Origin of the sequence: Spongiactinospora sp. 9N601 (assembly GCF_044326295.1) — a bacterium.
GTDB lineage: Bacteria > Actinomycetota > Actinomycetes > Streptosporangiales > Streptosporangiaceae > Spongiactinospora > Spongiactinospora gelatinilytica.
The window spans coordinates 167,718-213,190 of record NZ_JBIRBB010000015.1; the positions used below are offsets into that span (position 1 = coordinate 167,718).

40 protein-coding genes and 2 pseudogenes (1 of these 42 only partly in view) are annotated in these 45,473 nt (G+C 71.4%); 18 read left to right on the forward strand and 24 right to left on the reverse strand.

Annotated elements, in window-relative coordinates; all coding sequences use genetic code 11:
- On the reverse strand, positions 1 to 1,283 hold the 5' portion of the coding sequence (locus ACH34R_RS32200) for an NPP1 family protein (RefSeq protein ID WP_397565368.1). Its footprint begins 1,153 nt before the window's first position; the window shows 1,283 of its 2,436 coding nt (coding positions 1-1,283); the start codon lies at positions 1,281 to 1,283; the stop codon falls past the left edge of the window.
- Between the two features lie 455 nt (positions 1,284 to 1,738).
- On the opposite strand from ACH34R_RS32200, the gene ACH34R_RS32205 reads away from it, so the two are divergent.
- On the forward strand, positions 1,739 to 2,578 hold the full coding sequence (locus ACH34R_RS32205) for a MarR family transcriptional regulator (RefSeq protein WP_397565329.1): 840 nt from the start codon (positions 1,739 to 1,741) through the stop codon (positions 2,576 to 2,578).
- Here the strand turns inward: ACH34R_RS32205 and ACH34R_RS32210 are convergent.
- The gene (locus ACH34R_RS32210; RefSeq protein WP_397565330.1) at positions 2,544 to 2,774 is read right to left on the reverse strand and encodes a hypothetical protein; all 231 of its coding nucleotides are present in this window, start codon (positions 2,772 to 2,774) and stop codon (positions 2,544 to 2,546) included. The two genes, ACH34R_RS32205 and ACH34R_RS32210, sit on opposite strands and share 35 nt — an antisense overlap.
- A 30-nt stretch (positions 2,775 to 2,804) precedes the next feature.
- Entirely contained in the window at positions 2,805 to 5,078 is a 2,274-nt protein-coding gene (locus tag ACH34R_RS32215) for a hypothetical protein (RefSeq protein WP_397565331.1), read from the reverse strand.
- A gap of 334 nt (positions 5,079 to 5,412) precedes the next feature.
- Here ACH34R_RS32215 and ACH34R_RS32220 point away from each other — a divergent pair, with 334 nt between their 5' ends.
- The 3 genes from ACH34R_RS32220 (at position 5,413) to ACH34R_RS32230 (ending at position 8,763) form a co-directional block, all read left to right on the forward strand.
- A complete protein-coding gene (locus tag ACH34R_RS32220) occupies positions 5,413 to 6,354 on the forward strand; it encodes a radical SAM protein (RefSeq protein WP_397565332.1) in 942 nt (313 codons plus the stop codon).
- On the forward strand, positions 6,351 to 7,523 hold the full coding sequence (locus tag ACH34R_RS32225; RefSeq protein ID WP_397565333.1) for a methyltransferase domain-containing protein: 1,173 nt from the start codon (positions 6,351 to 6,353) through the stop codon (positions 7,521 to 7,523). The genes ACH34R_RS32220 and ACH34R_RS32225 overlap by 4 nt, the downstream gene beginning before the upstream one ends.
- Positions 7,524 to 7,626: 103 nt before the next feature.
- Complete coding sequence (locus ACH34R_RS32230; protein WP_397565334.1) at positions 7,627 to 8,763, forward strand: methyltransferase domain-containing protein; 1,137 nt, start codon at positions 7,627 to 7,629, stop codon at positions 8,761 to 8,763.
- Here the strand turns inward: ACH34R_RS32230 and ACH34R_RS32235 are convergent.
- Both ACH34R_RS32235 and ACH34R_RS32240 read right to left on the reverse strand, forming a co-directional pair.
- Positions 8,748 to 9,761, reverse strand: a complete 1,014-nt coding sequence (locus ACH34R_RS32235) for a hypothetical protein (protein WP_397565369.1) — start codon at positions 9,759 to 9,761, stop codon at positions 8,748 to 8,750. The genes ACH34R_RS32230 and ACH34R_RS32235 overlap by 16 nt on opposite strands.
- An 84-nt stretch (positions 9,762 to 9,845) precedes the next feature.
- Positions 9,846 to 10,127: pseudogene (locus ACH34R_RS32240) on the reverse strand (multiprotein-bridging factor 1 family protein); the annotation flags it as partial.
- A gap of 233 nt (positions 10,128 to 10,360) precedes the next feature.
- Between ACH34R_RS32240 and ACH34R_RS32245 the strand changes: the two are divergent.
- Positions 10,361 to 10,705 (forward strand): hypothetical protein, encoded by a 345-nt coding sequence (locus ACH34R_RS32245; protein ID WP_397565335.1) that lies wholly within the window; start codon positions 10,361 to 10,363, stop codon positions 10,703 to 10,705.
- A gap of 73 nt (positions 10,706 to 10,778) precedes the next feature.
- The gene (locus ACH34R_RS32250; protein WP_397565336.1) at positions 10,779 to 10,967 is read left to right on the forward strand and encodes a hypothetical protein; all 189 of its coding nucleotides are present in this window, start codon (positions 10,779 to 10,781) and stop codon (positions 10,965 to 10,967) included.
- A gap of 835 nt (positions 10,968 to 11,802) precedes the next feature.
- Here the strand turns inward: ACH34R_RS32250 and ACH34R_RS32255 are convergent.
- The 11 genes from ACH34R_RS32255 to ACH34R_RS32305 form a co-directional block, all read right to left on the reverse strand.
- On the reverse strand, positions 11,803 to 12,510 hold the full coding sequence (locus ACH34R_RS32255) for a carboxymuconolactone decarboxylase family protein (RefSeq protein ID WP_397565337.1): 708 nt from the start codon (positions 12,508 to 12,510) through the stop codon (positions 11,803 to 11,805).
- The gene (locus ACH34R_RS32260; RefSeq protein WP_397565338.1) at positions 12,507 to 13,973 is read right to left on the reverse strand and encodes a flavin-containing monooxygenase; all 1,467 of its coding nucleotides are present in this window, start codon (positions 13,971 to 13,973) and stop codon (positions 12,507 to 12,509) included. Before ACH34R_RS32260 ends, ACH34R_RS32255 begins: the two co-directional genes overlap by 4 nt.
- The gene (locus tag ACH34R_RS32265) at positions 13,970 to 15,244 is read right to left on the reverse strand and encodes a M20/M25/M40 family metallo-hydrolase (protein WP_397565339.1); all 1,275 of its coding nucleotides are present in this window, start codon (positions 15,242 to 15,244) and stop codon (positions 13,970 to 13,972) included. Before ACH34R_RS32265 ends, ACH34R_RS32260 begins: the two co-directional genes overlap by 4 nt.
- Positions 15,244 to 16,440, reverse strand: a complete 1,197-nt coding sequence (locus tag ACH34R_RS32270) for a M20 family metallopeptidase (protein ID WP_397565340.1) — start codon at positions 16,438 to 16,440, stop codon at positions 15,244 to 15,246. The genes ACH34R_RS32265 and ACH34R_RS32270 overlap by 1 nt, the downstream gene beginning before the upstream one ends.
- On the reverse strand, positions 16,440 to 17,564 hold the full coding sequence (locus ACH34R_RS32275; RefSeq protein ID WP_397565341.1) for a GDSL-type esterase/lipase family protein: 1,125 nt from the start codon (positions 17,562 to 17,564) through the stop codon (positions 16,440 to 16,442). The genes ACH34R_RS32270 and ACH34R_RS32275 overlap by 1 nt, the downstream gene beginning before the upstream one ends.
- Positions 17,557 to 18,681, reverse strand: a complete 1,125-nt coding sequence (locus ACH34R_RS32280) for a CaiB/BaiF CoA transferase family protein (RefSeq protein ID WP_397565342.1) — start codon at positions 18,679 to 18,681, stop codon at positions 17,557 to 17,559. The genes ACH34R_RS32275 and ACH34R_RS32280 overlap by 8 nt, the downstream gene beginning before the upstream one ends.
- Positions 18,678 to 20,291: a urocanate hydratase gene (locus tag ACH34R_RS32285; RefSeq protein ID WP_397565343.1), complete on the reverse strand. Its 1,614-nt coding sequence runs from the start codon at positions 20,289 to 20,291 to the stop codon at positions 18,678 to 18,680. Before ACH34R_RS32285 ends, ACH34R_RS32280 begins: the two co-directional genes overlap by 4 nt.
- Before the next feature lie 22 nt (positions 20,292 to 20,313).
- Positions 20,314 to 20,892 (reverse strand): PadR family transcriptional regulator, encoded by a 579-nt coding sequence (locus tag ACH34R_RS32290; protein ID WP_397565344.1) that lies wholly within the window; start codon positions 20,890 to 20,892, stop codon positions 20,314 to 20,316.
- 74 nt (positions 20,893 to 20,966) lie between these two features.
- Positions 20,967 to 22,604: a thiamine pyrophosphate-binding protein gene (locus tag ACH34R_RS32295; protein WP_397565345.1), complete on the reverse strand. Its 1,638-nt coding sequence runs from the start codon at positions 22,602 to 22,604 to the stop codon at positions 20,967 to 20,969.
- A complete protein-coding gene (locus ACH34R_RS32300; RefSeq protein WP_397565346.1) occupies positions 22,601 to 24,034 on the reverse strand; it encodes an aldehyde dehydrogenase family protein in 1,434 nt (477 codons plus the stop codon). The genes ACH34R_RS32295 and ACH34R_RS32300 overlap by 4 nt, the downstream gene beginning before the upstream one ends.
- Before the next feature lie 131 nt (positions 24,035 to 24,165).
- The gene (locus ACH34R_RS32305) at positions 24,166 to 25,398 is read right to left on the reverse strand and encodes a PucR family transcriptional regulator (RefSeq protein WP_397565347.1); all 1,233 of its coding nucleotides are present in this window, start codon (positions 25,396 to 25,398) and stop codon (positions 24,166 to 24,168) included.
- Positions 25,399 to 25,680: 282 nt separating this feature from the next.
- On the opposite strand from ACH34R_RS32305, the gene ACH34R_RS32310 reads away from it, so the two are divergent.
- The 8 genes from ACH34R_RS32310 to ACH34R_RS32345 all read left to right on the forward strand — a co-directional run bounded on the left by ACH34R_RS32310 (position 25,681) and on the right by ACH34R_RS32345 (position 34,578).
- Complete coding sequence (locus ACH34R_RS32310; protein WP_397565348.1) at positions 25,681 to 26,529, forward strand: ABC transporter permease; 849 nt, start codon at positions 25,681 to 25,683, stop codon at positions 26,527 to 26,529.
- On the forward strand, positions 26,526 to 27,392 hold the full coding sequence (locus ACH34R_RS32315; protein WP_397565349.1) for an ABC transporter permease: 867 nt from the start codon (positions 26,526 to 26,528) through the stop codon (positions 27,390 to 27,392). The genes ACH34R_RS32310 and ACH34R_RS32315 overlap by 4 nt, the downstream gene beginning before the upstream one ends.
- Positions 27,389 to 28,471 (forward strand): ABC transporter ATP-binding protein, encoded by a 1,083-nt coding sequence (locus tag ACH34R_RS32320; protein WP_397565350.1) that lies wholly within the window; start codon positions 27,389 to 27,391, stop codon positions 28,469 to 28,471. Before ACH34R_RS32315 ends, ACH34R_RS32320 begins: the two co-directional genes overlap by 4 nt.
- Positions 28,471 to 29,259 (forward strand): enoyl-CoA hydratase/isomerase family protein, encoded by a 789-nt coding sequence (locus tag ACH34R_RS32325; RefSeq protein ID WP_397565351.1) that lies wholly within the window; start codon positions 28,471 to 28,473, stop codon positions 29,257 to 29,259. The genes ACH34R_RS32320 and ACH34R_RS32325 overlap by 1 nt, the downstream gene beginning before the upstream one ends.
- Positions 29,259 to 31,385: an acetate--CoA ligase family protein gene (locus ACH34R_RS32330; RefSeq protein ID WP_397565352.1), complete on the forward strand. Its 2,127-nt coding sequence runs from the start codon at positions 29,259 to 29,261 to the stop codon at positions 31,383 to 31,385. Before ACH34R_RS32325 ends, ACH34R_RS32330 begins: the two co-directional genes overlap by 1 nt.
- On the forward strand, positions 31,385 to 32,545 hold the full coding sequence (locus ACH34R_RS32335; RefSeq protein ID WP_397565353.1) for an acyl-CoA dehydrogenase family protein: 1,161 nt from the start codon (positions 31,385 to 31,387) through the stop codon (positions 32,543 to 32,545). The genes ACH34R_RS32330 and ACH34R_RS32335 overlap by 1 nt, the downstream gene beginning before the upstream one ends.
- Positions 32,546 to 32,609: 64 nt before the next feature.
- A complete protein-coding gene (locus ACH34R_RS32340; RefSeq protein ID WP_397565354.1) occupies positions 32,610 to 33,737 on the forward strand; it encodes an ABC transporter substrate-binding protein in 1,128 nt (375 codons plus the stop codon).
- Positions 33,738 to 33,771: 34 nt separating this feature from the next.
- Positions 33,772 to 34,578, forward strand: coding sequence for an SDR family oxidoreductase (locus ACH34R_RS32345; RefSeq protein ID WP_199537405.1), 807 nt, complete (start codon positions 33,772 to 33,774; stop codon positions 34,576 to 34,578).
- A gap of 9 nt (positions 34,579 to 34,587) precedes the next feature.
- Here ACH34R_RS32345 and ACH34R_RS32350 read toward each other — a convergent pair whose 3' ends face one another.
- From ACH34R_RS32350 to ACH34R_RS32360, 3 genes are read right to left on the reverse strand one after another with little or no spacing between them, the layout of a single operon-like run.
- Positions 34,588 to 35,151, reverse strand: a complete 564-nt coding sequence (locus ACH34R_RS32350) for a carboxymuconolactone decarboxylase family protein (RefSeq protein ID WP_397565355.1) — start codon at positions 35,149 to 35,151, stop codon at positions 34,588 to 34,590.
- A 4-nt stretch (positions 35,152 to 35,155) separates the two neighbouring features.
- Positions 35,156 to 36,040, reverse strand: a complete 885-nt coding sequence (locus tag ACH34R_RS32355; protein ID WP_397565356.1) for an MBL fold metallo-hydrolase — start codon at positions 36,038 to 36,040, stop codon at positions 35,156 to 35,158.
- A gap of 10 nt (positions 36,041 to 36,050) precedes the next feature.
- Positions 36,051 to 36,752, reverse strand: coding sequence for a hypothetical protein (locus ACH34R_RS32360; protein WP_397565357.1), 702 nt, complete (start codon positions 36,750 to 36,752; stop codon positions 36,051 to 36,053).
- A 170-nt stretch (positions 36,753 to 36,922) separates the two neighbouring features.
- Here ACH34R_RS32360 and ACH34R_RS32365 point away from each other — a divergent pair, with 170 nt between their 5' ends.
- The gene (locus ACH34R_RS32365; protein WP_397565358.1) at positions 36,923 to 38,335 is read left to right on the forward strand and encodes a WGR domain-containing protein; all 1,413 of its coding nucleotides are present in this window, start codon (positions 36,923 to 36,925) and stop codon (positions 38,333 to 38,335) included.
- Here the strand turns inward: ACH34R_RS32365 and ACH34R_RS32370 are convergent.
- The 5 genes from ACH34R_RS32370 to ACH34R_RS32390 form a co-directional block, all read right to left on the reverse strand.
- Positions 38,319 to 39,152 (reverse strand): ABC transporter ATP-binding protein, encoded by an 834-nt coding sequence (locus ACH34R_RS32370; protein WP_397565359.1) that lies wholly within the window; start codon positions 39,150 to 39,152, stop codon positions 38,319 to 38,321. The two genes, ACH34R_RS32365 and ACH34R_RS32370, sit on opposite strands and share 17 nt — an antisense overlap.
- Positions 39,149 to 40,183 (reverse strand): FecCD family ABC transporter permease, encoded by a 1,035-nt coding sequence (locus tag ACH34R_RS32375; protein WP_397565360.1) that lies wholly within the window; start codon positions 40,181 to 40,183, stop codon positions 39,149 to 39,151. Before ACH34R_RS32375 ends, ACH34R_RS32370 begins: the two co-directional genes overlap by 4 nt.
- A complete protein-coding gene (locus ACH34R_RS32380; protein WP_397565361.1) occupies positions 40,180 to 41,223 on the reverse strand; it encodes a FecCD family ABC transporter permease in 1,044 nt (347 codons plus the stop codon). Before ACH34R_RS32380 ends, ACH34R_RS32375 begins: the two co-directional genes overlap by 4 nt.
- The gene (locus ACH34R_RS32385) at positions 41,220 to 42,278 is read right to left on the reverse strand and encodes an iron-siderophore ABC transporter substrate-binding protein (RefSeq protein ID WP_397565362.1); all 1,059 of its coding nucleotides are present in this window, start codon (positions 42,276 to 42,278) and stop codon (positions 41,220 to 41,222) included. The genes ACH34R_RS32380 and ACH34R_RS32385 overlap by 4 nt, the downstream gene beginning before the upstream one ends.
- Positions 42,279 to 42,416: 138 nt before the next feature.
- Positions 42,417 to 43,202 (reverse strand): helix-turn-helix domain-containing protein, encoded by a 786-nt coding sequence (locus tag ACH34R_RS32390; RefSeq protein WP_397565363.1) that lies wholly within the window; start codon positions 43,200 to 43,202, stop codon positions 42,417 to 42,419.
- A gap of 78 nt (positions 43,203 to 43,280) precedes the next feature.
- On the opposite strand from ACH34R_RS32390, the gene ACH34R_RS32395 reads away from it, so the two are divergent.
- The 3 genes and pseudogenes from ACH34R_RS32395 to ACH34R_RS32405 all read left to right on the forward strand — a co-directional run.
- Positions 43,281 to 43,907, forward strand: a complete 627-nt coding sequence (locus ACH34R_RS32395) for a pyridoxamine 5'-phosphate oxidase family protein (RefSeq protein WP_397565364.1) — start codon at positions 43,281 to 43,283, stop codon at positions 43,905 to 43,907.
- Between the two features lie 116 nt (positions 43,908 to 44,023).
- Entirely contained in the window at positions 44,024 to 44,938 is a 915-nt protein-coding gene (locus ACH34R_RS32400) for an STM4015 family protein (protein ID WP_397565365.1), read from the forward strand.
- Positions 44,935 to 45,473 (forward strand): annotated as a pseudogene (locus tag ACH34R_RS32405) (hypothetical protein); the annotation flags it as partial. The gene ACH34R_RS32400 and the pseudogene ACH34R_RS32405, both read left to right, overlap by 4 nt.

Sequence of the window (45,473 nt, forward strand, 5' to 3'; positions counted from 1 at the left end):
ACCAGGTCGGAGATCTGGGCCGTGAACGCCTCCCCCCGTGCGTTCCGCGCGGCATCGTGGAAGGGCTGCATCCCCGCGACCAGGACGGTGACTCCCGGGGCATCGGTCATGACCTGCTTGATCAGGTTCTCCAGCCGGCCGATCGCACCGTCCATCTGGTCATAGATGACGTCGTTCCCGCCGGCGAGGAGGGTGATGAGGTTGGGCTGGTAGGTCCGGACGGGACAGCTCGCCTTACCGGCGATCTCGCTGATCACACGGCCCCCCCAGCCTTCCATCTCCCGATCCGCCATCGTGCCCACCCGGCGGGAGCCCACCCAGTCCACCCGGGGCGTGGAGGCATCGGAGCCCGGGTTCGGCACACCGGCGTTGCGATCGGCGATCTCTCCGAACCCCCGGTCGGCGTCGGCCCGGAAACCGTTCCCGTGCGTGCTGCCCTCGCCGACCACGCTGGAGGACCCGAGCCCCATCACGCGGATCTCGCGCGCGGGCGGCGGCAGGTTCGGGTCCGACATGCCCGCCGGCAGGCGGTGTTCGGCGGGGTTGAAGTCGAACGGCAGATCCTTGTGGGCCTCTTCGACGTTCTTCCGGAAGGTGTCGTCCTGGTCCTTGAGGCCGAAGGTGGCCTTGCCCCAGTTGTGCCCGGCGAGGGTGTCCCGCACTCCGGTCGAGGGGTAGCCCTCCCAGCTCACCAGATCCGGGAGGTGCCATCTGCGGTAGTGGTTCTGTAGCGGATGACGCGAATCGGCGAAGCGGAACCCGTGCGTGAAGCCCCCGTCCTTGTGGTAGACGATCTTCGGGTGGGTGCCGTCGTGGAACTCGACCTCGGTGGCCTTCTTGATGTCGTAGTTGCCGTGGAGGGAGGTGGCGACGTACTCGGGCTTGTCGTCCTTGGTCCAGACGATGATGTGCTCCCAGTCGTGCGTGTGCCCGCAGACGTCGCAGCCGGGTTGTGTGGTCTGGTCCTTCTGGAAGTACAGGTCGTACATGTGCGCGCACCACCCGTTGGTGTTGCAGCGGGAGCGCGCGTACATGTTGCTGTTGTCCAGGTCGGACGCGTCGCGGCACGCGCCGTTCAGCGCCCCGCCGAGGGGCAGGCCCGGGGTCAGGGTCCCGTCGGGGCCGATGGCCACGGACGCGTAGCAGCCGTCCTCGTCATAGTCCATGGCGGGCTGGAACCTGAGGTTCGCGGCGCTGGCGTTCTCCTTGATCTCTGGCGGCGGCGGCTCGGCCCAGGCGGGCGATGCCGCGCCGGCGATCCCCAGGGCGGCGATCAAGGTCACCGCCAAGGCGGAGGCCGTGAGCCGCCGCCCACTACGGCGCGGACGGGCGACGGCCGTGCGGATCGGTGCCGCCGTACGCGGCCCGGGTAATGCCCGCCTCACCGCCCAAAGTCCGCCGGGTGGTGGCGGGGTCCCTTCGGCGCCGCTCCCGGCGCGTGGTCTCAGGATTCGCACTGATCGGTGTCCCATCTGAAGTCGCGCTCAACCGGCGAGGCGGCGTTCTTGACGCCGTCGGTCGTCGATTTCGCCGGTACTGGCCCACCCCCGGCCCCGGGCCGGGTTCAACGGCGGGGTGCCCGCGCGCATCTCCGGCGACGCCGAAGGATCAGGGGCCAGCGTCGCGCGCACCACTGACCAATCGACAGTCCGTTTCACTGCTCACTTTCTGACCGTTCGCCAGGTGGGGGCCCATGTTCGAGGTGCATGTGATTCGCATATATGCTTATCGCATGGACATGGCGGAACGTACAGAAGCGGCGATCGGGCGATGGCACGAGGTCGTGAACGCGGGCGATCTGGCGGCGGCGCGAGGGGTCGTGGCCGATCAGGTCGTGGTCAACGGGCCGAAGGGGGCGGGGGTGATCACGGCGGAGGGGTTCGCCGAGTGGATCGCGCGATCGGGGATCCGGCTGCGGCCTCGGGCGTGGCATCCGGTCGGTGACCGGGTGATGGTCGTCGAGCAGGACGCGCGCTGGCCGGGCGACGAGGCGTGGAGCCAGGTCGCCACGGTCTTCCGCGTCACCGGCGACCGGGTCTCCACCGCGCTCCGGTTTTCTGATCTTCGAGCCGCGCTGGACTTCGCGTCCATTCACCCTGGACTCGCCGAGACCGAGGGCGGCCCCGATGCGGAGGGCGCGGGGCAGGCGTTGTTCCGGTTCGTCCGGCACTGGTCACGGCGGCGGCATGGGCCGGACGACGGCGAGCGGGGCCGTGAGGTGCTGGTGACCGAGGCCGTCTGCGCCCTTCAGGAGCGCGGCGAGGTGACCGTCAACGACGTGGCCGCCGAACTCGGCATCGACCAGTCCGGCGCGTCCCGCATGCTCGCCCACGCCGCCGGGCGCGGCCTGCTCGCGATGACCCCGTCCGAGACCGACGCGCGCCGCCGTACCGTCACCCTGACCGACGCGGGCCACGACTTCCTGGCCGCGGCCCACCGGTGGCAGGACGAGACCTTCGCCACTCTCACCGCCGGTTGGACGCCCGCCGAGCGCACCGGCTTTCAGCAGGCCATGACCCGTCTCATCACCGCCTCCGCCGCCCTCACCCACGGCTCGCCCGGGACAGGACCGCGGTAGCGATCCCGCCCAGCATCACGCCCGCGCCCGCCACGATGAGCAGGGCGGGTTTGCCCAGCCTCTCCAAGGCGAACGCGAGCCGCTCCTCGCCTAACGCGATCCCCGCCCAGACCTGGGCATCGAAGAGCAGGGCCAGCAGCCCCCAGGCGATCAGGGCCGTGCCCGCGGCCACGAAGACAAGCGTGATCTTGTACATGCCCCGCATCGTAGGGGCACTCGGGGGTGGTCACCGGCGGCGGCTCGGCTCACGGTAGGTGACGACCTTGTCACTCTTCCCCGGGAAGGCCATGACCAGCAGTCGCTGGCCGCCCTCCTGCTCGCCCTTCCACGGGAACCACGCGTAGTGGACGCGGATTCGGTACGGGCCCTGGTAGCCGTCGAGTGCGAGGTCGGGAAGCCCTTGGTCGCCGCCCGCCATCTGATCCGCGAGCACGATGGAGCCGCCGGTCTTCCGGTAGCCGACCTCGACGACATGCTCCCAGCCCTTGGTCTCGACCGGCGGGCGGCGGTCGTAGGTCTCCACCGTGACGCACACGTCGGTGTCGGAGTGGGTCAGCACCAGCAGGTGGCCGGGGCGGGCGGCGACCAGGCCGTTGTCCTGGGCCTTGTTCATGAGTTCCATGCCGGCGAGGTCGTAGTCGTCCCCGGGGGCGCCGTACGCCTCCATGACCCCGTAGTCCGTCCACTGCGGCTCCTTGACCCGGGTCGCCTTGACCGGCTTGATGAGCGGACGGTGGCGCGGGGTCGCCTCGCACATGCGCCGGGCGTCCGCCTCCCACTCCGCGAACTCCCTGTTCCGGGCGTCCTCCGCCGCTTTGACGACCGCGGCGGCGCGGGGGCAGATCGGGGCCAGCGGGTACGTCAGGGCGTCGCGTTGCAGCCCCTGCCAGGCGTGCAGGCGGGCGACCTCCTGAGGGTCGTCGCGCGTGTAGATGCCGCACAGTTGCCGGCCATGCGCGAGAAGCGCCCGGTCGGGGGCGGTGGCGACGTACTTGAACGCGGTGTCCTTGCGGATCGCGCACACGAACCGCTGCGCGGGGGTCAGCTTGGGCTCTTCGTCCTGGAAGGTCAGCCGGTTCTGGCGCGGCCCGCAGTCCGCCGCCATGGTGACCGGGCCGGGGGAGTGGGCGGCGGCGGGGAGGAAGGTGACGAGCACGGCCGAGGCGAGCGCGGCCAGAAGTACGTGGTGGCGCGGGCGTTCGGCCGGGGCCGGGGCGTACAGCAAGAACAGGATGAGCGCGGAGGCCGCGAGGGCGGCGCTGAACCAGAGCGGCGAAATGCCGCCGGTCAGCACGATCTGCCCGTCCCTGACGAACAGGCTCTCCGGGTACCACGCCAGTGCGCCGGGGATGGTGTCCCAACTGTCCGGCTCATTGGTGAGTACGCCGAGCACGCCGATCGCGGCGGTGAGGGCCAGGAACAGCACCGTCCCCCGGAGCAGGAGCCGCGTGCGGAGCAGGACCGCCGCCAGGATCAGCAGCGCGGGGACGCCGACTCCGACGAGCAGGTCCAGGGCGAACCACGCCCTGATCGTGGCGACCCCGCCGTCCTCGCGGATGAAACGCTCGATCTCGCCCCGGGGTCCGTGCCAGAACGGCATGCCGTGAGCGAGGTTGACGGCGGCGGGGACCAACGGCAGTACGACGGCCGACGCCGGCAGCGGCCACCACCGGGCCGGTGCTCGGGCAGGTCGCTGTGGCGGTCCGGCGGTGAGCGGGCTCGCGAGGTCGTGCGCCGAACGGGCCCGCCAGATCATCCCGAAGACGTCGAGGGCCCCGAACAGCGACCAGACCAGCAACTCAACGGGCACCTCGTCACTCACGAACGCAATCGCGAGCGCCGAAGGGTGGAGGAGGTTCACCACCACGCAGAGCACGCCGATCCCCACCGTGGCTCTGCTCCAGCGGGGATCCCTGGCCTGCGCCACCAGGATCGGCAGCATCCAGGCCAGCCAGAACAGGTCGCTCCATAGCGTCACGGATTGGAGTCCTGACGGGGACCCGAGGCCGTACGCCACAGAGTCGGCGATCCCGGCCAGCCCGCTCAACGTCCCTCCGACGAGCACGGCGAGCCGCAGCCACCGCGAAGAGCGCAGCACCAGGAAGAACAGCACGACGGTGCCCAGATGCCACACGGAGTCCAGTGCGCTCTGCCACCACGTCCAGGGGAACACGGTGTACGCGACGAAGGACCAGGCGACGTTCAGATAGATCGCCCAGCGCAGCAGCGTCACCCACCGGTCCCGGGGCGGCGGGTCCCCGCGTACCGGGCCGCGCAGCACCTGCCAGTAGGCCCACGCCTGCACCGCCACCACCGGAGCCAGCAGCAGGACGACCCACCACGTGGCGACGAGCCCTTCCATCAGCGGCTCGCGCACGACGGCCCACCACACGAAGTCGAGCCTGTCGGTGACGAGCGTCACGACGCCCAAGGCGATCGCGATGACCACATAACCCGCCACGATGAACGCGGCGACCCTGCCGAAACGATAACGACGCACGGCGTACTCCCCAAAGTTGGAGCGCCAACTGTAGCGACCCGATGAAAAGTTGATCAACCGATTCCGGAAATCTCCTGACGTGGGCATCTAACGGATAAAAGCGCATACGTTAGCCACCTTTGTATGCGTCGGCCAATTGTCGGCGGCGAAGGGTATTGTGCGTTTCGATAAGAGATGATCACCCAACGTGAGGGAGGACCCCTAATGGCGCCCCACCGGCCACCGCCGGCGCTCGGCTACTCGCCGTACCTACGCATTCTGGGCCTCCCCTTGTCCGCCCCTCTCGCGTAGCCGTACCGTCACGTTAGGAAGTCGACCCAGGCAAAGGGGAGTCATGAGCCCCCATGCCACGACCGGCACCCCCGCGCCGGTGTGGTTCCTCGAATGCGAACTGACCAACCGCTGCCAACTCGCCTGCCGCCATTGCTACTCAAGATCGTCCCCCACTGAGGGGCATGGCAGCATGACCCGCGCCGACTGGGAGCGCCTTCTCAGCACCGCGCCCGCCGCAGGCATCAGACGGGTGCAGTTCATCGGTGGCGAGGCGACCATGTATCCCGATTTCCTGCCGCTGGCCGACCATGCCCTCAGCGTGGGCTTGGAGTTGCAGGTGTTCACCAATCTGTACCGCGTCACCGCCGTTCAGTGGGAGCTGTTCTCCCGCCCCAAGGTGACGGTGGCCACCAGCTACTACAGCGACCAGGCCGACCTGCACGACAAGGTCACCGGGCGGCCCGGTTCGCACCAGCGGACTCGCGCCGCGATCGTGGCGGCGCTGGAACGTGGCATCCCGCTCAAGGTCGCGATCGTGGAGCTGTTCGACGGTCAGCGCGCCGGCGAAGCCCACGCCGAGATGGCCGCACTCGGCGTCACCCGCCTTGCCCCGGTCGATCGGATGCGCGGCATCGGCCGCGCCACTGAGGAGATGGGCATCGAGGCCGACGTGAACGAGCTCTGCGGGCGGTGCGGCGACGGCCGCGCCGCCGTCTCCTGGGATGGCGAGGTCCGCCTGTGCGTCATGTCACGGTTCCTGCCCTCCGCGGGGAACATCCGGGACATTGATCTGCGCGACATCCTGGCTGGGCCTGCCTGGCATGACCTGCTCACGCAGGTGCCCCGGCCCCGCCGCGGCGACCCGCCCTGTGAGCCGGTGAACGAGTGCCCGCCGGCCTACGACGGCGACGACTGCCCACCCGCCTATACCGAATGCGAAGGCAACGCCCTCATCCTCCCGACGATCCGGCCCGTCCGCCACCTCCGGGCGGACAGCCGGTGAGCCGGGCGGCGGAGGAGGGGTACGTCCCTATGGACTGGAAGGGCCATGCCGCTGCGCTCGCCGCCGCGGCGACCCCGCCCGGCTCCCGGTGGCGGGAGCCGATCGCCGCCACACCACGCCACATCTTCGTGCCGCGCTGGTGGGCGAAGACCCGCGACGGGTGGGATCTGCGGGTCGGTGAGAGTGACCATGATCGGTGGCTGGCCGCCGCGTACCGCGACTGGACGCTCGTCACCCGCATCGGCGGCCTGCACGCCGACCATGCCGAGCCCGGCGCCCGACCGAGCGGTCACCCTACGTCGTCGTCCACGCTGCCGGGGCTGATCACCAAGATGTTCCGGCACACGTCGATCGGCGACCACAGCACGGTCCTGGACGTGGGCACGGGCAGCGGGTACGGCACCGCCGTACTGTGCGCCCGGCTCGGCGCGGAGAGGGTGACCGCCATCGACGTGGACCCCTACCTCAACAAGGCCGCAGCCGAACGGCTGGAGGAGAGCGGGTATCGGCCGCGCATCATCACCGGAGACGCAACGGGCCCGCTCGACTGGGAGGGGGATCGGATCGTCGCCACCGTGGCGGTCGGCCCCGCCATCCCGGCGTCCTGGCTGGCCGCGTTGAGAGTAGGCGGTCGGCTGGCCACCACCATCACCGGCACCAGCCTCATCCTCACCGCCGACAAGCAGGCGGACGGGGGCGCGATCGGCATGATCCAGTTCGATCGCGCCGGGTTCATGCGCGCCCGCGCCGGCTCGGACTACCCGCCCCGCGACCGGCAACCACTGAGCCGCGCCCTCGACGAGGAAGGGGAGTCCGTTGCGCCCGGCCGGTACCCGGTCCTGGACGTGGTCAGCACCTGGGATGTGCGGACGATGCTGGAACTGCTCGCTCCCGGCATCGAGCACTACTACGACGAGCACAAGGACGGCACCCGCATCGGGGTCATGACCCACCCCGATGGCTCCTGGGCCCGCGCCGAAGAACGTGAGGGAGCGGTGACCGTCCACCAGGGCGGGCCGCGCCGCCTATGGGACTACCTGGATGACGTACGGGACTACTGGGTCCGACATGGCGAACTGCCGTTCCGGGGGGCGGAAGCCACCATCTCGCCGGAGGGTGTGATCAAGCTCCGACGGGGCTCCTGGACCACGACCATCGGCCCAGGATGACCGTCACCCTGGTGGCCCAGCCCCTCACCCCGCCCAAGCCGGATCCGGACACGGACCAGCGGCCCGGGGGCGCGCACGCCAACCCGAAGGGTGGCAAGAAGTAGTGGACGACAGTGCCGTCCGGCGACGAATCGAGGGCATGATCAGCGCCGTGGACGGCATCCCCGGATTCGTCGAGGAGGCGCTACGGGCGGTACCCCGTCACCACTTCATCCCCGATGTCGCCCTGCTCGCGCCCAGCGACGCCGAACCCACGGTCATCGACAGGCACGCCGACCCCAGGGGATGGTGGAGTGCCGTGTACTCCCGGCACTCCATCGTCACCCAGCTCGACGACGGAGCCACCGACATCCGCCGGGTCGAAGGCGACTACACCTGCTCAAGCTCCGCCATCGCGAGCATCGCCTACCTGCTGGAAAACCTCGCCCCCGCCGCCGGCGACCGGGTGCTGGAGATCGGCACGGGCACCGGGTGGACCGCCGCCCTGCTGTCCCACCTCGCCGGCGAGCGGAACGTCACCTCGATCGAGGTCGATGCGGCGGTGGGCGAGCGGGCCGCGAAGAACCTCAGCGAAGCCGGAGTACACCCGCGCCTGATCGTCGGCGACGGCGCGGACGGCGCGCCGGACCGCGCGCCCTACGCCCGGGTACACGTCACCTGCGGCATTCGCACCGTGCCGTACGCCTGGGTCGAGCAGACCCGCCCCGGCGGCGTCATCGTCGCGCCCTGGTGCCCGAACTTCGGCGACGACCACGCGCTGCGCCTGATCGTCACTCCGGACGGCATCGCGCACGGACGGTTCCCCGGCTACTCCTCCTACATGATGATGCGCTCCCAGCGTGACCCGCGGGGCCGGCCGACACCTGATGCCGACCGGATCCATTGCGCCACGACCCGCATCGACCCCAGGACCGTGGCGTCCGCGCCGCCCGGGGCGGGCCTGGCGATGGCCTCGCTCACCGGCCTCAGTTCCTACGGATTCCAGACCGGCGACGGTGGCTACGTGTTCGCCATCACCGACCCGGCCGACCACGACCAATGGTGCACGGTCACCTGGCGGCCGGACATCGACGACCACCAGGTCTACCAGGTCGGCGATCGGCCATTGTGGGAGGAGGTGACCGACGCCTACTTCCGGTGGGAGGCATGGGGCGAGCCCGGCCGGGACCGCTTCGGGATGACCGTCACCCCGGACGGGCAGCGGGTGTGGCTGGATACGCCCGATCACACGATCGGTTGATGATCAAGAGGTAGCAGGGCACGGAACTCGCGTACCGCGGTGCTTTTACGCTGCTCGACCGGTACGGCACGCAAGACCCGGCGACACGTTTTCGTGATCATCGTGTTCCGGTACGGCGCACGCAATGAGTCCAGCACCGCAGACGCCTCCCGTATCCCCTCCTCGACACCGCCGTTCACCACCGTGCACATCGCGCTGTACAGGGCTAGATTGACCGGGACGTGATACCCCATAGAGATGCCAGACGCAGCCAGGACACGCTGCCGCATCTCCTCCGCCCGGACGAAGTCACCGATGCAGGAATACGCCTGGGCGCACATGTAGTTCAGCGGGTGCTCTGCGGTATCCCAGATGCCCTCAACAGTAGGAACACCGCGTTCGGACATGTCCAGCAGTCGCTGCACGGCTGTGCGGGCCTCCTCTTTGCGGCCGAGCAGAGCCAGCGTGATCGACCGGACACCGGTGAGCAGTGCCAGCCCCGCGGACGGCCTTGGGGCGTCACCCACGCGCTTGAGAGCATTGTCGATCACCCGTAGGTTCGTCGCCGGGTCGCGCAGGCCGAACTGGCTGAAATTGGCCTCGTTACCGGCAATCCGCAGCAATAACCCCATGTCGCCGCTCACTTCGGCCGCCCCGCGAGCCGTCCGGTACCAGCGCAACGCCGGCCCGACCTCACCGAGCCGGGTGAGCACGCCAGCGTGGTAGGCCGACAAAGTAGCCGTCACGCGCTGGAGTTCCAACGCCTCAGCAGCGCGGGCGGTCGTCATCTGCTGTTGGATGACCACAAGGTCTGTGAGCAGATCATCGTGTACCTGGGCGGCGGGACGGGTGCGGATCGCGTGCAGATGATCCGCGCAGGCGATGTGCCAATCCTCCAGAGCGCGCGGGGGCTGGAGAGTCATGTCGAGTAGTTCACGGGTGGCTTCGGCACGCCCGCCAGGTGCGGCGGCGAGGCCGAGCCCGGTAGCGGCCAAGAGCAGCAGGCGGCGGCGCTCCATTTCCTCTTCCTCACTGAGGGGGTATCGTCCCAGACTACGCAATCGGTCTCCTTCGGCGATAGTGGCATACAATTCCACAAGTTGGCCATCCGCGCCGAACTTCCGGTCGAGAGCGGCAACGGATTCGAGGGGCGGTATATGTACCCCTCGCTCCCATTTGCCCAGCCCTGAAAACTCTGTAACCCCTTGAGCCGCTTCTCGTAACGTCAGTTTCGCCGCGTCACGGTATGCGCGCAACGTAGCGCCGAAGTGCTCCCATTCTGGTCCTGGGGCTTTTGTCATGGTCGTCCCCTGCTCATGGCCTGGCGATCCTGTGGAGTTGTGGAGACTCCAGCTCTCCACAAGAAAGGGCTGGTTCGCGTCCATCACCACAGCCAATATTGCACTGTCCGATCCAATCGGGCCATGACAATGCGGGAACCCGCCGAGCGGCTGGGCAGTAACTCGGCGGGCCCCTGGCCGCAAAGGAGGTGCGACTTAGTGCATAAGAATAAGGCGCTGGCGAAGATCGTGAGCGGATTCGCCGGATTCGACGTGAAAGTACCTGATAGTGCGCGGCATCGCGGACCTGAACATCAACGGCACTGGGAGCGTGTCTGATGGACCCGTTCATGCCTCCCTACCAGCTAGTACGCACACGACCCGAGACCACCGCGACCGCCAAGCAGCTCGTCGTGGCACTCATCGGCTTGGGGTTGCGCGGCATCACCCTCATCGAAGACCGCGGCAAAGTACTGGTGTCGGTGTGCCACGGTCTGGTCGCGGCCGTCAAGGACGACGGGATCTGGTGGCACAGCCCGCGCGAGCTCCAGCCGGGCGTCCCGCTGTACGTTCACCGCGGCACGGTGGCCGGCGCAGCCGAGGCGCTGGCGGGCGACTACGCGCTGCTGAACCCCGGCCCGCAGCCTCCTGTAGAGGTGCGGCATGTCGCAGCTCCTCTTTGACCCTCCTGTCCTCCGCCGCTCTGCCGGGCCTCCCCTGCTCGCGGTCTGGGAAGTCCAGTCCGGCGCGAGCGGCGTGACCGGCAGTGTGGCCGCCGCCGAGAAGGCCATGCTGGATGCCCTCGAAGCCCTCGATGACGGCTGGGGGCGGGTACGGCTGGCGCATCTGCGGGTCGTCGGCATCGGCTACCACTACGGCGAGACGCTGGTCACCGCACATCGTAAAAGCGGCACGACCACGATCGTGCCTGGGACGCGTGAGTGATCACACCATGAGCAGGCGCGGCAGCACGGCGCGGTCGCTGCCGCGCCGTACGACGGGGATTGCAGGACCCCGAGCGGGCGGGCCGGAACCGGTAGTGCCGACCCGCCCGCCCCCCCCACGCGCGCGGCGGCCGGAAGAGTGACCTTGTCTTCCCTCCGGCATTCAACGCCGCGTCGTGCATCGGGCCGCATCCGGGCGGCCGGTGTACACCCCGGGCGGGCCCGGGAAACCCCCAGGCCCGCCCGGCTCTCCAGCATTTCTCACAAGGCGCGGCGAACCCCACCACCCCGCCGCGCGGGCACGGGGAACGCGGAGCCCCCTGCCCCCAGGGTGTGGGCGGGCCGGCCACAACTCCCCGGCCCGCCCACACCCACCATCCCCTATGGAGCAACCGAGTGTCCTGCTGGCGGGACCCGCCCCGAAGGCTTCCTGACGACGTGCAAGGAAGTTTTTGGTCGGTGTGATTTAAGGGCGGGGTTCTTGGGGAGTGGGAAATGCCCGTGGGTTACATGGGGAAAGTGTGTTCGGTGGCGCTAGCGGTCGGGCGAGCCCGACAAAAGGGAAGAACTGTCCGAGTGTCAGCGAGGGCCGCTTTGCCCGCCGGAGGGGGGTAGCCGTTTGAGGGGAGGGCCGCGTACTGGGGTGGGCCTGGTGGCCGGGGCTTGTGATCGGGGCTTGTGGCGTGGTGAGGACTTCTATGGCTGGGTGTTGCGTCTTTGGCGATGGCGTTTGGTTGCTCGGCAGGTGAAGTATGCGACGCCCTCGGGGCGTGGGGGAGTGTGTTCGGTGGCGCTAGCGGTCGGGCGGAGCCCGACATAAAAGAACTGTCCGAGCGTTAGCGAGGCCCATTTTGCTCGTCGGAGGCGGGGCCGGTATTGATGGCGGGGGTGTCGTTTTGGAGGGTGTGGAGGATGGGGAGGGCGAGGTCTAGGGTGCGGATGCCGATGAGGCTGGCTACTTCCAGGACGGCCATGACCTCGGTGGGGGTGGCGCCGTGGTCGAGGGCGTTTTCGATGTGGACGCGCAGGCCGTCGGCGTACATGTGGGTGGCGGAGGCGTCGATGGCGATGTAGATGAACTCCTTGACCTTCGCCGGCAGAGGGCCCGTCTCCCAGGGGACGGCGGAGTAGCGGGTGTAGGCGGCGAAGTAGGCCGGGTCGAGGGTGAGGAGGTCGTCCCAGCCGGCGTCCCAGTAGCCGCGGCGGCGGGTGAAGTCGGCCTTCAGGGGCTCGATGCGGGGGTCGTCGGCAGCCGGGTACCGGCCGCGGCGGCGCAGGGACTCGGCGAGCAGGGGGACGCCGGTGGTCAGGGCGTGAACGCCGAGGACCGAGGTGAGCTGGAGGGTTTCCACGATCTCGGCCGGGGTGGCGCCGTGGTCGAGGGCGGCGCGGGTGTGTTCCCGTACGCCGGGCGCGTGCAGATGGGTGACCGACGCGCTCACGGCCAGCGCGACCAGGTGCCGGATCTTGGGCTCCAGGGCCGGTACGGCGGCCAGCGCCTCGTACGCCGCCTCGAACTCGTCCATCGGCTCGGCCCCACTCATCGGGAGCCCCGTTCGGTGAAGCCGAAGTACGGCAATACCTTGCTCAGCAGGTAGTACTCGCCGTGCGGCTTCGGCCACTGCGTCACGTTCCGCCCCGACTTGGAGTGGTAGTAGTTCGTGCAGTTGGCCTCCATGGCCGACGCGTTCTTGTGCAGTTGCTCGTCCACCCACCGCACCCAGCGGTCCAGCGCCACAGGCTTAGTGTCCACCGCGCGCACCCGCCGTCGCCGCATCCGGGCGACCGTCCGCGCCGCGACCTCGGCCTGTCGTTCCAGGTTGGCGATGACCGAGAAGCCGCCGTTCGTATTCGGCCCGTAAAGCATGAAAAAGTTGGGAAAATCGGGCACGGTGATGCCCAAGAAGGCCGCAGCGTCGCCGTCCCACCGGTCGTGGATGCTGACGCCCCCCACCCCCCGTACCTCCAGCGACGCCAGGAAGTTCGTCGCCTGGAACCCGGTGGCCATCACCAGCACGTCGATCTCGCGCTCGACGCCCGTCTCGTCCACGATCCCGTTCGGCGTCACCTTGGTCACCGCGTGCGGCACCAGCTCAACGTTGTCCCGGTTCAGCGCCGGATAGAAGTCCGTCGCCAGCACCGACCGCTTGCACCCCCACGGATAGTCCGGCGTCAGGTGCTTCCGCATCTCCGGATCGGAGATGGTCTTCTCGATGTACGCCCGGCACGCCGCCAGATTCCGCCGCTGCCGTTCGCCGCCCAGGTCGTACCCCTTGAACCCCTGCCTGAACTGGTAGAAGTGATACAGCCGCCACGCCTTCTGCAAAAGCGGAAAACGCCGGTACAGCGTCCGCTCGCGCGCCGTGAAGTCGCGTTCGCCCTTCGGCAGGATCCAGCCGGGCTGCCGCTGGAAGACGTACAACCGTGAGACCGACCCGGCGATCGCCGGAACCACCTGGGTGGCCGTCGAACCCGTCCCTACCACCGCGACCCGCTTGCCGGTCAGGTCGTGCTCGTGCTCCCACCGCGCCGTGTGGAACGAAGCCCCTTCAAACGAAGAAAGCCCCGGCCAGTCCGGATAACGCGGGTAGTTCAGCAGCCCCAGGCAACTGATCACCACCTCGAACCGCTCCCGCGACCCATCCGCCAGCGCCACCTCATAGGACCCGGTGTCCTCGTCCCAGGTCGCCGACTCCACCCGGGTGCCGAACCGGCAGTGGCGGCGCAGCTTGAACTTGTCCAGCGCGTGCTCGGCGTACGCCTGCAACTCCTCCTGCCGGGCGTGCGTCCGCGTCCAGTCGTACGTCAGGAACGAGAACGAGTACGCGTGGGAGGGAATGTCCACCTCGCAGCCGGGGTACCGGTTGTCCCACCAGGTGCCGCCGGGCCCGTCCGACTGCTCGAAGATGACGAAGTCGTATATGCCGCGCCGCTTCAGGTTCACCGCTGCCGCGATCCCGCCCAGCCCGCAGCCGACGATCGCGACCCTGGGCCCACTCGCGCTCATAGGGACATCAACCTCTCCATCACTCTCACACCGAACCGCAGCGCCTCCACGGGCACCCGTTCATCGACCCCGTGGAACATGGCGGGATAGTCATAACCGGCGGGCAACAGCATCGGCGTGAAGCCGTACGTCAGCATGCCGAGGCGGGTGAACCACTTGTTGTCGGTGCCGCCGCTGAACACGTACGGCGCGGCCCTGCTCCCCGGCAGCTCCGCCCGCAGCGCCGCGCCCAGCCGGTCGAACCACTCGCCGGTGTGCTCGGAGACCACCGGATCGGTACGGCGCAGCAGCCGCACCCGCGCCGACGGCCCGGCGCATTCGTGGACCCGCCGGTCCAGTTCGTCCTCCTGGCCGGGCAGGTACCGGCAGTCGATCCGGGCCCACGCCTCGCCGGGGATGACGTTCTCCTTGTCGCCCGCGCCGAGCCGGGTGACGTTGACGGTGGTGCTCATCCCGGCCGCCAGCATCCGGCCGAACGGCCCGGTCTCCTCGGTGAGCACCCGGAGTACCTCGTCGGGGTCGGCCACCTCCCGCCCGGCCAGTTCGGCGGCGAGCAACCGCATCGGCTCGGGAACGGCCACCGGACCACGGAACCTGGCGAGCCGCAGGATCGCGTCCGCCAAAGCCGGGATGGGGTTGTCCAGCGCGGCCATGCTGCCGTGCCCGGCGATGCCGGGCTGGTTGATCTCGTACCAGCGCAGGCCCTTGTCGCCCACCGAGATCGCGAACGTCGGCGGGCCGTCCGCCGGGGTGGCCACGTTGAAGCCGCCCACCTCGCCGACGCAGGCCGCGCAGCCCTCGAACAGTTCCGGATGCTCGTTGACCAGGTACCCCGCGCCGAGCCTGCCGCCGGTCTCCTCGTCGGCGACGAAGGCGAGCACGATGTCCCGGCGCGGCCGGACGCCCGCCGCGGCCATCCGGCCGACCGCGGCCAGGGTCATCGCGACGGCGTTCTTCATGTCCACCGCGCCGCGGCCCCACACCTGCCCGTCGCGGATCTCCCCGGCGCGCGGATGCACCGACCAGGCGGCCGGATCGGCGGGCACGGTGTCCAGGTGGCCCTGGACCAGCAGCGCGGGCAGGCCGGGTTCGGTCCCGGCGAACCGCGCCACCACGTTGGTACGCCGCGGCTCGGCCTCGAAAAGCAACGGCGAGAGCCCCGCGGAAGCCAGCAGCCCGGCCACGTACTCGGCCGCGTCCCGCTCGTCCGCGCCCGGATTGGTGGTGTCGAACCTAATCAGATCCGCACAGATCTCCTCGACCGGCTTCATCAGGTGTCCAAGCCGAGCGTCAGCGCGGCCACCGCGTACGTCTTGACGGCCGTCAGGTAGTCCTCGACCACCACCGACTCGTCGTCCCAGTAGCAGTCCATCGACCCGGGCCCGTACGTCACCGCCTTGATCCCCGACTCCCAGAAGATCGGCGTGTCCGGCCACGCGGGGTGGCTGTCGAACGAGGCCGGCCCCCCGCAGACCCGCTCGTGCGCGGCGGCCACGTCCGCGAGCAGCCGCTCGCCCTCCGGGATGCGCAGCGAGCTGCGCGGATTGCGCAGGCAGGTGGCCTCAAGGGCGACCTCGACCGGGAACTCCTCCAGCTCGTCCAGCGCCCGCCCGACCGCGCCCCGTATGTCACGCAGCACGTCGTCCTGTGTCTGGTCCGGCGGGAAGCGCACGTCGAAGGTGATCCGGCAGTGCTCGGGCACCAGGTTGTGCGCCACGCCCCCGGCGATCTGGGCCACGTTGCAGATCTTGCGGTCCGGCAGCTCCCGCCCGGCCGCGTCGGTGATCGGCATCGCCAGCACCTCGCGGACGACCTCGGCGGCGCGGGCGACGGCGTTGACGCCGATGTCCAGCGCGGTGGTGTGCGCGGCCCGGCCGCGTACGTCCACGTTGACGTAGGCGATGCCGCGCTGGCCGGTGAGCACCCGCAGGTCGCTGGGCTCGCAGTTGATCGCGTACGCGCCGCGCAGGCCGTCGCGGATGGCCTGCCGGGTGCCCTCGCCGCCCTCGAAGTGGTTCGGTACGGCGAGCACGACCACGTCACGCGGCGGCCGGGCCCCGATCGAGGCGAGGGCCCAGGCGGCCATCGTCATCGCCGCCGTGCCGGCCTTCATGTCCGCGACGCCCACGCCGTACACGCGCCCGCCGGAGACGTCGCCGCCGAACGGGTCCCGCGTCCACGACCGCGACGGCGGGTACACCTCCATGTGGCCGTTGAAGATCAGCGCGTCGTCGGGGCCGCCGCCGGACTTGAGCCTGGCCAGCAGGTTCGGCATGCCGTCGGTCCCCGAGTGCGGCAGGTCCACCGCGAGGCCCGCCGCGCGCAGCGGCCCGGCCAGGTGCTCGGCCGCCGCCGTCAGCGCCGGTCCGTCCCCCCACACGCTGGGGATGCGCAGCAGGTCGCGCAGGAACTCGACGATCTGGTCACGCCGCGCGTCCACGGCCTCGATCACCCGGTCAACCGTCATCACCCCTCCTCCCAGGGCCCGGCGGGCCCGAAGACACGTTCGTGGAAGCGTTCGCCGATGGTCAGGTAGCCGTCGGCGTCCGGGTGCAGCCCGTCATAGAGCCCGGCCGCGTCGTCGGGGCCGAGCAGCGCGGTGCCGTCCAGGTAGGAAAGCCGCGGATCCGCCCGTACCGTGACGACCTCCTCGATCAGCTCGCGCATCGCGCGCAGCGTCAGGCTCGCCCCCGGCACGGAGTCGCCCAGCGCGACGTACGTCCCCCGCGCGTCCTGGGCGGTGGGCCCGGCCCGGTCCTCGGCCGTCGGGCAGGTGATCGGCGACACCACCAGCAGCGGCGTGTCCGGGTGCCCTTCGCGCACGGTGTCCAGGAACCCGTGCAGCGCGGGCCCGAACGTGCGGATCTTCATCGTGTCCAGGTTCAGCACGTTGATCCCGACCTTCAGGCTGATCAGGTCGGCCGGTTCGTCCCTGATCGTCCGAGCCACGAACGGGTCGAGCTGGCAGCAGCCGGAAAAGGCCAGGCAGAGCAGGTCCAGCCCGGCCTTCCGCGCGACGTGCGCGGGCCACGTCCGGGTCGGCCCGTACGCCTCCGCGCAGTGACTGATCGAGCTGCCGTAGTGGATCCACCGGCGTGGGGGCAGCGCGCCCGGGGCGGCGTCACCGTCCACGCGCAGCGCGCGCAGTTCCACCACCGACGCTTGGGGCAGCCACAGCTCGACGTCCTTCCAGTCCCGGCCCAGGCCGTCGAACCGGATGGTCTCGGGCGTCCCCTGGATCGTCTCGACCACCGCCCCGGCGGCGACCGAGCACAGGTCGCCGCGCTCGGCGGGCGCGGAGATCACCTCGCCCCCGTCCACCACCAGGTCGAAGGCGACCGGCGGCGGCGGGAAGTACGCGTTGCGGAAGCGGGTGACGTGTACGTCCAGCTCGATCGCGTCCGCGTCGGTGCGGAACACCAGCCGCACCCCGGCCGGACGCGGGGCGACCATCCGCATGTACGGGTCGGTCATCTGGACCTCGGTCCAGGCGGGCAGCCGCTTGGGGACCAGGCCGGTCGCGGTGCGGTCCAGGCGCAGAGCCCCGGCGACGGTCACCGGGCCGCCCGTAAGCGGAAGCTCCTCAACCATCGATCCAGCCCTCGATCAGGTGGTCGTGCTCGCCCAGCGCGGGCGCGGGCCGGAACTCGGTCACCGAGCCGGTCGTGCGGACGCCCCCGGCCAGGGTGCGAAACCCGTCCGGCTCGGTGACGATCAGGTCGCGGTCTTCGGCCAGGGCCAGCGCCTCGCGTACGTCGAGCACCGGCCCGCACGGAATCCCGGCCCCGGCCAGCACCCGCTGGACCTCCTCGGCGTCCATCCCGGCCAGCGCGTCCTCCACGTCGCGGCGCAGCCGCTCCCGGTTGTGGCCGCGTTCGGCGTCGCTGCCGTACCCGGGCGCGGTCAGCCATTCGGGGCGGCCGAGCACGGTGGCCAGGCGCTCGAACAGCGAGTCGCTGGCCACGCCGATCGCCACCGCCCGGCCGTCCCCGGCGGTGAACACCCCGTACGGCGCGCTCACCGCGTGGTGCGCGCCGGTCGGCGTGATCTCCTCGTCGGTGTGCAGGGCCCGCATGGCGTTGGACTCGAAGACCGAGAGCAGCCCCTCGAACATCGACACGTCGAGGTGCTGGCCGCGCCCGGTGCGCTCCCGCTCGCGCAGCGCGGCCAGCACGCCCACCGCCGCGTACAGCGCCGGGACGATGTCACCGATGCTGATCCCCACCCGCACGCCCGGCCCGCCGTCCGGGCCGGTCACCGACATCAGGCCGGACATGGCCTGCACGATCAGGTCGTACGCGGGACGGCTCGCCAGCGGCCCGGTCTGCCCGAAGCCGCTCACGCTCACCGCGATCAGCCCGGGGTTCAGGCGCAGCAGCTCATCGGCGGGGAAGCCGAGCCGGGCCAGTACGCCGGGCCGGAAGTTCTCCACCAGCACGTCCGAGCGGCGGATCAGCCCTTCCAGCTTGCGGCGGCCCTCATCCGTCTTCAGGTCCAGCGTGACGCCGTACTTGTTGCGGTTGATCAGCCGGAAGTACGTGCTGTCGCCGGCCTCGGTGAACGGGCCGAAGTGCCTGCTGTCGTCGCCGCCCGGCGGCTCGACCTTGATCACCTCGGCCCCGAGGTCGGCCAGGATCCGCGCGCACAGCGGACCGGACAGGACCCGGCTCAGGTCCAGAACGCGGACACCGTCCAGGGCAAGGCTCACTCGAACCACCGCAGCCCGCTCTGCCGCACGGCGTCGGCCGCCGTGTCGTAGCCCGCGTCGGCGTAGCGCATGATGCCGATCCCGGTGTCGCCGGTGAGCACGGCCGAAAGGCGGTCAGTGGAGGCGGTCGCGCCGTCCGCGATGGCGGTGACTCCGGCGCTCTGCATGTAGCCGGCGTACCCGCCGCCGCCCGCGTGGATGGCCACCAGGTCGGCCCCGGAACCGGCGTTGAGCAGGGCGTTCAGCAGCGGCCAGTCGGAGATCGCGTCTGATCCGTCCGGCATGTTCTCGGTCTCGCGCAGCGGCTGGGACACCCCGCCCGCGTCCAGGTGGTCGCGGGTGAAGGCCACCGGGCCGCGCAGGTCGCCCCGCCGTACCGCCTCGTTGACCAGTACGGCCAGCCGGGCGCGCTCGCCGTGCGCCAGCCAGCCGATCCGCGCGGGCAGCCCGGGGGCCTCGGGCTGGCGGACGTACTTCCTGGCCAGCGGCACCCAGCGCCCGGCGAGCGGGTTGTCGGGGAACTCGCGCGTGACGATGTCGTCCACCACGTCGATGTCGGCGGGGTCGCCGGAGGCGGCCACCCAGCGGAACGGCCCGAGCCCCCGGCAGAACAGCGGCCGGATGTAGCGCTCCATGAAGATCGGGATGCGGAACGCGTCCACGCCCACGGACGCCGCCTGGGCCCTGATGTTGTTGCCGTACTCGAAGACGACCGCGCCCGCGTCCTGCCAGTCCAGCATGCACCGGACGTGCTCGGCGGCCGAGTCGAGCGCCCGTCGTACCAGCTCGTCGGGGTCGCTCGCGCGCAGTTCGGCGGCCTCGCCCGGGGTCATCCCGGCGGGCACGTAGTAGCGCATGTCGTGCGCGGGCGTCTGGTCGGTCACCACGTCGGGCACCAGGCCGCGCGCCCGCATCGCGGGCAGCGCCTCGGCGGCGTTGCCGAGCAGGCCGATGGAGGCCGGGGCCTTGGCCCGCAGCCGCTCATCGGCCCAGGCCAGCGCCTCGTCCAGGGATTCGGTCGCGCGTTCCAGGTAGCCGCTCTCGATCCGGCGGGCGATCCGGCCGGGGTCGGCCTCGACGCAGATGGCGACGCCCCCGGCCATGTACGCGGCGAGCGGCTGCGCGCCGCCCATCCCGCCGAGCCCGGCGGTCACCACCAGCCGCCCGGCCAGGCTCCCGCCGAAGTGCTCGTCGGCGACCGCCGAGAGGGTCTGGTAGGTGCCCTGGAGGATGCCCTGCGAGCCGATGTACTGCCAGTCGCCCGCCGTGTAGCCGCCCCACATGATCAGGCCGCGCCGCTCCAGCTCGTAGAAGTGCTCGGCGGTGGCCCAGCGGCCGATCAGGTTGCTGGTCGCCATCAGCACCAGCGGGGCCGATGGGCCGCTCGGGAAGATCCCGATCGGCTTGCCGGACTGGATCACGAGGGTCTGGTCCTCGTCGAGTTCCTGGAGCGCGCGGATGGTGGTGGCCAGGGCGTCGTGGTTCCTGGCGGCCTTGGCCAGCCCCGCGTAGATGATCAGGTCGTCCGGGCGCTCCGCGTGGTGGAGGGTGTTCTCCAGCATCCGCAGCAGCGTCTCCTGGCGCGGTCCCCGGCAGCGGACGGCCCTCATGACCGCCACCCCCGGGCCGCGCTCAGTCGGTCAGCGCCTCCGCGAGGTCGCCCATCCGGGCGCGGGCCGCCGCCAGCCCGCCCGAAAGGACGTCGCTCCAGAACGCCAGCGAGGCCAGCTCCACCCGCACGCCGAGGACCAGCGGCGCGAGCCGTTGTTCCAGGTCGGGGATGCCGCCCAGCCGGTCCATCGTCCGCTTGAACTCGGCCAGCCTGCCCCGATGGAACGCAACCCGGGCCTCGGCCAGCCGCCGCACCGTCGACTCGTCGCCCAGCTCGCTGAAGAACAGCTTCAGCTCGGCCTCGTCGCGTATCTGGTAGACGTCGGCCTCCGGCTCGCGCAGCCACTCGCGCAGCGCCTCGCGGCCCTTGTCGGTCAGCGAGTACGTCCGCCTGCGGCGCCCACCGCTCTCCGCCGACTCCGCGAGCAGGCCCGCCTCGGCCAGCCTGCGCGGCTCGCCGTACAACTGGCTGTGCGGGAACGGCCAGAAATATCCGATCGACCGGTCGGCGGCCCGTTTCAGCTGGTAGGAGGAACTCGGGCCGCGCAGCCCGATCAGTCCCAGCACCAGGTACGAGCTGGACGTCAGGTTGATGGACACCTGCCAGAACGTACCATCCGTTTCGGACGGTCACAATGGGCCTCCTCGGGGACGGGAAAAGGGGGAAGGGTCGGTCAGCTCAGGAGTTGCTGCGCACCGGCCGCGCCCCGCATCGGGACGAGCGCGGTCAGGTCCACGTCGATGACGTACGGCCCGGCCGACTCGACCGAGCGGGCGAAGGCGCGCTCGAACCCGGCCACGTCGGCGACCCGCTCGCCGGGCACGCGCATCGCGGCGGCCAGCGCGGCGAAGTCGGGGGTGTGCAGGTCCACGTCGTTGCGTGCGCCCGCGAAGGTGGCCGACTGCACCTCGCGCAGCACGCCGTAGCCGCCGTCGTTGAACACGCAGATCGTCAGTGGCGCGCCGGCCTGCGCCACGGCGGCCAGTTCGCCGATGGACAGCATGATCCCGCCGTCACCGTGGATCACCACGCCGCGCTCGCCGCTGCCGAGCACCGCGCCGAGCGCGAGCGGCAGGCCGGGGCCGATGGCGGCGGACGTCGGGTTGAGCGAGGTCCGGGGGGTGAGGACGGGCAGCAGCCGGTCGCCCCAGCGGTAGGCGGGGATGGTCGCGTCGCGGACCACGACGCCGCCGCGCGGCAGCAGCCTGCGGATGGACTCCATGATCGCCCGGTGGTCGGGGCCGATGGCGTCCAGCGCGGTCTCGCGGGCGCGGGTCGCGGCCTCGGCCGCCCGCGCGGTCCACTTGCGCTCGTCGTGCGCCTCGGCGGTCGCGAGCAGCGCGCGCAGCGTCTCGCGGGCGTCGCCGTGCAGGGTGACCGCCGGGGGATAGCTGCGCCCGAACGCGCTCGCGTCGGCGTCGGCGTGGATCAGCCTGGACGTCAGGCGCAGCCGCCACTGGTCGGTCTGGTACATCTGGAAGCGGGTGCCGACCGCGAGCACGACGTCGGCCTCCTCGACGATCTCGCGCAGCGGCGGTACGGCGACCAGCGCGCCCAGGCACAGCGGGTGGTCCTCGGGCAGCGCGCCGCGGCCCTGCACGGAGGTGACGACCGGCACGTCCAGGAGTTCGGCGAGGCGGCGCAGCTCCGGCCACGCCTCGGCGGCGAGCACGCCGCCGCCCGCCCAGATCAGCGGCCGTTCGGCAGTGCCCAGCAGGTCGGCCGCCGCGCGCACCCGGTCCTCCGGCGGCGTGGCGCGCACGATCGGGTCGGGCGGGCGGACCGTCACGTCGGTCCGGGCGTACTGGAGGTCCACCGGGATCTCCACGGCGGTCGGCTGCGCGGGCCCCGAGCACGCCGTACGGCCGGCCGCGACCACCGCCTCGGCCACGTCCTCGACCCGGCGCGGCGACCACGTCTCCCTGGTGAGGGTGCGCAGCATCGCCCGCTGGGCGTCGGCCTCGTGCAGGTAGCCCCGGCGCTGCCCGTAGAAGCGGGTCTCGATCTGCCCGGTGACCAGCAGCACCCGCGAGCCCGCGAACGACGCCTCGAACAGCCCGCCCATCGCGTTGGCGGTGCCCGGCCCGGTGGAGGCGAGCGCCACGCCGAGCCCGCCGGTCACCCGGGAGTAGCCGTCGGCGGCGTGGACCGCCGCCTGCTCGTGCCGGACGTTGACGACCCTGATCCCGCCGTCGCGGCTGATCGCGTCCAGGATCGGCAGGTTGTGGATGCTGGCCACGGCGAAGACGTGCGTCACGCCGAGCGCGCGCAGTGCCTCGCAGACCAGGTCGCCTCCGGTGCGCTCGCTCATCGGGCCGCTCCCTCCCGCCGCTGGACGGACTTGACTTCGGTGAACTCGGCGATGCCGTACGCGCCCAGCTCGCGCCCGTGCCCGGACTGCTTGTACCCGCCGAACGGGGCCAGCCCGTTGAACGGCGCGCCGTTCACCGCCACGCTGCCCGCCTCCAGCCGCCCGGCCACCGCCAGCGCGCGCTCCTCGTCGGCCGACCACACGGCGGCGGCCAGGCCGTAGTCGGTGCCGTTGGCGATGTCCACGGCGTCGGTCTCGTCCACGTAGGGGATGACGGCCAGCAGCGGCCCGAACACCTCCTGCTGGGCCAGCGGGATGCGCGGGTCGGTGACCGTGAACGCCGCCGGGCCGGCGAAGAAGCCGGTGCGCGGCAGCTTGTCCGGGGGATGGGCCCAGATCGTCCTGGCCCCGTCCACCGGCGCGCGTTCCAGGTGCTCGTTGACCCGCTGCTGCTGCCCGGCGCTGGCCAGCGGGCCGACGTCGGCGTCCGGGTCGTGCGGCATGCCCACACGGTAGGCGGCCATCGCCTCGGCGACCAGCGTCTCAGCCTCGGCCAGCTTCTGGAAGGGGACCAGCAGGCGGGTCAGGGCGGTGCAGGTCTGCCCGGAGTTGATCATCACGGTGCGGACGCTGCCCGCCACGGCCGCGGCGAGGTCGCCGTCGGGCAGCACGACCGACGCGGACTTGCCGCCGAGTTCGAGCGCCACCCGCTTGACGCCGGGGGCGGCCAGCCGGGCGACCCGGCGTCCGGCCCTGGTGGAGCCGGTCAGCGACACCATCGCGGTGCCGGGGTGGCCGACCAGGTACTCGCCGACGTTCATGCCGTTACCGAGCACCAGGTTGAACGCCCCGGCGGGCGCGCCCGCCGCGTGGACGGCCTCGGCCAGCACGAACGCGTCCAGCGGGGTGATCTCGCTGGGCTTCAGCACCACCGGGCACCCGGCGGCCAGCGCGGGGCCGACCTTGGCCACGGTCTGGAGCAGCGGGAAGTTCCACGGGGTGATCGCGGCCACCACGCCGACCGGCTCGCGGTAGACGGTGGAGTGCCCGATCCGCGTGGTGAACTCGACCTCCGGCAGGGCGGCGGCGGTGTTGCGCAGCGTGGTCACGGCGGTCCGCACCTGGTAGCCCTCGCAGTGCTTGCGCGGCATGCCCATCTCCCTGGAGATCAGCCCGGCCAGGTCGGCGGACCGTTTCTCCAGCTCGTCGGCGATCCGCGTGAGCAACGCGGCCCGCGCCGCGGGCTCCATCGACCGCAGCGCGGGCCGGGCCGCGGTCGCGGCGTCCACGGCCGCGTCCACGTCCTCGGCGGCCGATTCCCTGACGGTCGCGACGCAGTGACCGGTGCTGGGGTCCAGGACGGCGATGACGTCCTCGCCCCGGCTCTCGGTCCAGCGTCCGCCGATGTACGTGTCCGCACGATGGTCCATGTACGCTCCGCTCACGTCCTGGCGATCGGCTCGAAGCCTAGGCCGATTCCGCGCGGACCTGATGAGGGTGGAATACCAAAGAATCCGCGCGGGGCTTATGGCCCGATCACAGCCCGATCACGAACGCGTCGTCACCCGAACAGGCGGGCGCGCAGGTCGGTGCGGCCCTCCTCCTGGTCGCGGCGCATCTCCACCGCGTCGTAGGCCATCAGCGCGACCCCGAGATCCCCTATGTCGGTGATCCGGCGCATGTCCCGGCCGGTCAGCGTGGCGATCTGGCGCAGCCGGTAGGCCACCGTGTTGGGGTGGACGACCAGTTCCTCCGCGGTGCGCTGGAGCGCCATGTCACACGCGATGTAGGCGCGCAGGGTGTCCAGCAGGTGGGGTTTCTCGGTCAGCGAGCCGATGCGGGTCTCGATGATCCGCCGCGACACCCATCGGTTGTGCGCGAGCAGCACTTCCAGGATGACGTCCGTGCACTTGGTCACCTGGCCGCGCTGCCCCCGGTACATGCCGATCTCCAGGGCCGACAGCGCCTGGCGGCAACTGTGCCCGGAGGCGGCCAGCGACTCCCCGGGCTCGCCGGACGACACGAACAGTGACCGGCCCAGCTCGTCGTCGAGCATCCGGGTGAGGAGTTCGACGATGCCGGGGCCCTCCCGGTTGGTCGGCACCAGGGCGAGCAGCAGGCCGTTGCGGTCGCGGATCAGGGCCTCGCGGCGCGGGTCGTGCCGGCCGAGCACTTCCAGAAAACGCCGCCGTACCCGGGCCCACTGCTGCGGGCTGGGCAGCGGCTCGTGGCAGGCGGCCACCGCCCGGAACGGCTGGTGCGGGTTGATGTTGAGCACCCTGGCGTGGTTGTTGACCGTGCTGGCGTCCATCGGCGGGCCGGCGACCAGGCAGCTCAGCAGGTCGGTGCCGACCCGCGAATGCCAGCTCGACAGCTCGCCGTAAGTGGTGCTGAAGGACTCCAGCTCGTGCGTGCACAGCTCGTCGAACAGCTCGGCGATCGTGGCCAGGGCGCTTCTGACCTCGTCGCGGCCGATCGACGGATCGGCGAGCAGGTGGTCGGTGATCACGCGTTCGAGCGAACGCAGCCACTCCACGGCCTCGGCCACGGACTTGCCCTGGAGGGCGACCCGTGCGCCGCGACCGATGTGGACGTCGTCGTGAAATCGCTCGCCGGTCAGCGCGACGGCGCAGTGCCCGACGATCCGGACGGCCGTCTCGAAGGTCTCCATGGGCGCCTGCCGATCGGCCGAATCGGCGGCGGAGATGTACTGGCGGACGAACTCGTTGGCGATGTGAGTAGAGGCGGCCTTCAGACGGGAGGCCACGACGGTCAGGGCGGCTGATGTTGGCATTTCACTCTCCAGACCCCAGACCGCGACGAATATCACGCCTGTCACACAGCGTCAAGATTCGCTACGTTGGCGGGGACTGTGTGAGCGACACATGGGGGCCCGGACACCTTTGTGACCGGGTCCTCATGACACCGCACGCGCTGTGAACGTTGACTGTCCCCACTGCTAATCCCAATCAACGCCCGACCGACGACCCCACGGGAGGGAAGGTGAGCGATGGCGACGCGCTCGACGGCGACGCTCCGACCGCCGCCCGGCGATGACGAGGGCGAGGGATCCGCCATGCCAGGCGAACGTCCCCGCCCCTTCCTGCGACGACCGCGGTTCGCCACGGTGGCGCTGGCACTGCCGGTGGCCTTCATGGTCCTGGTGTACGCCTACCCGGTCGGCGCCATGCTGCTCAAGAGCGTCACCGAGCCGGAGTTCGGCTTCGGCAACTTCGGCCGGGCGGTGTCCGACGCGACCACCTGGCACGCGCTCGCCGTGACCGTGCGGATGTCGGCCGAGGTCGCCGTGCTGACGGTGCTGCTCGGGTTCCCCGTGGCGTACGTGCTCGCCCGGGTCACCGCCAGGGTGGCGCGCATCCTGTCCGTGCTGGTGGTGATCCCGTTCTGGACGAGTGTGCTGGTGCGGTCCTTCGCCTGGATCGTGCTGCTGGGCGACAACGGTGTCGTGCCGCGCCTGCTGTCGCCGTTCACCGGCGACACCGCCGGCCTGCTCTACTCCGAGGCGGCCGTGGTCATCGCGCTCACGCACATCCTGCTGCCCTTCCCGATCCTGATCATCAAGGGCACGCTCGACCAGATCGACGACTCCCTCGTCCGGGCCGCCCGCACCCTCGGCGCGGGGCCGGTGCGCGCGTTCCTGCGCGTGTACCTGCCGCTGGCGTTCCCCGCGATCGTCAGCAGCGGCATGCTCGTGTTCGTCATCGGCCTGGGCTTCTACGTGACGCCCGCGCTGGTCGGCGGCCCCAAGGAGAGCACGATCGCGGTCGTCATCGCGCAGAGCGTGCAGGTGACCTTCGACTGGGGGCTCGCGGCGGCGCTCGCCACCATGCTGCTGGTCGTCGCGGTGGCGCTCACCCTGATCGTCAGGAGGCTCACCAAGGTGAAGGGGCTGGTGTCGCTGTGACGGCCACCGCCCGCGACCGGGTCATCGAACGCAAGATCCGCACCCGGCCCGACAAGCTGCCCACCGGGCCGCTGGAACGGGTGCTGCGCTGGACGCTGCGCGTCGTGGTCGCGCTGGTGTTCGCCTTCCTGGTCATCCCGATCCTGATCGTGGTGATCGAGTCGTTCAACAGCGTGGACTACCTGACCTTCCCGCTGGAGGGCTGGTCGCTCGTCCACTACGAGCGCTTCTTCGGCGACCCCGCGTGGATCGACGCCACCCTGCAGAGCGCCAAGATCGCGGTGCTCGCGGCGGTCATCGCGACCGTCGTCGGCACGTTCGGCGCGTGGGGCATGGCCCGCACCCCAGGGCGCGGCGCCGGGTTCGCCTTCGCGTTGATGTACTCGCCGATCGTCGTCCCGATCATCGTGCTGGCGATGGGCTTCTACTTCGTCTTCGCCGAGCTGCGGCTGGTGGGCGACTGGGTGGCCATCGCGGTGGCGTACTCGGTGATGGGCGTGCCGTACGTGCTCACCTCGGTGTCCAGCGCGCTCCAGCAGCTCGATCCGGAGCTGGAGAACGCCGCCCGCACGCTCGGCGCGCGGATGCGGCAGACGCTGGCGCGGATCACCCTGCCGCAGCTCACCTCGGCCATCTCGGCGGGCGCGCTGTTCGCCTTCGTCATCGCCTTCGACGAGGCGGTGATCATCCTGTTCGTGGCCGGGAGCGACTCGGTGACGCTCGCGCGCAGGCTGTGGGACAGCGTCCGCTACGACCTGACGCCCACGCTCGCGGTGGCGGGCACCGTGCTCATCGTCGTCTGTGTCGGCCTGTTCCTGATCACCGAGCTGATCAAGACCCTGCGGGAAAGGAGGCGTTCGTGACCGACCAGGTCGTCTTCGCCGGCATCTGCAAGCGGTTCGGGACCTTCTCGGCCGTCCGCGACCTCAACCTCGGCATCAAGGAGGGCGAGTTCCTGACCCTGCTCGGCCCCAGCGGGTCGGGCAAGACCACCTCGCTGCGGATGCTCGCCGGCCTGGAGGCCGCGACCTCAGGGGACATCCTGCTCGCCGGCCGCCGGGTCACCGACGAGGTGCCGGAGAAGCGCAACATCGGGCTGGTCTTCCAGAACTACGCGCTGTTCCCGCACATGACGGTGGCGCAGAACGTCGCCTTCCCGCTCCAGATGCGGCGCAGGAAGCGGCCCGACATCGCCCGCGAGGTCGATCGGGTGCTGGAGATGACGCAACTCGGCCCCTACAAGGACCGCTACCCCAGGCAGCTCTCCGGCGGCCAGCAACAGCGCGTCGCGCTCGCCCGCGCGTTCGTGTTCGACCCGAGCGTGCTGCTGATGGACGAACCGCTCGGCGCGCTGGACCGCAACCTGCGCGACCACATGCGCCTGGAACTCAAGTCGCTGCAAGAACGCATCGGCGCGACCGTCATGTACGTCACCCACGACCAGGACGAGGCCCTTGCCCTGTCCGACCGCATCGGCGTCATGCACCAGGGCGTGCTCCAGCAGACCGCGCCCCCCGGCGAGATCTACGAACGCCCGGTCAACTCGTTCGTGGCCAGGTTCCTCGGCCAGTCGGTGTGCCTGCCCGCCAAGCGGCTGGAGCGCGGCAAGCGGACCGTGCTGTCGGTGGAGGGCCTGGACGGGCGCATCCTGGTGGACGCCGAGAACGACACCTGCCCGGACGCCACGGGCGACTTCATGATCCGGCCGGAGCGGTTCACCCTGGCCGCCGAACGGCCCGGCACCGCCGATGTCAACGCGATCAGGTGCAAGGTCGAGACGGCCGTCTACCTCGGCGCGCAGGTCGAGGTCCACCTGCGGGCGGGCGCGGGCGCGCGGGTGCAGATCGCCGTGCCCGCCGCCGGCGCGGGCGACCTCGCGGCGGGCTCGGGGCACTGGCTGACCTTCCGCCCGTCCGACGGCCTCTACCTGAAAGGTGTGTGATGGAGATCAGCGGGCTGACGAGCCTGACCTGGCAGATGGACGGCGCGGTCGGGGTGCTCACCCTGAACAAGCCGGAACGGCTGAACGCCATCGCCAACCGGGACATCGACGAGCTGGACCGGGTCGTCATGCTGGCCGGCCGCGACCCCGGCGTACGGGCGCTGGTGATCACCGGTGCCGGGCGCGGGTTCTGCTCGGGGGCCGACGTCAAGGAGTGGCACGCGCGTTCCGACCGGGACGAGGAGTCCTGGCCGGCCAAGATGCACCGGGTCATCACCCGGCTGTACTGGCTGCCCAAGCCGGTCATCGCGGCGGTCAACGGCGTCGCCGTGGGCGGCGGCTGCGACCTCGCGCTCACCGCCGACATGCGGTTCGCCGCAACCACCGCGCGGTTCGGCGAGGTGTACGCCCAGCGCGGCATCTGCCCCGACGCGGGCGGTTCCTACCTGCTGCCGCGCCTGGTCGGCGAGGCCAGGGCGGCCGAGCTGATCTACACCGGCCGGATCGTGGACGCCGCCGAGGCGCTGCGGATCGGCCTGGTCAGCGAGGTCGTCGAGCCGGAGGCGCTGATGGACCGGGCGATGGAGCAGGCGCGGATCTTCGCGGCCGGACCGACCATCGCGATCGGCGAGGCCAAGCTGAACATCCGCAAGGGCCACTCCATCGGCATCGAGGAGGCGCTGCGGGGCGAGCTGCGCGCCGGTCACCGCTGCGCCGAGACCGAGGACATGGCCGAAGGGCTCAAAGCGGCGATCGACAAGCGCGCGCCCGTCTTCGTGGGGCGCTGATGGACGGGCACCGGCTCGACCGCCTGTTCCGCCCCGCGAGCGTCGCCGTCGTCGGCGCCTCTCCCAAGGGCGGGTACGGCCTGCGCACGCTGCGCAACACCCGCGCGCTCGGCTTCGAGGGCCGCCTGTACGTCGTCCACCCCACCCACCGCGAGGTGGACGGCGTGCCCGCCTACCCGTCGCTCGCCGACCTGCCCGAGGCGCCCGACGCGGTGGCCGCCGCCGTCCCCGCGCACGCCGTGCCCGGGGTGGTGGCCGAGGCCGCCGAGCTGGGCGCGGGAGGCATGGTCGTGTACGCGGCCGGGTTCGCCGAGCAGGACGCCGAGGGCCGCGCCCGGCAGGCCGGGATCACCGCCACCGCGGCGGACCGGCTGCCGCTGATCGGCCCCAACTGCCTGGGCCTGGCCAGCTACCGGGGCCGGGCCGCGCTGTGGGGCATTGAGATGCCCTACGGCCACGCGGGGGCGGGCGGGTCGGTCGCGCTCGCCGCGCAGAGCGGCAACATGGCGCTGACCACGATGCTGTCCGGCCGGTTGCCGGCCGTCGCCTACGGCGTCTCGGTGGGCAACCAGGCCGTGCTGGACCTCGCCGACTGCCTGGACTACTTCGTCACCGACCCCGGGGTGCGCGTCGTCGGCCTGGTCATGGAGGGCCTGGCCGACCTCACCCGGTTCCGGCGGCTGGCCGAACGCGCCGCCGAGCGCGACGTGGCCGTGGTGGCGCTGAAGGTCGGCCGGTCGGCCAGGGGCGAGGCCGCGACGGTCGCGCACACCGGCACGCTCGCGGGCAGCGACGCCGCCTACGAGGCGCTGTTCCGGCAGACCGGCGTACACCGGGTGGACGACCTCGACGAGATGGTCGCGCTGTGCTCGCTGCTGGCCGCGCCCAAGCGCCCGCGCGGCGGCGCGCTCGCCGTGTACGCCAGCTCCGGCGGGGAGTGCGGGCTGGTCGCCGACCTCGCCGAGGACACCGGCGTCGAACTCGCCGAGCTGGACGCGACCACCGAGGCCGCGCTGGCGGCGGTGCTGCCGGACTACGCCAAGATCGCCAACCCGCTGGACCTGACCGCCTCCTCCTGGGGGAACAGGGACGTCTACCGGGCCGCCGCCCGGGCGATGGGGCGGTGTCCGGGCGTCGGCGCGGTCGCCTTCACCGGCGACTCCCCGACGTACGCCGACCCGCTGGACGAGGTGGGCTGGCCGGAGATGGTCGGCGGCGCGGCCGAGGCCGCGGCCGGGCTGGACGTGCCGGTCGCGCTGGTCACCACCACCACCGACATCGTGCCCGGCCTGGTCACGATGGCCCACGAGCAGGGGGTCGTGCTGCTGGCCGGGGTACGGCCGGCGCTGCGGGCGTTCGCCCTGGCGGCCGGGCGCGGCCCCGTCGTACCGGTGGCGGACCCGGGGCCGTCCGGCGTCCGGCCGCACGCCCGTGACCTGCTCGACCTGGCCGGGCCCGAGCCGACCGAGACCGGCGCCAAGGGCCTGCTCGGCGCGTACGGGGTGGCCGCCCCGGTCGGCGACGTGGCCGGGGACGCCGAGACCGCCGTGGAGATCGCCCGCCGCGTCGGGTACCCGGTGGTCGCCAAGCTCCAGGCCCCCGGCCTGGCGCACAAGTCCGACGTCGGCGGCGTCGCGGTCGGCCTGGCCGGCGACGCGGAGCTGCGCGACGCCTACGACCGCCTGATCAAGGCCGGCATCGACGCGGCCGGACCCGATACGCCGCTGACCGTGCGCGTCGAACGAATGGCCGGCCCCGGCGTGGAGCTGATCGTCGGAGGCCGGAACGACCCGGCGGGCCCGCTCGTCGTCGTCGGCGCGGGCGGCGTGCTCACCGAACTGGTCGCCGACGCCGCCTGCCTGCTCTGGCCGTTCGACGCCGGCGACGTGCGCGCCGCGCTCGCCCGGCTGCGCGTCGCCCCGCTGCTTCGCGGCTACCGCGGCGGCCCGCCCGCCGACGTGGCGGCGCTCGCCGACGTCGTCGTACGCGTCGGACGGCTGCTCGCGGACCTGCCCGAGGTCGGCGAGATCGACATCAACCCGCTGCTGTGCCGGCCGGAGGGCGAGGGCTGCCTCGCGCTGGACGCCCTGATCGTGCGTGCCGCCGGGAAAGGACCACGGACCTGATGGACTTCACCATTCCAGACGACCTCGCCGAGTTCCGCCGCGTCGTGCGCCGGTTCGTCGACAACATACTGCTGCCGCACGAAGACCATGTGGAGGAGCACGACGGGCTGCCCGAGGAGGTCGAGCGGAGCATCAAGAAGAAGGCCGTGGAGATCGGCCTCAACGCGATCGGGATGCCCGAGGAGGTCGGCGGGGCCGGGCTGGACGTACTCGGCCAGGTGCTCGTCACCGAGGAGCTGTTCCGCGCCCTCGGCGGCCTGGCCGAGGTCGTACCGACCGCGCCCTCCATCCTGCTGGCCTGCGACGACGCCCAGCGCGAGCGGTTCCTGCTGCCGTGCGTGACCGGCGACAAGCAGTGGTGTTTCGCGCTCACCGAGCCGGACACCGGCTCCGACGCCGCCGGGATCAAGACGCGCGCCGAGCACAGGGACGGCTCGTGGGTGATCAACGGCCGCAAGCGGTTCATCAGCCACGCCGACTCGGCGGACTTCGCGATCGTCTTCGCCGTCACCCACCCCGACCGGGAGAAGGACCGGATCACCGCGTTCCTGGTCGAACGGGGCACTCCCGGCTTCGCGGTCGGCCAGACGCACAAGACGATGGGCCACCGCGGCTACCGGCAGGCCGAACTGGTCTTCGACGACTGCGTGGTACCGGCGGAGAACGTCCTCGGCGAGCCGGGGCACGGGTTCGACATCGCGCACGGCGGGCTCAGCTCCGGCCGCGTGATGACCGCCGCCCGCTGCCTGGGCCCGATGGCCCGGCTCATCGACGAGGGTGTGGAATGGGCCAAGCAGCGCGTGCAGTTCGGCCGCCCGATCGCCGACTACCAGGCCATCCAGTTCATGCTGGCGGACTGCGCGACCGACCTCCAGGCCGCGCGGATGCTCACCTACAGCGCGGCCTGGGCCGCCGACCAGGGGGAGGCCGCCAAGATCGTCAGTGCCAAGGCGTCCGTCGCCAAGCTGTTCGCCAGCGAGGCGCTCGGCCGGGTCGCCGACCGGGTGCTCCAGATCTTCGGCGGCACCGGCTACATGAACGAGACGTACGTCGAGCGCGCTTACCGCAACGCCAGGATCGAGCGCATCTGGGAGGGCACCTCCGAGATCCAGCGCATCATCATCGCCCGCAACCTGCTCAAGAGAGGCATGTTCGCCTGACCTCTCCCTCCGGGCCCGCACCGGCCCGCCGCTTCTCCCCCCTTGCATGAAAGACGGTTTCGCCATGCCCAGCTCACACCACGATCACCGCCGGGAACTCCTGTCGCGGCGCGGCCTGCTCGGCCGCGGCGCCCTGCTGGCCGGGGGCCTCGCCGCCGTCCCCCTGCTCAACGCCTGCGGCTCCGGCGGCTCGGGCGGTTCCGGCTCCGGCGGTTCGGGGGGCGGCGGGGGCGGGCGGCTGGTGGTCGCCGACTGGGGCGGGGCGCTCCAGGACGCCGAGAAGAAGTACATCTTCGACCCGTTCAGCAAGGAGACCGGGATCGAGGTCGCCATCGCCGGGCCGCCCACCGGGGCCAAGATCAAGGCCATGGTGGACACCGGGAACATCGAGTGGGACCTCATCGCCGGCGGCCCGTCCATCGTGCTGCCGCTCGGCCGCGACTACTTCGAGCCGCTGCCCGACAGGCTGCTGAACATCCCGGGCATCGACCCGTCGTACGTGGACAAGAACTGGCTGACGTACTACCTGTTCTCCATCGTCATGGCCTGGAACACCGAGGCGATGAAGGGCGCCAAGCCCGAGGGCTGGGCCGACTTCTGGGACGTCCAGAAGTTCCCCGGCAAGCGCACGCTGCGCGGCGCGGACCAGGGCGTGCCGCCGGACCTGGAGTTCGCCCTGCTCAGCGCGGGCGTCGCGCCCGACAAGCTGTATCCCGTGGACGTCGAGAAGGCGTTCGCCCAACTGGGCGCGCTCAAGCCGAACGTGCCGCAGTGGTGGACCTCCGGCGCGCAGCCCGGCCAGATGCTGGTCAGTGGGCAGGTCTCCGCCTCCAGCATCTTCGCCGGGCGGCTGGACGCGCTGAAGAAGCAGGGCGCGCCGCTCGACTTCACCTGGAACGGCGGCATGCTCCAGCTCGGCGCGTGGTCGGTGCCGAAGGGCGCGCGCAACAAGGAGGCGGCGTTCAAGCTCATCGAGTACTCGGTCCGGCCGGACGTCCAGGCCGCCGTGTGGAGCAAGTACAACAACGGACCGGCCAACTCCAAGGCCATGGAACTCATGGACAAGGAGTGGGCGCGCACCCTGCCCTCCCACCCGGCCAACGCCGAGATGCAGTTCCTGTACGGCGCCGACTGGTGGAGCAAGAACCGCAACGAGGTGCTGAAGCGGTTCCAGACGTTCGCCTCCACCTGATCGCCTCATCCACAACCACTACCGGGGAGCAACGTTGGAATCATTGACAGGCCGCGCCTATCTGGTCACCGGCGGCGGTACCGGCATCGGCGCGGCCGTCGCGCTCCGGCTGGCCGAACTCGGCGCGTCGGTCACGGTGCTCGGCAGGCGCAAGGAGCCGCTGGACGAGGTGGTCGCCAAGGTCGAGAGCGCGGGCGGGGCGGCGCTGGCGTACTCGGCCGACGTACGCGACCCCGCGGCCGTCGAGGCGGCGGTGGAGGCCGCCGAGGCCCGGTTCGGCAGGGTGGACGGCCTGGTCAACAATGCCGCGGGCAACTTCGTCGCCCCCGCGGAGGAACTGTCCGCGAACGGCTGGCGGGCGGTGGTGGACATCGTGCTCAACGGCGCCTGGCACTGCACGTCGGCCGTGGCCAGGCGGCTGATCAGGGACGGACGGCCGGGCGCGGTGGTCAACGTGGTGGCCACCTACGCCTGGACCGGCCACCCCGGCACCGTGCACAGCGCCGCCGCCAAGGCCGGGGTCGTCTCGATGACCAAGACGCTGGCGGTCGAGTGGGCCAGGTACGGCATCCGGCTGAACTGCATCGCGCCCGGCCCCACCGAGACCGACGGCGCGGGCGCGGCGCTGTGGGCCTCGCCCGAGGAACGCGAGCGGGTGCTGTCCTCGGTGCCGATGCGGCGCTTCGCCAGTCCGGAGGAGGTCGCCGGGCTGACCGCGTTGCTGCTCAGCGACCGCACCTCCTACGTGACCGGCACGGTGCTGACCGCCGACGGCGGGCAGTCCCTCGGCGGGCAGATCTACGGGACCCCGGTCGAGGAGCTGGCCAAGGCCCGCCGCTGACCGATCCGTTCAGGACGCGGGCCGCTCCGGGAAACCGGGGCGGTCCGGGTCCAGCGGCACACCGGCCGAGTTGAGCGTGACGGCGACCGTCCAGTACCGGCCGATCACCGCGATCAGGTCGATGAGCTGCGCGGTGTCGTAGGTTTCTGCCAGGACCGCCCAGGTCGGGCCGGACACGCGCGCGTCGGCCCGCAGTTCGTCCACCGCGCGCAGCAGCGCGGCCTCGAACGGCGTCCAGCCGGGGGCGTCCGGGCCCTCGGTGACCCGGCGGATCTCCTGCGCCGACAGCCCGGCCCGCGCGCCGAACAGGGTGTGCTGGCCGAAGGCGTACTCCGAGCGGCACAGCCACGTCACCCGCAGGATCGCCAGCTCGCGGTCCCTGGGCGGCAGCGTGGAACCCCCCAGCAGGTACTCCTGCAACGGGCGCTGCGCCTTCATCAGGCCCGGATTGTGCGCCCACATCCGCGACACGCCCGCCGTGCCCGCGTGGGCCTCGTCGCCGAACAGCTCGCGTTCCAGCCGGTGGTAGTCCTCCACCGGCACCGGCTCGATGCGCGGTTCTTCCGCTCCCATCGCGCTAGCCCGCCTGGTCCTCGTCGCGGCGCACGGTCGCCCGCACCGCGCCGCCGGAGTCGCGGGACACCCCGACCACGGTCAGGATCGGGAAGTGCGGCGCGAGCAGCGCCGCGTTCCGCTCGGCCGCCAGGGCGGCGACCATCTCGCGGCTTTCCACCGACCGGGGCGGGTCGTAGTCGATCACCGGCAGCCAGCCCGGGTGCTCCAGGTGGGTCGGGTGATGGGCGACGTCGCCGACGATGACCGCCGCCGCGCCGCCGTCGGCCACCAGCACGACGACGTGCCCCGGCGTGTGCCCGTGCGCGGGCAGCACGGTGACCGCGTCCGACAGCGGCAGCTCGCCGCCGAAGGCGCGCAGCCGGCCCGCCGCCGACACGGCCTCGATCCGCTTCCGCACCGCCGGGACCATCGAGTGGTTCGCCGGGATCGCGGCGACCTCCTCGCCGGTCCAGTAGGCGATCTCGCGCTCGTGCACGTAGACCTCGGCCCGAGGGAAGGTGGGCGTGCCCGCGTCGTCCTTGATCAGCCAGCCGCAGTGGTCGGCGTGCAGGTGGGTCTGGACGATCCGGTCCACGTCGCCGGGCCGAACGCCCAGGTCGGCGAGCCGGTCCAGCATCCCGCCCGCGCCCGCGAGCCCGGCGACCTCGTGCGCGCGGTGTCCCCACCCGGTGTCCACGAGCGTCACCGATCCGTCGCCGGTCACCAGGAACGTGCCGAAGTTCACCCGGAACAGGTGGTCCGGGTCGGTCACGCCGGTGGCGGGCATCCACTCCTCCGGCGGCACGCCGTTGAACCACGTACGCCGCGGCGCCTCCAGCACGCCATCGCTGACCTGTGAGATCCGCATCCGGCCGACCTCGATGGTGGCTGATGTCCGAAACCGCACGTGTGCTCCCCTACTTCGTGATCCGGTCGTACTTGACGCGCCAACTGACGGTCCGCCCCTCCCACGCGGGCGGGCCGGGGGTCAGTGAAACCGTGCCCGGCGCGGGCACCGGCGGCGCGGCCTCGGCCTCGTACAGGGCCAGGTACGCCGGGCAGCCCGGCTCGGGGTGCCGGAACTCCCGCCACCGCTCGAACCGCGAGCCCCGGTCGTAGCCGAACGCCGCGATGATCTCCGGGAGATGGACGCGGGTGTAGAAGTCGTCGAAGTCCGCGATCTCCCGTTCGCCCGACTCCGCCGCCGGGTCGATGCCGATCAGCGCCACCCGCCCGGCGGAGACGTCCCGGCCCGTCCAGGCGGTACGCTGCCAGATCAGCCGCCACACCGGCTCCATCCGCCGCCACGGCGACGGCCCCGGCGGATACACCGGCCGCTCCTCCGGCGGCCCGGTCACCTGCTCGGCGAACCGCCGCGCGGCCTCCTCGCCGTCCAGGCCGTACACGGCCAGCCAGCGCGGCCACGGCCCCGGCGGCGGATCGACCTGCGCCAGCTCGTACCGCTCCGCGCACACGAACCCGGGGTTGCGGGCCACGACATCACCCAGATGGGCGTCATAGAACTCGTGGAAGGCGGCCATCTCGTGGGGCGGCTCGTCCGGGGGCGTGTTGATCCCGACGGCGTACACGAACGAGCAACTCCACGGCGAAAGCGTCATGGCGCGGCCGTCACCCCCATCCACGAGGCACATCTATCAAAAAGCACCATACATTTCGGACGGTTGCCGCGCACCCCCGCCCCCTCCCGGAAACCACCCGATTCTGTCGCCGCGGTCCTCTAATCTCCGGAGCAATCGATCAGGCGCGGCGAATCTGGAGAAGCGCGGACATGACCTACCTTGAGTTGTCCGAGGACAGCGGCGGGGCGCACAAGTTCTACGAGGTGACCGTGGCGGGCACGCAGGTCACGATCAGCTACGGGCGGATCGGGGAGGTCGGCCAGACCAAGGTCACCTCCTTCCCCACGCAGGCCAAGGCAGAGGCCGCGGCGGCCAAGAAGATCGCTGAGAAGACCCGCAAGGGCTACGCCGCGGCCGTGCGCGGGATGCGGATGCGCCGGGCCGTCACCCGCCGGGCCATCGCCAGCACCCGCTCCACCGCCCGGCAGGCCCCCGTCCTGTGGCGCTTCCGCAGCGGCGACGCCGCGTTCGGCATCTTCATCGATGGCGAGCGCTGCTGGGTCGGCAACCAGCGCGGCGACGTCTACACCCTCACCCACGAAGGCGACGTGACCGGCCGGTTCCGGCTGCCCGACGGCGTCAAGTGCATCGTCGCCGACGACTTCTGGATCTACGCCGGATGCGACGACGGCCGGGTCTACGACCTGAGCGGCAAGGTGCCGAGGTCCGCCTACGAGATCTCCGCCGACGTGGACATCTACTGGCTGGACATCCACGACGGCGTGCTCGGCGTCTCCGACCAGGACGGGCGGATCACCACGATCGACTACGAGGACGAGTTCCAGTGGGCCCGCACGGGGTCGGGCTCGTCGGCCTGGATGGTCCGCTGCGACCAGGACGCCGTCTACCACGGCCACTCCGGCGGCGTCGCCCGCTACGACGCCGCGGACGGCACGCTCGTGTGGGAGAACACCCAGGCCGATGGCGTGCTGTTCGGCTGGCAGGAGTCGGGTTCGGTGTACGCGGGCACGGCCCGCCGCACCGTCCACCGGCTGGCCAAGGGCGACGGCCGGGTGGAGGCGGTCTACCGCTGCGACGGTCCGGTCTACTCCTGCGCCACCTCGCCCGGCGGACGGTACGTCTTCGCGGGCGACAACCAGTCCTCGGTCTACTGTTTCACCGCGGATGGCAAGCGGCTGTGGAAGCTCGGCACCGGCTGCGGCTCGGCCTTCTCCATGCAGTTCCTGGACGACCGCCTCTACATCGTCACCACCGACGGTTCGCTGGCCTGCATCGACGCCAGCGAGGCGGCCATCGCCGCGGCCGAGCAGGGCACCGTCCCGCGGCCGGTGGACGTCAAGGCCGCGGCCACCTTGGAGGTGGTCGAGCCGTCCACCGTGCTGGAGGTGGTGGACGAGCCCGGCGACGGCGTGGTCGTGGAGTGCGTCCGGGAGGGTGAGCGGCTGCGCGTCCGCGTGGTCAGCCCCGGCTATGAGACCTGGAACGTGCAGTTCCCCAAGGACGTCCGCGAGCCCGGCGCCCGCTACCTGGTGGACGGCGTGCGCTCGGCCGGCCGCGGCGGCTTCTACCGCGCCTACGGCGAGATCAGGCGCCTCCGCTAGCCGCCGGGGCCGTTCGGGACAGCACGTTGTGGCGGCCGATGGGGAGCATCAGGGGGCGGCCGGAGACGGGGTCGTCGATGATGCGGCTGTCCAGGCCGAAGACGGTGCGGACGCAGTCCTCGGTGAGGACCTCGCCGGGCGGGCCGCAGGCGTGCAGCCTCCCTGCGGCCAGGGCGATGAGGTGGTCGGCGTAGCGGGCGGCGAGGTTGAGATCGTGCAGGACCATCACGATGGTGGTGCCGCGGGTGTGGTTCAGGTCGGTGAGCAGGTCCAGTACCTCGACCTGGTGGCAGGCGTCCAGGAAGGTGGTCGGCTCGTCCAGCAGCAGCAGGTCGGTCTGCTGGGCCAGCGCCATGGCGATCCAGACCCGCTGGCGCTGGCCCCCGGACAGCTCGTCCACCGCCCGGTCGGCGAGGTCGGCGGTCTGGGTGGCGCTCAGGGCGGCGGCCACCGCGGCGTCGTCCCTTTCGGACCAGCGGGAGAACAGCCCCTGGTGCGGGTGGCGGCCCCGGCCGACGAGGTCGAGCACGGTGATGCCCTCCGGCGCGACCGGTGACTGCGGCAGCAGGCCGAGCGTCCTGGCCAGTTGCTTGGCGGGGGTGCGGTGCACCTCCTTGCCGTCCAGTACGACCCGGCCCGCGCGCGGCGTGAGCAGCCGGGACAGCGAGCGCAGCAGCGTCGACTTGCCGCAGGCGTTCGCGCCGACGATGACCGTGATCCGGCCGGGCGGCACGACCAGGTCGAGGGAGTCGATGACGACCCGGTCGCCGTAGCCGAGCGCCAGGCCCTCGGCGGTCAGGGAGTGGGACGTGGTCATGGCGAACCTCCGGCACGATGGGTGCGGACGATCAGATAGACGAGGTACGGCGCGCCGAGCACGCCGGTGACGACGCCGACCGGGAAGCGGGTGCCGAACGCGAACTGCCCGGCGAAGTCGGCCACCAGTACCAGCAGCGCGCCGACCAGCCCGGAGGGCACGAGCGGCGAGCCGCCCACGCCGGTCAGCCTGGCCGCGATCGGACCGGACAGGAACGCCACGAACGCGATCGGCCCGCTCGCCGCCGTGGCGAACGCGATCAGCCCGACCGCGGCGACGATCACCACGACCCGGGTGCGTTCGACGCGCACCCCGAGGGCCGAGGCGGTGTCGTCGCCGAGCCGCAGCGCCGTCAGGTCGCGCCCCCGGGCCAGCAGCACCGGGGCGAGTACGGCGGTGGCGGCCACGGCGGGCAGCACCTCCGCCCAGGTCGTGCCGTTGAGGCTGCCGGTCAGCCAGCGGGTGGCCTCCGCGAGGTCCCACTCGGCGGCCCGGGACAGCACGTACGCGGTGATGCTGTCCATGATCGCGGCGATCCCGATGCCGATCAGGATCAACCGGGTCCCGGCGACGCCGTCCCGGAACGCCAGGACGTACACCAGCAGGGCCACCGCCAGCGCGCACCCGATGGCCAGGACGGACACCTGGGTCCCGCCGAGGGACAGCGACACGATCGCGACGGCCGCCGCGGCGCTCGCCCCCGAACTGATGCCGATGATGTCCGGGCTGGCCAGCGGGTTGCGGAGCATCGTCTGGAAGGTGACGCCCGCCATGCCGAAGCCGAAGCCCGCGATCACCGCGAGCACCGCCCGCGGCAGCCGGAGCCGGCCGACCGTGAAGGTCGCGCCCGGCACCCGCTCGCCGAGGATGACGCCGATCACGTCGCCGGGCGGGTAAAAGGTCTGCCCGGCCATCAGGGTCAGCGCGAACGCGGCGGTGACGAGTACCGCGAGCGTCGCGATGACCAGGCGGCGGTGCGCGGCGCGCCGCCGGCGGCCCCGGACCACCGACGAAAGAACGGTCGGGGTCACAGGTCACGCACCTTCTGACGGCGGACGATGTAGATGAAGAAGGGGGCACCGATCAGCGCCGTCACGATGCCGACCTCGATGTCGGCCGGGCGGGCCACCAGGCGCCCGATGACGTCGGCGACGGTGAGCAGCCCGGCCCCGATGAGAGCGGAGAACGGCAGCAGCCAGCGGTGGTCCACGCCGACGAGCAGCCGGCAGGCGTGCGGGACGATGAGCCCGACGAAGGCGATCGGCCCGGCGGCGGCCGTCGCGGCGCCGCACAGCACCACGGCCCCGAGGGCGGCGATGGCCCGGATGACGGCGACGCGCTCGCCCAGCCCGGCCGCGATCTCATCGCCCAGCGCCAGCGAGTTCAGCGCCCGCGCCGACAGCAGGCACACCGCGAAGCCGACCGCGAGGAACGGCAGGACGTGCCCGATGCGCTCGTACGACGCGCCGCCGACCCCGCCGATCTGCCAGAGCCGAAAGCTCCCCGAGATGTCGTTGCGGGGCAGTACCACGGCGCTGACCAGCGACGCGAAGGCCGCCGAGGTGGCGGCCCCGGCCAGTGCCAGCTTGAGCGGCGTCGCGCCGCCGCGCCCGAGGGCCCCGACGGTGTAGACGAACACGGCCGCGGCCCCGGCCCCCGCCATCGCCACCCAGACGTACCCGGTCGGCGAGGTCAGCCCGAAGAACGCCACGGCGGTGACGACGGCGAGCGACGCGCCCATGTTGACGCCCAGAATCCCGGGATCGGCCAGCGGGTTGCGGGTCACGCCCTGCATCACGCCCCCGGCCAGGCCGAGCGCCGCGCCGATGAGCACCGCGAGCAGGGTGCGCGGGATGCGCTTGGTGACCGCCGCCTGCTCCAGCGAGCCGTCCGCGCCGCCGAGCGCGGCCAGTACGTCGGACCAGGCGGTGTCGCGCGAGCCCAGCGCGACGGAGGCCACCATGATCACGGCCAGTACCGCGATCACCGCCACCGCCCACAGCAGGCGCACGCGCGCCGGACGCCGCAGGTGCGCGGCGTCCGGCAGGTGGTCGGTACCGACCGCCGTCACTTGACCTTGTCCGCGGTCTCGGCCAGCGCCTTGGCGTAGTCGTCGAGCACCCACGAGATCGACAGCGGCGTCGGGTTCGCGGCGGTGCCGAGCGGCTTGGTACCGTCCAGAAGGTACACCGAGCCGCGCTTGACGGCCGGGATCTTCGACAGCAGCGGGTCGCCGCGCAGCTTGCCGAGCAGTTCGCCCTTCGCGTCGCCGTAGCCGGTGATGATGTCCACGTCGTCGAACATGTCGATCTGCTCCGCGCTGCGGGTCAGGGCGAACTTCTCGGTGCCCTTGGACGCCTCGGCGATGCTGCCGGGGATCGTCATGCCCAGGTCCTCGAAGAACAGCGTGCGAGTGTCGTGCGTGGTGTAGAAGCCGATCTCGCTCACGTCGTTGGGGTCCACGTGGGTCATGAACATCACCGACTTGCCCTTGAGCTGGGGGTACTTCCCGGCGACCCGGGCGATGTCGCCCTCGATTCCGCCGATCAGCTTCTCGCTCTCCGCGGCGAGGCCGATGGCCTTGCCGTTCAACCGGATGATCTCGCGCCAGGGGGTCGCCCACGCGGCCTTGGGGTAGGCCACCACGGGGGCGATGTCGCTCAGCGTGTCGTAGTCCTGCTGGGTCAGGCCCGAGTAGGCGGCCAGGATGACGTCCGGCTTGGTGTCGGCGACGGCCTCGAAGTCGATGCCGTCGGTCTCGTCGAACAGCACCGGCTTGGGCGCCTTCAGCTCTTCCAGCCGCTTTTCCACCCAGGGCAGCAGGCCGTCGCCGTCGTCGTCGCCGAAGTTCGCGGCGGCCATGCCGACCGGGACGACGCCGAGGGCGAGGGGCACCTCATGGTTGGCCCAGTTGACGGTGGCCACGCGTACCGGCTTGGCGGGGATGGTGGTCTGCCCGAGGGCGTGGGCGATCGTCATGGGGAAGGCGGTGCCGGTGTTCGTGTTCGTGTTCGCGTTCGGTTTCGCGGCCTCGCCGTTCGTCTGCGGCGCGCCGCCACAGGCCGCGATGCCCAGCAGGACGGCGACGGTCACCACGAGGGCGCGAAGGCGATGTCGAGGCTTCAATCCGTACTCCACTTTCTTTCGGGCCAGCCAAGGTTAGGTAAGGCTTGCCTTCGCTGGCACCTTAGGAGAAATGGGCGGCTTGTCGCAATCGTCCGTTTGGGACAGGCGTTGTAGCGATCCGGACATGCCTGGCGGGCCTCAGCGGGCTCGGAAGGCTCCCGGGGTCAGCCCGGTCGTACGCCGGAAGGCCGCGCCGAACGCGCTCGCCGAGCGGTAACCGACCTCCTCGGCCACCGCCTCCAGCGCGCGGCCCTGGGCGAGCAGCCCGACCGCGTGCTGCGCCCGCGCCGCCGCCACCCAGCGGGCGAAACTCATGCCGGTCTCGGCGTTGAAGGCGCGGCTGATCGTACGGACGCTCACGCCCAGCTGGGCGGCCCAGTCCGCGAGCGTCCGCGAGTCGCCCGGATCGTCCCGGACCGTCTCGGCGATCGGACGCAGCAGGCCGGACGTCGGCATCCGCAGCAGCAGTTCACGCGGGGAGGGGGTGAGCACGTCGAGCACCATCGCCTCGGTCAGCCCCCGCGAGGCGGCCGGCAACTCGGCGTCGGCGAGCCGGTCCAGCAGCAGCCGCAGCAGCGGGGTGATCTCCACGCCGACGGGCGCGGCGGAGATCGAGGTCATGGTGTCGTAGCCGAAGAAGCCCGCCCGGCACCGGGTGCCGGCGACCGCCGAACCGGAGTGCAGGGTGCCCGCGGGCATCCACAGGCCCAGCGCGGGCGTGACCGTCCATACCCGCGAACCGACCACCGCCGTGGACGCGCCGCGCTCGTTCCAGAGGAGTTCGTGCCACGGGTGGGAGTGTTCGGTCCAGGTGATGTCGTGGTCGAAGGTCTCGCTCCAGCCGAGGATCGGATGCGGCATGTCCACCGGCCCGGCCGCGACCACGGGGAGCGTACGGGTCTCCCTCGTCACGTTCGTTCGCACGGCACAGGCGGCATTCCTCCACTTTAGTGAGGGCTCGGGGCATTCCGTGGAGGTTAGGCTTACCTTATATTCGGGGACATGGACTCTGAGATCCGCACGGTGACCACCGAGGCCGAGCTTCGGAAGATCGTGAAGGAGCCGCCCCGGTCCGCCTGGGACAAGGACATCGGCCGGATCGACGAGCACGCGCGCACGCTCATCGCGCACTCGCCGCTCGTGCTGATGGCCACCGCCAACGCCGACGGCACCTGCGACGTCTCGCCCAAGGGCGACCCCGCGGGTTCGGTACTCGTGCTGGACGAGCACCGCCTGGCGCTCGCCGACCGGCCCGGCAACCACCGGATCGACAGCTTCCGCAACCTGCTGCACAACCCGCACGTCGGGCTGCTGTTCATCGTGCCGGGGATGAACGAGACCCTGCGGGTCAACGGCCGCGCCACCATCGTGTCGGACGCGCCGTTCTTCGACGACCTGATGGTCCGCGGCAAGCGCCCGCGCCTGGCCCTCCTCATCGACGTCGAGGAGCTTTACATGCACTGCGCCAAGGCGTTCCTGCGGGCGTCCCTGTGGGAGCCGGACACCTGGCCGGACCGCAAGAGCCTGCCCACGCTCGGCCGGATCGTCAAGGACCAGATGGGCATCAAGGTCGCGGCCAAGGTGATCGACACGGGCCTCGCCCTGGACGCCAGGACGAACCGGTACTGACCCTCGGGGCGGGCGATGGAGGGGGTCTGTCCGGGGCCGGGCGGTGGGTGTGAATCTGTCGGCCTTGGCTGCTAGATATTGACTCCCCTTCTTCGTTGTCGTTGAGGAGTCCCCTCGTGATTCACGAGCATCTCACCGAGTTCCACGGTCTTCCCGTCCACGACCTGGGCGGCTCCGCCCCGCCCTCGGCGGCCGCCTGGCGCGTCGAGGGCGACGACTCCTACGATGACCTGCCCAGCTTCGAGGAGAGCTTCGCGAAGCTGCTCGACACGGTCGACTGCGGGGCCGTGCGCGCCCTGGTCGTGGGCACCTGGGGTTGGGCGCACGACGACCGGCGGGCCGACGTGCCGGTGGGGCTGCTCACCGAGGCCGCGCCGCGCTTCCCCGCGCTGGAGGCGATCTTCTTGGGCGACTACGTCAGCGAGGAGTCCGAGATCTCCTGGATCGGCCAGTCCGACGTGACCCCGCTGCTGACCGCCTTCCCCCGGCTGAAGCGGCTCGACGTCCGCGGCGGCGACGGCCTGGAGTTCCCGGCGGTCGAGCACGCCGCGCTGGAGACGCTGCGCTTCGAGTCGGGCGGTTTGCCGGCCGAGGTGGTCCGGGCGGTGGGCGCGTCCACGCTGCCCGCGCTGCGGCACCTGGAGCTGTGGCTGGGCTCGGACAACTACTCGGGCGACTCCGGCCCCGACGACTGGGCGGGCATCCTCGCCGGCCGCGGCCTGCCCGCACTGCGCCACCTCGGCCTCCAGGACAGCGAGCGCCAGGACGACGTGGCCGCCGCCATCGCCACCGCGCCGATCGTGGCCCGCCTCGAGTCGCTCGACCTCTCCATGGGCACGCTGTCCGACGAAGGCGCCGAGGCCCTGCTGTCCGGCCAGCCGCTCACCCACCTCAAGCGCCTCAACCTGCGCCACCACTACATCAGCGCGGAAATGAGCAAGCGCGTCCTCGACGCCCTCCCCGACGTCGAGATCGACATCTCCGACCGACGCAACGAACAGAACTGGCGCTTCATCGAGGTCTCCGAGTGACCACTGTGCCTGCCATCACGGCGGAGGGTGCCGTGTCCACCGGCCGTGGCGACCCGATCCCCCCGATCGCGACGGACACCCGCGCCGCACCTTGCGGCTCCGCTTCGCGTGACACGGTGCCGGTGTTCGTGCTGGTGGGCACGCCGGGTGATCGGCGGGTGCGGATGTTCGCGGACGCCTTGGCGGCGTTCGGGGTGGCCGAGCCCGTCGTCATCGCCTGGCGCGACGTGCTCGCGGGGGCCACGCTCCACATACCGGAGGGCGCCTGGGTCCGCATCGACTCCCCCGGCGAGGACCCGGCCACCGACGCCCTGCTACGCGGCCCGGGCACACCGACCCGAGTCGGCGGCGGCGCGTCCTGGTACGCCGGGTTCCTGCACGGCCTTGAACGAGTACGGCAGGCGGTGGCCCACACCCCCGGCGCCCGCCTCCTCGGCGACATCGACGAAATCGCCATAATGTTCAACAAACGCCACTGCCACGCCCACCTAACAGCCGCCGGCATCCCCGTCCCTCCCACCCTCCCCATCCCACC

What these genes read in the sequence shown, in the direction of transcription:
- ACH34R_RS32305 (WP_397565347.1), bottom strand. Translation starts at nt 25,398, where the DNA reads ATGCCAACATCAGCCGCCCTGACCGTCGTGGCCTCCCGTCTGAAGGCC.
- ACH34R_RS32265 (WP_397565339.1), bottom strand. Translation starts at nt 15,244, where the DNA reads ATGAAGCCGGTCGAGGAGATCTGTGCGGATCTGATTAGGTTCGACACC.
- ACH34R_RS32330 (WP_397565352.1), top strand. Translation starts at nt 29,259, where the DNA reads ATGGACGGGCACCGGCTCGACCGCCTGTTCCGCCCCGCGAGCGTCGCC.
- ACH34R_RS32340 (WP_397565354.1), top strand. Translation starts at nt 32,610, where the DNA reads ATGCCCAGCTCACACCACGATCACCGCCGGGAACTCCTGTCGCGGCGC.
- ACH34R_RS32310 (WP_397565348.1), top strand. Translation starts at nt 25,681, where the DNA reads ATGCCAGGCGAACGTCCCCGCCCCTTCCTGCGACGACCGCGGTTCGCC.
- ACH34R_RS32255 (WP_397565337.1), bottom strand. Translation starts at nt 12,510, where the DNA reads ATGAGTGGGGCCGAGCCGATGGACGAGTTCGAGGCGGCGTACGAGGCG.
- ACH34R_RS32370 (WP_397565359.1), bottom strand. Translation starts at nt 39,152, where the DNA reads ATGACCACGTCCCACTCCCTGACCGCCGAGGGCCTGGCGCTCGGCTAC.
- ACH34R_RS32295 (WP_397565345.1), bottom strand. Translation starts at nt 22,604, where the DNA reads ATGAGCGAGCGCACCGGAGGCGACCTGGTCTGCGAGGCACTGCGCGCG.
- ACH34R_RS32360 (WP_397565357.1), bottom strand. Translation starts at nt 36,752, where the DNA reads ATGACGCTTTCGCCGTGGAGTTGCTCGTTCGTGTACGCCGTCGGGATC.
- ACH34R_RS32260 (WP_397565338.1), bottom strand. Translation starts at nt 13,973, where the DNA reads ATGAGCGCGAGTGGGCCCAGGGTCGCGATCGTCGGCTGCGGGCTGGGC.
- ACH34R_RS32325 (WP_397565351.1), top strand. Translation starts at nt 28,471, where the DNA reads ATGGAGATCAGCGGGCTGACGAGCCTGACCTGGCAGATGGACGGCGCG.
- ACH34R_RS32395 (WP_397565364.1), top strand. Translation starts at nt 43,281, where the DNA reads ATGGACTCTGAGATCCGCACGGTGACCACCGAGGCCGAGCTTCGGAAG.
- ACH34R_RS32235 (WP_397565369.1), bottom strand. Translation starts at nt 9,761, where the DNA reads ATGGAGCGCCGCCGCCTGCTGCTCTTGGCCGCTACCGGGCTCGGCCTC.
- ACH34R_RS32245 (WP_397565335.1), top strand. Translation starts at nt 10,361, where the DNA reads ATGGACCCGTTCATGCCTCCCTACCAGCTAGTACGCACACGACCCGAG.
- ACH34R_RS32270 (WP_397565340.1), bottom strand. Translation starts at nt 16,440, where the DNA reads ATGACGGTTGACCGGGTGATCGAGGCCGTGGACGCGCGGCGTGACCAG.
- ACH34R_RS32365 (WP_397565358.1), top strand. Translation starts at nt 36,923, where the DNA reads ATGACCTACCTTGAGTTGTCCGAGGACAGCGGCGGGGCGCACAAGTTC.
- ACH34R_RS32220 (WP_397565332.1), top strand. Translation starts at nt 5,413, where the DNA reads ATGAGCCCCCATGCCACGACCGGCACCCCCGCGCCGGTGTGGTTCCTC.
- ACH34R_RS32275 (WP_397565341.1), bottom strand. Translation starts at nt 17,564, where the DNA reads ATGGTTGAGGAGCTTCCGCTTACGGGCGGCCCGGTGACCGTCGCCGGG.
- ACH34R_RS32210 (WP_397565330.1), bottom strand. Translation starts at nt 2,774, where the DNA reads ATGTACAAGATCACGCTTGTCTTCGTGGCCGCGGGCACGGCCCTGATC.
- ACH34R_RS32350 (WP_397565355.1), bottom strand. Translation starts at nt 35,151, where the DNA reads ATGGGAGCGGAAGAACCGCGCATCGAGCCGGTGCCGGTGGAGGACTAC.
- ACH34R_RS32205 (WP_397565329.1), top strand. Translation starts at nt 1,739, where the DNA reads ATGGCGGAACGTACAGAAGCGGCGATCGGGCGATGGCACGAGGTCGTG.
- ACH34R_RS32300 (WP_397565346.1), bottom strand. Translation starts at nt 24,034, where the DNA reads ATGGACCATCGTGCGGACACGTACATCGGCGGACGCTGGACCGAGAGC.
- ACH34R_RS32285 (WP_397565343.1), bottom strand. Translation starts at nt 20,291, where the DNA reads ATGAGGGCCGTCCGCTGCCGGGGACCGCGCCAGGAGACGCTGCTGCGG.
- ACH34R_RS32335 (WP_397565353.1), top strand. Translation starts at nt 31,385, where the DNA reads ATGGACTTCACCATTCCAGACGACCTCGCCGAGTTCCGCCGCGTCGTG.